The organism is Acinetobacter genomosp. 33YU (assembly GCF_001990725.1).
Taxonomy (GTDB): domain Bacteria; phylum Pseudomonadota; class Gammaproteobacteria; order Pseudomonadales; family Moraxellaceae; genus Acinetobacter; species Acinetobacter seifertii.
In genome coordinates this window covers 230687-288357 of the sequence record NZ_LFZQ01000011.1, presented here as the reverse complement: position 1 = coordinate 288357, position 57671 = coordinate 230687, and the positions used below count along the sequence as shown (strand labels likewise).

The following is a 57671-nucleotide window of genomic DNA, read 5'->3' as shown; positions in this document are numbered from 1 at the left end:
GGTCCCGCAAAGATAGACCGCAGAAATGTAAAAATTTTTTTATAGACCGCAAAGACCATGCTTGTTTTGTAGACAAAGTGCTGGACCGTAATACCTTATTCTAAATAATAAAGATTTAATAATTCTTTTGATCGATCTATCAAATGCGGATTGTAATATTACTAAAATTGTTTAATATCAACAAATAAACTATTTGGTAATTTTTCAATGAATATAGAGGTTGCTCTTCATAAATCAGCATCAACCAAGGAAAGAGGTGATCTTTTAGAATCACTCGTGGGGATTCTCTTAGAAGCGCAGTCCTATGAAGTAATTCAGGAAATACGTTTTACTGCAGTAGAACTAGACTTGTTATGTAAACATAAAGTCAGTGGGAAAGAAATTTATGTAGAATGTAAAGCCTATAGGGATAAAAATATTGACGCTAATATTTTAAAAAATTTAGCTGGTACACTTTTTTTTAAAGATTACTCTGAAGCATGGTTGATAAGCACAGGTAATTATGGAAAAGAAGCCAAAGGTTTCATAGAAGAATGGAAAAATAAACCTAAGGATCAAGCAACAAAGTTAAGTTTTTATAATCCAGACAAAATCTTAGACTCTCTAATCAGTGCAAAGGTCATAAAAAATTATCCTATTGATTTAGCTAGTGATTATATTGGTAGCATAAATCTTTTGGGAGAGTGGATATTGCTAGTAACGCCATATGGTAATTTTTGGGCAGTTGCAACATTAGCAGGCGGTATTCCTAAAAATGTTTTATGTTATTACGCAACCAATAATGAGCTTGTAGAAGACACCGAATTATTAAGTAAACTATCTGAAACAGATACATCACTAAACACTCTCAACTTTAAGTTACCTCGAATAAATAAGTCAAAAACTGTAGACGTTGATGTGATTAAAACAGTCAGTGTAGTGCAAGTTCAAACTGGTGAAGCTTGGAGTGATTATAGACCAGCTAGACCCGAAGACTTTGTTGGACGAGTCAAAGACATAAATTATATTTTTGATTTTTTAAAGCGAATAAGAGAAAATACAACGGATACTAGAATTTTTGCAATAACTGGTAATTCAGGAATGGGGAAAAGCTCTTTAATTGCAAAGTTAAAGAGTAAAGCTAATAATTATCAGAATAAAAATAGATATTTTATATTTTCAGTTGATATACGAGCAGCAACAGGGCCAGAATATATTTTATCATCACTATTGCAAGCATTAAAAACAGCACAAAAGCAAGGCTTTGGTTGCAAATCCATTGAATTAACAATATCTGATGTCGGAAATCCACTGAATTCAGAGTCGATCAAAACCTACCTAGAATCTTTAAGCGAAGAAAGTCAAATCATTACGTTGGTATTTGATCAATTTGAAGAGCTTTACTCTAAACCAGAATTATATGACGTCTTTGAAAAAGCTAAAGCCCTTCTACTTAATGCAGCAGCAATTAAACTTAATTTTTGTTTAGGTTTTGCATGGAAAACTGATAGTACAACACATAGTGAACACCCAGCTTACTTTTTTTGGCATCAACTATCAGATTATAGAATCACAAGAAAATTGACACCTTTCTCTGATTCTGAATCTAATGCAGTTATTAATATTTTTGAAAAAGAAATTCAACAAAAACTTCACCACGATCTTCGTCATAACTTAGTTGCTAGTAGTCAAGGATACCCATGGTTATTAAAAAAACTTTGTATTCATCTTTATGAGAAAATCGAAAATGGTACCAACCAGAATGATTTACTTGAAAATAAACTTGATGTAGCAAGTCTATTTAAAGCAGATATGGAAATTTTAACACCAGCAGAAACAGCTTGTCTAAGACTTATTGCCCAAAGAGCTCCTGTTGATTGGTTTGAAATTATTGAAGTGTCAGGACCAGAAACATTAAGATCATTAATTGATAGACGCTTAGTAATACGGAGTGGTGATAGGTTAAATATATATTGGGATATTTTTAGGGAATATATTTTAACAGGTAATATCCCAGCTATTCTTTTAAGATATCTACCTTCTACAGATTTTTCCTCATTGTATAAAGTAGTAAAATATCTGCGACATGATACAAAATTATCGGTTCAAGAATTAGTTGATCAAACAAAATTTTCTGAAGGAACGATTCAAAATATTGGTTCTGATATGGTTATGTTTGGGGTGGCAACAAGAGAAAGTGGTTTATACTCTTTGAGTAAAGATGTACCAATCTGTACCGAAATAGAGATTCTTAGGGCAATTAGAGAAAAATTCTCTAAGCATGTTTTTACTTCTGCTTTAAAAGAATCTTCTCTACACTCAGTATCATCAACTAATAGTTTGATTGAACTTTTAAAACAATTATATCCTGCAAATAAATATGCGTCAAAAACATGGCAAGCGTACACTGTGCGCTTATGTAGATGGCTAGAACTTTGTGGATTTCTTCATTCGTCTAAAGCTAGTTGGGTATATAAAGACCAAGGTGATGTCGTTTCAGAAAGAACTAAAATTGAGCGTAAACGCAGAAATGGGAATGTTTTTACAGCACCAGCATCCCCATCTTTAACATTAGAAGTTTTAAATTGGATTATTAATAAATATAGTGTAGGTAAGACAGAAGATAAGCCCAAAGGTTATAGAAATGCCATATCTATTTTAAGTCGATTTGAAATTATTACTAGTGAGTCAGATAAATATATTATTGACATGGAAAGGGTCTCAAAATTTCCTGATAGTAAAGCTCTACTGTGGTTTAGTGCGAATTCTGAAGAAGTTTTACTTGAAGTAGTTAAACTAATTGAAACTAATCAATACATTTCAGGTAAAGAAATTGGTGATTATATTGCTAATGAACACAATATGGTATGGACTGAAGCATCAAAATTAAGAACTGGTGGGGCTATTAAACAATGGGCATCTTGGCTTTATCAAGGGAAATTCTATTCAGAGATCCCTGAAATTCCTGGCAAGTAAGCATATAAATAATATAAATTTAATAGTGGTAGAAGTAGCTCAGACTGATTGAGATTACTTCTATTAGCCTATTTATTCACATTTTTTAGGTTTTGTTAAATGAATAAATTTATCTATCCTCATCTTCCAATCATGAAAAATGACTTCAAAAAGTTTCAAAATTTATCACATCAACAAATTGCAGAGCTTAAACTTATAGCATTTGATAAAAATGCTATAAGAAAAATAACTTTAGTAGAACTAGGAAAAAGGTTCATTTCGGATGTTGTTGGCATCAATATTGCCAATGAAAGTTTTGATAACGTTAAAAACAACTATAAAGACTGTTTAAATAATCCTAATAAATCGATATTATTCAATAATGAAGAGGATTTTTATAGGTATATAGCTGAAGAACATTTAATTTTATTAGAAGAAACTGTAGGTAGTTATATACAATATCTCAGCTTAGCTAAGTCTGATTTAGAAAAAATAAATCATCAGATTGAATTCATAAATACAGAAATTAAAAATATAGAGGATCTTAAAAAAAATAATGGTTGGTTAGATGCTGAAAAACGTTATTATAAAAAATTACTTGAGCACTATAGAGAAAAGAATATTTCAGCGAGTAATGAAATATTTTATTTTCTTTCAGAAACAATTGAAATCTACAATCTCTCTTCTTATGAAAATAAAAGAAGAAATATATTTAGAGGTTTTGATGTTGTAAGTACTTTTTTTGTTGGAAGTATGCCTTATTCTTACTCTAGAGGTTTAGTATTTAAGGATCATGATATATATGATGTAAAAAATATTACAGAAATGTCTAATAAGTTTATGGAGTTCCCAGCACCTACCCATAAAGAGATTAAAAAATTATATGATGAAAATCAGAAAGATTTTTTTTTATTATCAGATCAATACATTAGAGATGGTTGGAGTGATATTAAAAGTATAATTGAAAAAATAAAAATATTTACTGAAGAAAATCATATTGTAGCAAAAAGGAAAGATATTTTATTAGAAATTTTTGAGCATTATAAAAATAAACACTTTATTTCGGTTGTCTATATGTTACCTATGCAAATAGAAGGCATATTTCATGATATATGTGTTGAGGTTGGAGTTAAGGAGTCAGCACTCGATATTTCCTCCCTCAATGAAAAGTTGAGAAAAATACAAGAAAATTTTAAATATTTTATTTATTTTGAATATTATTCCTTTCTGTTTCCTATAATAAGAAATTCTGTTGCTCATGGTAAGATCATAAATGACAACTACGAGGAAACAGCAATTATGCTTATGCTTGATTTACTCCCTGTATGTGAGTTAGCCAGTTCCGAAAAAATACCTATTAATGGGAAAAAAATTCTTTTAGATAAAGCAATAAATAATGATTTTAAGGCATTAGTTGAATACTTGAATCTTATGGACATAGATATACCTGAGTTTTATCAATTAAGTGACAAATTCAAAGTTATTGAGGAAAAGTATAAAAGTGTTGAATTTTGGAGTTACCTAAGAAATGAAGTTAAGAAACAAAAAACTGAAAACATAAATCAAACTGAGATAATGAGATTTATTAGAAAGTTGCATGGGAAAAAGTTGTGTAAAGAACAATCTGACTTATTTTTTAAGGAAATTCATAATTTAATTGAAGAAATTAAAAAAGCTGAATTTGAGAGTAATAAGCTGAGTGAAATTATTCTAAAAAAATTAAATCTTGAGTAAATTATATTAATTATTTTTTATGTTGCATTTCAATAAGGGGGGGCTTTGTTGCATAAAGCATTTTAAGGCAAAGTTCTGCTAGGCGCCTCAAATTTAAGTGACAACTCGGGTGTGAGGTCGGCCTAATTCATTAAATTTATTTAAGACTGCCACACGTGCATGAATCTCGTTGACTTGACTGTCAAAATTTCTAGAACGGAGTTTATCGCCCAATAACTTAATGCAATGCATCTTGGTTTCAACCAAACTTCTCCGATGATAGCCACACCATTTTTTCCATATCGCCCTACCTAAATGCTTAACTGTCCGAAGTAGTTCATTTCTTTGTAGCGAATGGGTCTTTGTATCTTTCCAAGGCTTCGCATTCTTTCTCGGCGGAATGACAGCATAGGTTTGCCGATCTGCAATGACCTGACGGCATTGTTTTGTGTCATAAGCAGCGTCTGTATAGACTGAATCAATCTGCTCATCCAATGGGATTTGATTAAGTAAATCTCCAAGAACTTGTGAATCACTGATATTATTTGTCGTAAGCTGAACGGCACGTATTTGCAGTGTTTCGGCATCTATACCAATATGCAGTTTACGCCATTGGCGACGATATTCGGGCTGATGTTTCTTACGCTTCCATTCGCCTTCACCTAAAAAATTTAACCCCGTAGAGTCGACGAGTAGGTGTAACCCATCACGACTTTTCTGATAGCTTATCGCAATATCAATATGCTTTTGTCGTCTACAGAGGGTGGAGTAATCTGGTGCTGTCCAATTCAAGCCACAGAGTTTAATCAAGCTTTGAACAAAGCCAGTGACCATACGTAAAGACAGACGGAATAAGGATTTAATCATTAAACAACATTGGATTGCTGTGTCTGAATAGGTTTGATTTCGTCCGTGCTTGCCTTGTGGCTGTGCATACCATTGGGTCTTAGGATCAAACCAGATTGAAATATTTCCTCGCTTGATTAAAGCTTGGTTATACGAGGACCAATTGGTTGTACGGTAGATTTTAGGTGCAGGCTTCTTCATAAGGAAATTATATTGCTGAAGAAACCTTCAAGAATAGCTTTGTGCAACAAAGCCCTTTAGATACAGATTCGAGTTTTGGATAGTGTTTTTTCATGGTCACTCCTTTAATCGTTAAAGACCATGAAGATAATATGTATTTGAAATTAGACTAAATACAGGCAATATTAATTTTATTTTTAAGTTTTTGATAAAATTTACATTAAAGATCATCTGAAAGGAGTAAATAATGCAACGAATAATTGATGAAGCTGTGAAAGATTTAATAGAGATTATTGATAATAAAAAAAAACCAAAAGATGTTGCATGGCAATTTATATTGGAGGAATTAGATGCGGCTAAAAGTTCTCCTGTAGAGTTTGTTCATCAACGTATTTCTACTTTCTATATAGAGCATCATGAATATAAAGATGCAATGAAAAGAAGTTGGAGTGATGTTGATGGACAAAGTGGACCACAACAGTATTTAGTCAATATATGCTTAACTTTATTAAGCCAAAAAATTAATAGTGAAGTTATCGCCTCATTACGTATTTCAATAGTTGAGTACATTTTAGCTCACTATAAATTTGGTCGATATTTTACTAATGATCTAATTGATAAAAATTCTAGTAATATAGACTTATTTTTTCCAGAAATTAACGGGATAGGAAAAAATCCGAATTTCGTATTACTTTTAGATGATAAATATTGCGCTGTTCGAGAGGTTATAAACAAATGGGCTACTGGATTTATAGATAGAGATCATAAGTTTAAAAAAGAGTTCCAGAGCACATTTAACTCTTCATTTTGGGAGCTATATCTTTTTCAAGCCTTTAAGGATTTTGGAATGCAGATTGATTTTTCTAAACAAAGCCCAGATTTTACGGTAAAAACGATTAAAGGACGTACTCTAAATATAGAGGCAGTCACTGCTAATAATGCATATAATTCAGAACCAGAGTGGAGCAGTAACAGAGATTTAAAGGAACATTCTGATTTTCTAAATTTTTCATGTATTCGCATATTAAGTTCATTGAATTCTAAACATAAAAGATATCTTAACTATTATTCTTCACTATCACACGTGAAAGGAAATCCGTACATTATTGCTTTAGCACCATTTGAACAACCGAATTTTTTTATACAAAATAATGAAGCTATAATTCGTGTACTATATGGGCAAGGAGCACGTTGTACTAAAAATCAGTTTGGGGAGTTAGAGTGTGAAGTAGAATTTACTCCTACTATTTCTAAAGAAAATGGGGCAATTCTTGAACTTGGGATTTTTACGAATAAAAATTATAAAGAAATTAGTGCAGTTATATTTTCGACTACTGCCACTGTTTCTAAGGCAATTGTACAATCAAATATGAAAGGAACAGTCAGAGTAAGTCGTTTTGATTCTAAAAAAGGGCTAATAACTGATTTAATTCCAAATGATAGTCATATTGAGACACATCTAGATGGTTTACAAATTCATCATAATCCCTTTGCCGAAAATCCTTTAAATTCCGAAGACTTTTCTAAATATGAAGTTTCTCATTATTTTTATGATCTTGTTAAAAAAGAAATTGATAATAAGCAAAGAAATTATACGATAGTTTCACGAATATTTTTTAATGATTGATCCCAATTTAAGGACTTTAAGCAGCTATTAATAATAGATATAGCTAGTATGATCCTCGTATAAACTATTTTCTAGCAAAACTCCCCATACCAAAATCAGAAATTCCCTGTACGAATAGGAGAAAATGGTCAAACAACAGAAAGTCCAAATTCCCCCAAGCCTTTTCGTTTTCCACACGCTTTACGCCTCGATGTTCTAGATCATAGAAGATTCATCTTCATCGTAGATCGAGTGGAAAGCCGAAGTGCTAGAAAACGTTTAGTTGGGGATAAATTTACATTTGGGATATAGACCAACGGACTATCGAACGGATGGACCACAAAATAGACCGAAAAATCCGATGGTCTAAAAACAACATGCAATAAAAAACCTCATAACCAAAAGGATTATGAGGTTCGAATTTGGTGGGCCCACCGTGACTTGAACACGGGACCAACGGATTATGAGTCCGCTGCTCTAACCAACTGAGCTATAGGCCCTATAAGAAAGAAAAGCTTTTATTCTCAAGGCTTTTCAGTGCCTGCAATACTAATCAATTTTTTGATTAAACACAAGTATTTTTCAAAACTAGATATGCAGTAGACCTGAAAAATATTTTGATATATTGTTAATTATCACAAGCGATACGGATTTTAGCTTATGAGCACTTCACGAGTAAAGCTAACCAAGTCATTTATTGATCAACTTAAACTCATTCCAGCAATTTATCGCGACAGTGAGATTATCGGCTTTGCTATTCGTGTGAATAATTCGTATAAAACATATATTATAGAGAAGAAAATAAAGGGTAAATCTATACGTTGCAAAATAGCTAACTATGAAACAATTACTCTTGAAGACGCACGTGTACTTGCACGGCAAAAGTTAAAAGATTTATCTGATACTAGTCTTGCTGGTATTAAAAATGATGAAATATTAAAAAATAATTTAAATAAGCAATATTATCAGCCCACTCTAGCAGAGTCTTTCCAAGCCTATATCGATCATCATAAACTCAAAGAAAGAACACTTGTTGATTATAAAGAAGTTATAGAAAAATACTTAATAGACTTGAAGGAACTTAAATTAATTTATATTACTGAACAAATGGTTATAGATAAGTATACTCAGCTATCTAAAAGTAGTTATGCAAAAGCCAATTTGTCTATGCGTGTTCTGCGAGCTATTTATCATTTTTCAGTAAAACATTATAAAAATACGCAAACAACAATCCCAATCATGAACCCGATTGCTTTGTTGAATTCAAAAGAAGTATGGCAAGAAATCCCAGCTCGAAATGATTATATTGATATAGATAATTTAAAAAAATGGGTTCATACAATAGTTGAATATAAAAATAGGGACAAGGAGAATGAAACAAATAAAGATTTTTTATTCACGCTTGTCCTAACTGGACTTCTTAGAAATGAGTGTGAGTGTTTGCGTTGGGAAGATCTGGATTTACACCAAGGAACACTTTCTTTTATAAATACTTATAATAATGAGAGTTATAAACTTTATATGGGTGATTTTCTATGGCTTTTAATGAAAAAACGTAAAATTCAAATGGAGGGAGAGTGGGTTTTTCCATCTGCTAAATCTAAAACTGGTCATATTGTTAATATTTCTAAATTCCGAAAAAAGATAAATGAAAAAAGTAATATTTCTTTTACTTTTCAAGATTTACGTAGAACATTTAACTTTATTGCAAGTAATTTAATTAATGAACCTATATTTATAAAAAACACAAATAAAAAGAAAATAACATTAGAATCTGACCATGTTGTTCATGATCAAGATATGCGTCACAAAATGAATAAAATTGAACAAATCGTTTTAAGTTCATATAGAGATGAACTTATTGCATTAATGAACATCAATTCCTAAGAACTTTTATTCTCAAAAATAAAAAAACACAGAACTGACACCACTTATCAAATAAGTCTAAGTTTTGTATGTAAAACACAGAATGAATATTTCTTCACATTTTTCACAACTATTTGTAATTGATGAATTTTATACTTGACTAAATCACTTGGAATTTATACAGTACCAGAGTATTTTCTCATAATTATTAATATTGCTTAGTCCTGAAATACAGTAAGAAGCCTATTCACTATGAATGGGCTTCTTGCTTTTTTTAATGGGTAAGCTTAGATAGGTTTGATTGAATAGTTTGAACAAGTTCTCTTGCTGCTTTTGATAAGGGTTTATCTTGGAGCCAAATAAGATAAATAGAGAGTGGCAAATGATTTTTTGTATTTTTAAAATCTAGTTGAACTAAATGCCCCTGTTCAATTTTTTCTTTTACTAAAGATAAAGGAAAATTTCCCCAGCCTAAACCTGCCTCGACCATATTAATAGCGGTTTGTAAATTATTGGTTTTCCAATACATTGCTCCAACGATTGAACGTGAGTCCTGCATATTTAATTCAGTACTTGCGACCACAATTTGTCGGACATTAATTAATTCTTCAATAGAAATGAGCTTGTTCTTTTGTTTTAAAAATGGATGATCAACAGAAATTGTGGCGACTAAAGTTTCATTCATAACCAATTGTAAGCTTTCACGCATTTTTATATTGAGATCTGAACCTGCAAGGCAAAGACTAATATTTTCTGTATAGAGCAAATTGAGTATATCGTCTTGTGGAGCGGTAATAATTTCTATGTTGAGTAACGGGAATTTGTCAGCCAATTGTTTTATCGCTTTAAGAAGTAAATCGGTGTTGGCATCTGAAACAACACCAATTTTCAGTTTACTTTCTAGTCCTAGAGAGAGCTCATACGCATGAGTACCTAATAATCTAAGTTGTTCAGCAATAATTCGTGCTTGAGGTTCTAATGCTAAAGCCGCAGAAGTAGGAATCACTTTACGGTGAGTACGTTCAAATAGATGATAACCAAGCTCCGCTTCTATATTGGCAATAGCCATACTCACTGCTGACGGTACTCGACTTAAATTGCGGGCCGCAGCGGAAAAAGATCCGGTATCTAACACAGTTAAGAAAAGCTCGATATTTTCGCTATTAAAATTCATTTTGATATCAGTACAACTGAAAGCTGTTAACTTTAATTGTGATTTTAACTGAAACTAAAATAAAAGGAAGTTAGAGAAGTTGATTGGTTATGCAAGGTTTAAAGCGTCGTATTGTTTATGTTTCTTCATATGAAGTTATTGGAATGGTAATTTCATCGGTAGGTTTAGCACTTTTGGCTGGAGACAGTGTAGAGCATACTGGCCCACTTTCAGTGATGATTACGACCATCGCGGTAACATGGAACTTTATTTACAACATTCTTTACGAAAAGTGGGAAGCTCGCCAAGACAGTAAGTCACGTACTGTTAAACGTAGAATCGTACACGCGATCGGATTTCAAATCACTTTAGTGATATTCTTAATTCCGCTTATTGCATGGTGGATGGATATTTCTCTCGTTGCAGCATTCTGGCTAGATGTTGCCTTTATTATCATCATTCCAATTTATACATTTATATTTAACTGGACCTTCGATAAATTATTCGGATTACCTGTTTCTGCACAGATTAAGCCTATTCAAGAATAGACAAAATTTCAAAGAGATATCAAAGTATTGATCTATTAACTTTGATATCTCATCTGAAATTATTTGATTTGTTCAAGCTCAAGATTTTTTGAAACTTTTATTTGAGCTCTTTTTGCTAGTACATAATATAAAATTGCAGTCGATAACAATCCAACTAACCATGATAAATCAATACCACCTAACATCTCAGCAATTTGTCCTTTGTAGAATTTACTGTCAATAAAGGGAAACTGAAGTAATATTCCAAGAAAATAGCAACTAATGCCAATGGTGTTCCAGCGGCCATATTTTCCATTCGGGTCATATAGTGCGTCTACATCACATTCTTCTTTAGAAATAAAATAATAATCAACTAAATTAATTGCACTCCAAGGAATGAAGAATGTCAGAAGAAATAAAATAAAAGCTTTGAATGCACTTAAGAAGGTATGTTCACCTACAACTGCAATGAACGTCGAGATTAAAACCATTGCAAGAACAATGATAAGTCGGGTTAGTTTTGAAATTTGTCCAGTTGGTTTAAAGCTATTCCAAATGGTCGCTATACACATAAAACTGCCATAAGCATTGAGTGTCGATAAAGTGACCTTTCCAAAAGCAATACTAAAATATAAGAAAGTAATGATGAGAGCGATGGGATTCATACCCACAACATACTGAACTTCATTGCCAACAAAACTACCATTTGAGACCTGAGCAATTAATACGCCAAGTGTCATGGAAATTTGTGAACCGATCAAAGAGCCAAGACCAACTGCCCAAAATACCCGAGTTGAAGATGTTTTTGTTGGTAAATAACGCGAGTAGTCTGCAACATAAGGCCCGAATGAAATTTGCCAAGAAGCCGAAAGAGAAACTGCTAATAGAAATGATGACCAGCTGAAGTGGCGTACAGCAAGCAATTCTGAAAAATTCGAGAGGGCCAAAATTTGAGTAAGAATAATAACAAAAGCAATTAAACCGATAATGCTTGCTACTTTTCCTACCCAATGAATCAACCGATAGCCAATCGTTGCAAATGCAATAATGAAACAAGCATAAATTAAAATACCTGTTGTATTAGTGACTTGTGTAAGGTGTGCAAGTGCTTTGCCTGCGAGTACTTCACCAGTTGCGGTAAAGCCAATATACATCAGGCAAACCAGAATAATAGGAATACATGCACCATAGACCCCAAATTGCACCCGACTCGAAATCATTTGGGGAAGGCCAAGTTTTGGTCCCTGAGCTGCATGCAAAGCCATAACAGCCGCACCAAAGCATTGTCCAATAAATAATCCAATGATTGACCAAAACACATCACCGCCTAATACGACAGCTAAAGCACCCGTGACAATTGCTGTAATCTGTAAATTAGCACCAAACCAAAGGGTAAATTGGGCGAATATACTGCCGTGTCTTTCATTTTCAGGAATAAAGTCAATACTGCGGTTTTCAACAAACCCATTTTTAGATGTTCCTGTTGCTGAATCCATATAACACTCTCCTTATCCTTTAAGAGCTTTTCTTTTATTTGAGTCTATTTTGTACAAACAAATACAAACATGTATATACAAGCAATTCTAGAAAGAAGCAATGGGTCAGTGAAATCACACTTGTAAAATTTTTACGTCTATAGGTTTAAATACGATGGAAAATTCAACGGGGCTATAATCATTTTTATAAGTATGAAAATGTTTAATCAAAAAGTTAATTTCATAAAAAAGCCCTCCAATGAGGGCAGATAGTCAGAATTCAGCATCAAGAATGGCCTGAAAAAATACAGGTAGTTCTGAAAATTGAACTAATTGAGTTTTATCATCATGCTTATAATAGTATTGATAATGCGGTGTTTCAAAAGCACTATCGAGATATTGAGTTGCATCGGAAAATTGGGCTTTGGCAATAGGTTTGTCTTTTTTAAATTTAACAATGATAGGATTTACAGAGTTTAATTTAACGGGTACACCATTTTCAAACTTGGCAGTTTCAATGAGTAAAGAGATTTTAAAGTCACCAAATACAGCACAAAATTGGCCTCCTTTTTCTGTTTTAATTTCACGATCGTGAAACAGTTCTTTAAATAAATCTTTTAACGATTCTCTGTGCTTGTCTAAGGCTAATTGAAAATCATGATCTTGCTGTTCTAGTTTCTCTTGCTCTTCTTTTAGCAATTTGGCCTGTTTTTCGATTGTTGTAAAATCCAAATTCATCTTAATTTTTCCTTGTTGTATTTTTAAAACTATATATGGCAGCCATTTGTTAAGTTTTAAAGAAACATACAATCTTTGTTACAACGCAATAATTAAGATGAATTTGTGTGACTACTATTTCGTACAAGGTTTAGCCATAAGTGTCGGACGTTTAATTTGAATAAACCCACCACTGCTTAGCACACCGAGCATGACTAAAGCAGTCCCTATAAGCTGCCAGATGTTAAGTGCCTGACCAGCCAATAGTGCCACCAACATACTAAAAACTGGAACAAAGTTAAAAAAGATTGATGCTCGGCCTGCGCCTAGTTTTTGAATGCCATTAAACCAAAATAAATAAGCAATCATGGTAGAGCAAATAATGACGTAACCCATTGCCAAGTGTGCGGTAATAGGTGCCATAACTACTGCTTTGATTGGATGTTCGAAAATTAGGCTTAATGTGATTAAAGTCAAAGCACCGAACAACATAGAAAAAGTTGTAGTTTCTAGAGGTGTAGCATTTTTTACATAGCGACGTGATAACACATTGGCTAAACAAAAACTGATACCACCGAGTAAGATAAATAAGTCACCGATTGCTATTTTTAAATGAAGTAGCGTTGATAGATGACCATGACTAATAACAAAAAGCACTCCACTTAAACCAAATACAACACCAATAGATTTAGCAAGTGTTAATTTTTCTCCATCAAGCAAAATTGCTAACAGTAGAGTAATCAGTGGAGTAGTTGCCATGATTAAAGCACCATTGACTGCCGATGTTGTTTGTAAACCGTAGAAACAGCCTATATTAAAACCAGCAATACCTATAATTCCAATAAGCAGATAGATAAGTAAATTCTGCCGTAAAGCATCCCAACGCAATTTACCCGTAGCCGAAAAAATAATAAATAGCCCAAGGCTTGCAAGTGTAAAACGCTCAGCTGCTGCTGAAAGTGGAGGCATATGTTGGATGATATAAGACATTGCATTAAATGCTGAGCCCCAAAACAGCATTGTGATTACAACGCCTGTATAGGCATAAACTATTGTTTTATTCATGATGGGACTCCGAAAAAGAATGTCTCTATTCTGAGTAATCACTTAAAGGTGTACAATTCCATATTAATTCATCTTTGATGTGAAAATTTGCACAATGATTGATTGGGAAAATTTACATTACTTTTCAGTTTTTTCAGAAGAGAAATCACTTTCAGCTGCCGCAAGAAAGTTGGGAGTCGACCATGCTACTGTTGCAAGAAGAATCGCACAGTTAGAACAGAACTTAAAATTAAAGCTAGTTGATCGTAGGCCGCGTACATACGTACTTACTTCAGATGGAGAGCGGCTTGCTCAAGTTGTAGCTCGTATGATGGAAGAAACTTTTTCCATTGAGAGACTTGCTCAGGCTGGACAGCAGGAAGTTACAGGTACTGTTTCTATTAGTATGCCTCCGTTAACTGCTGCTCACCTCATCATGCCTCAACTTGGAAAGTTTTATCGCCATTATCCACAGTTAAAATTACGTGTACTTGGTGATTTCATTATGTATCTTTGCTGCATAGCGAAGCGGATATAGCTGTGCGATTTGGACGACCTAAAGATGATTATTTAGTTGCTCGTAAAGTTGGGGAAATCCCTTTTGGAATATATGCTGCTCCAAATTACTTAGCTGCTACGAGTGAAGAAAATTATGAATGGATTAGCGTGGAGGTCGGTGGTGTACATGGACAAAAACAACAGAAATTAAAAGAAAGATTAAATAATAAAGAGCCGATCATGATGACTAATCATCCTGAGTTGCAATGGAGAGCCGCATGTGGGGAAGTGGGTTTAGCTGTTTTGCCTGATTTTTTAGGTGGTCTTGGTAACTTAGAAAAACTTCCAGATGATCACCCGATGAGTGCAGAAATCTGGTTGGTGACTCATGAGGATTTAAGGCATAGCCCAGCTGTGCGAGTAGCAATTGATTTTCTTGTGAGTTGTTTTGAGTCTTTTAAAGTCTAGATTGCGTTAATTAAAAATGAGTTTATATTCATCAACTTAAAAGCTGCTGTGCTACAGCAGCTCCTTCAATTCGATAGATCTTCTCAGGCGCACTTTTATTCCTCTACGTAAATTAGATTGGTCCCGATCAGAGTTAAAATTAATGTTTTAATGCTTCTGGTTGCCACGTTACTTAAATTATTCAGGGAAGTGACCTGCATCTTCTCGCCCTTGTTTTAAAGCTAGAAAAAAACATAGTAGAAAAAGTAACCCAATAAAAAACAAGAAAAAATCTAGATTGCTAATACCAAAACCAATTGCCGAAGCCCCTAAGCTTAATAATAAAATGCAAAATATTTTCCAAAAAATGAGCATGCTGTTTTGTTGTAAACACTTGAAGTTAGACTGTAATTGAAGAATATTTAAAGATTTTTTTATGTTTTTTTTCTTATAGGTTGTGTAAAACTTTATAATTTTTAGACTTTAAATACAGTGAAATGACATTCAATATTGAAAAAGACGATGTAATAGATTTTTTAGCTATATTGAACATTAATCTTTGTAAATTTCAAATTTTCTTAATTAATAGAATGGTAATTCTTTAGAAAGTCTGTAGAATAGTGATATTGAATTTTATTTTTAATTTAATTGTATTTAAAATTAACCAGTTAGGTGTATTTATCAAACCTTTGTTAAAAAAAAGACTTGATATTTAAGTTAAATTTTGGAATTATAGTGGTGCAAATTGTGATCTATTTCCCACAATTTGTATTTCAGGTTAAGTGGTTATCACTAATGCTCATTGGCTTTATTCGCTGATGAGCATTTTTTTAATTTATTAGTTAGTAAAATTTAAAAACTGTCATTATTTAAAATCCTTTTTGTTTAGTCTTAATTAAAAATAATAGTTTATATAGCTTTATTCACACTACAAATAGAGACGTAATAAAACTCAGTTTTGTATAAGTTGACTGCTAATCATATTGAATGGTTACAGTTGCATTAGCTTTGACTTCACCCGCTGTAACAGTAGTTGCTGTTTGATAGTAACGTGCTGTTAAAGGCACATCATATTCTACAGTTTGATTAGAACTTACAGTACCAATATCTAGTGGGTTCCCTTTTTGAATAGGGCTGTTCGCACCATTCATATTCCATAAAAGCTCTACACCAACGCCGTTCGCTTTTGTTGAATCAGCAGCACTATTATTAATAACCTGATTATTTGAGCTATCTGAATTATAGTCAAAGCTTAAGCTCAATGAATTGCTGGTAGGTACTCCTGAGTTATTCTCGCCTCCATTACAAAGAATAGATAGGTTAAAGTTTTTTTCACCTTGCGTTGAACCAATAGCTCTAAAACCTGATTTTGTTACTGTGGGAAGTTGCACAACAGTATTTGGACCATTTTGAATTTCACAAGATGATGATGCAATTAGAATAGGGGAGCTACCTAGTACTGTGGTTGTTAAGAACGGACGGTTTTGTTGTCCTGCCACATAGTAGGTACTATATCGACCTGTCACCAATTGCACCGGGTTCAAAATAAGTTGCAACTTTACCAGCTGAAGCGCAATTCGTTAAATTGATTTGGAAGGGAGTACGTCCAGCAATATCACCAACATTTTTTAAAGATTGAGATGATACTGTAGGTAAATTTACGGTTAGATTTTTATCACCTGTATCGATCGTACAAGTATTATCGGTTACTAAACCATTAATAGTAATTGTGCCATCCGCAGCCTGTGCAGTGGCAATATTAAAAATAGAAGTTGCTGCTATAAAAATAAGCTTTTTCATAAATTCCCCAGAATATTTTATAAAGTAGATTTATTACTCTTCAGTGCTTTTATTCTGATCAAGTAACGCCGTGGAAATATAGCAACTTTCAAGTAAAAAACAAGAATTACATTATATTTTTATGTATTTTGATTGGTTGTTTTTTATGTGAAATTTTGTTTTAAAATTTAATTTATACCAGATGGTAAAACAATTAAGTTTTATTTTTTTTAATAAAATTGATAATAATTTTCATTTAAGTTGTTGAATTTAAGTAATTTAAGTTTTTCTTTAGAAAATAATATAAATTATTTGTAAAATGTTTTATTAAGTATCTGTTTTTTATTAATAAAAATAATTTGTTTATGTTGTATGAAGATATTTATTTTTTTAAGAATTTTTTAAGGTTTAATTCCTAGTGTTTTAGTTGTGATTCAATAAAAGATCGTCTGGAGTTTATTTCCATGAACAGCATGAAATACAGTTATAAACCAAATTATTTTTTCTTTGCCCATAAATTAGTCTTATTCTTAAAGGACTATTTACTTAAACATCCCACAGAACAGAATACGACGTTTAATTTACAAACAATTTATGACATCTTTAGTCATGATTTAGCGTCTAGTACAACGAATCTTGAGGGTATTCTAAATATTGCGGATGAATACGTGTTTGAAACTGAAGAAGGCTTACTTCCATTGATTAGTAAGCATTCAATCAATCTTAAGAATCATGTGCTATCTTTGGAGTTTTCTCCTCAGGCCTTAGCAAGTTTGTTATCGGGACATTCGCTTGTGAATCCTAAAGCTGCTTAGACTCTCTTTTAAGGTAGGGTTAACTCATATAGAATTCATAAATATTTATTTTTAAGAGTGATTTATGAGTAAAGACTTTAAAGCCTTAACTTATATTGCGGATGAGAACGTAGCAGATACAGTGACTTGGCTCATGCATCACCAAGATGTTTTTGAAACTTTCCACTTTGATGTGCTGAGCCAAGAGTTATCGGTTACACATGCAGCAGGTAGGGATATTATTCGAGTTGGAACTTTTCTGAATGCGACTTATGGAATACTAGTAACATCTATATAAAAAAAGCCCTGAATGATCAGGGCTTTTAAATTCTTGATGCTATTAAGCACTCATCGCATCTACTGATAGATCAGCAACAGTTGGTTTTGGCTTTTCAGCAGTTAAACCAAGTTTGTTAAATAATGCTTGGTCTTTACCTTCACCAGCATTTGGAGTGGTAAGCAATTTATCACCCGAGAACAGAGAGTTCGCACCTGCCATAAATGCTAAAGCTTGATCTGAATCACTTAAAGATTCACGGCCTGCAGAGAGACGGATATAACTATGTGGCATAATGATACGTGCAACCGCAATAGTACGGATCCATTCAATTACATCAAGCTTTTCAACATCAGCTAAAGGTGTTCCTTCGATTGGAACAAGCATGTTAATTGGCACAGATTCAGGATGAATCGGTAGAGTAGCTAGTTCATGCAATAGACCAATACGATCTTCACGACTTTCACCTAAACCCACAATACCGCCACTACAAACTTTCATACCAGCTTGACGAACATAATCAAGTGTATTCAAACGATCATCAAAAGTACGAGTACTGATAATGTGAGAATAGTATTCACGAGAGGTATCTAAGTTATGGTTGTAATAATCTAAACCAGCAACTTTCAGGCGCTCAGCTTGAGATTGATTAAGCATACCTAAAGTCATACAGGTTTCCATACCTAATGCTTTAACTTCGCGTACCATTTCTAAAACATAAGGCATATCGCGTTCATGTGGGTTACGCCAAGCAGCACCCATACAAAAACGTGAAGAACCTGAATCTTTTGCAGCTTTCGCTTCACTAATTACTTTTTCTACAGCAATACGCTTTTCTGCTTCTAGTTTTGATTCGTAATGTGCCGATTGTGAGCAGTATTTGCAATCTTCAGGACATTTACCCGTTTTAATAGATAACAGGGTACTGACCTGAATTGTATTGGCAGTGAAGTGCTCGCGGTGTACTTGTTGAGCCTTGAAAACTAAATCCAAAAAAGGTTGTTCATATAAAGCTTGGATTTCTTCACGATTCCAATCATTACGTAGAGTCATTGTCATATCCATGATGATGGCATTAATTCACTGTACATAATCATACAGAATTCGTATTAAAGCTATAGGGCAAAAAACATCATTTTTTTAATTTGATCGCTGAAGTTGATTAAGTTGCTGCTCAATTGCCCAATCAATATGCACATTAACGATTTCGTCATGTAGATTTTTGCCTTTATGTAGCTGATCTATAATTTCTTCTGAATATGGCGCATTACCCATTCCAATAGCGATATTACGTTTAAATGATTGATAACCTGTACGACGTATAGGGCTACCTTCGGTATTGGCTAAAAAAGTCGCTTCATCCCACTGCCAGATATCGAGCAGACTAATATTATCTAAACCATGTCTAGGGTTAAAATCGGTAATAGAAGCTTTTTTTGCAAAGCTATTCCAAGGGCAGATTAACTGACAGTCATCACAACCAAAAATTCGGTTACCAATACCTGCACGTAATTCTTCAGCAATAATTCCTTTGTATTCGATAGTTAAGTAAGCAATACATCGTCTTGCATCTAGCATATAAGGCTCGACAATCGCTTGCGTTGGGCAAATGTCGATACACGCGCTACAAGAACCACAATGTGCTGTTGCAGGTTCGTCAAAAGGTAGGTCGAGTGATGTAAATAGCTCTCCTAGAACGAAAAATGAACCTGACTTTTTATGAATGAGCAAAGTATGTTTACCTGTCCAGCCCATTCCAGCACTTTCCGCCAGTGATTTTTCAAATATAGGTGCCGAATCTGCAAAAGGGCGAGATTCAAAATCGCCGACTTTTTCACGAATTCGTGTTGCTAAAGTTTTCAATCTACCACGCATCACCTTGTGATAATCACGCCCACGCGCATAACGCGCGATAATGGCTGAGTTCGGTTCAAATGGGACATAGCGTGGTTTTGGAGATTCCACAAGATAGTTCATGCGTACGCAAATAATACTTTTTGTGCCCGGAACTAATAAGGTCGGATCAGCTCGCTTTTCTAGATTTTCTTCTAAATAGGTCATATCCGCATGATAACCACGTTCAAGATACTCTAAAAAACGTGGCATTTGCTCTTGAGCATCTGGTTTTGCAATGACACAATCAGCAAAACCCAAGTCTAATGCTTGAGCTTTGATCCATGCTTTTAGTTCATAAGGATCAATTTGTTGCACTGCAATGCGTGATGTGTCGGAAAATGTCATAAACCAAAATGCAAGAGGATAATAATATGCAGGCGGTAGTTTACCATAGCGATGATATTCGAGCATGGGAGCAGCGCTGGTTTGCTGCGCAAAACTCATCATTAGGCTTAATGCAGCAGGCAGCTTGGTCAATCACTCAACAGCTCATGGTACTTTTTGAAAAACATGCCACTAAGAATATTGCGGTCTGGTGCGGACAGGGTAATAACGCAGGTGATGGCTATTTTATAGCAAGTTATTTAAAACAAGCTGGATTTCATGTAGAGATATTTGCGGCTGAGTTGGGTGACTCAACTGATTTACAATATGCTGTCGATTTTGCGAAAGAAAATAATGTTCAGGTTTACCAAGATTTTGAGGTAAGCAAAACCTTTGATTGCCATATTGATGCACTATTTGGGATTGGTTTAAACCGAGAGTTAAATGATTATTGGCAACATGTTATTCAACAATTTAATGAGCAGGCTGGCTTAAAAATATCGATTGATATACCAAGTGGTTTGCAAGCAAATACAGGACGTATTTTATCCTCAGCTGTAAAGGCAGATCATACATTTACTGTTTTAGGTCTTAAGGCAGGACTGTTTACTGGTCAAGGTAAAGAGTACACGGGACAAGTTCATTTAGTTAATTTAATTCCGATAGACCAAGAGCTAAAACCTTTAGCTTATTTGACACCAACACATATCAGACTTCCTAAACGTTTGGCTTTTGGGCATAAAGGAAGTTATGGGCATGTTTTGGTGATTGGTGGGCATGAGCAAATGGGTGGAGCTGTCATTATGGCTGCGGAAGCTGCGTTTCATGCAGGTGCAGGTAAAGTGACAGTGATTTGTCATGGCAACCATCATCAGGCTATTTTGTCACGAGCACCTAATATTATGCTTCGTGATATTAATGGACTTGATGAAAATGACATCAAAGATATTTTATCTCAAGTTGATGCAGTATGCTTTGGGATGGGATTAGGCCGTGATGACTGGTCACACCAAATTTATCAACAATGGTTTAATTTCTTAAATCAGGCTTCACACTTAGAAGTTGTATTAGATGCAGATGCTTTATGGTTTCTTGCCAACCAGCCTGAAAAATTAGGTGTGCATGTTTATGCGACGCCTCATCCGGGAGAAGCCGCTACCTTACTGGGTTCTTCTACAGCGGAAATTGAAAATGACCGAATTGATGCAATTTATGCGTTGCAGCAAAAATATAGTGGGCAATGGGTGCTTAAAGGTGCTGGTAGCTTAATTTTAGAAAATAACTTGTACATTTGTACCCAAGGTAATGCAGGTATGGGTACTGGTGGCATGGGAGATATATTGGCAGGTATGATCGCGAGTTTAAAAGCTCAGTTCCACAAAGATATTGCATTACATCAGATAGTGACTTTGCATGCTCAGGCAGGTGATGAACTTGCAAAACAGGGCATGCGTGGTTTACAGGCTTATGAAATGAATCAGGCAATTACTCAAGTCGTGAATCAATAAAGCTTTAACGTCTACGGCTACTCGAGCGACTTCGTCCACGTGCCATACCACCTAAAGCATTTAAGACCGAAAGCTTACTCATACTCCCCGATGCATGAGCATGACAAATCGCTGCTGCAAGGGCATCGGCTGCATCGGATTGCGGTTTAATGGTCAGATTAAGTAATCGCATAACCATCATTTGTACTTGTTCTTTATCGGCAGCGCCATAACCCACTACAGATTGTTTGATTTGACGGGCAGTATATTCTGCAACTTGTAAATCTAAATTAACTAAAGCAGCAATCGCAGCACCACGGGCTTGCCCTAGTTTTAAGGCAGAGTCTGGGTTTTGAGCCATAAAAACTTGTTCAACCGCAGCTTCAGTAGGGCCGTGAAATTTCACAATTCGCTCAACGCCAGCGAAAATACGCTTTAAGCGCTCTGGCATTTCTTGAGTTTCTGTTCGGATTGTACCAGCATCGACAAAACGCAGTTTACTACCATCTTTTTCAATGATTCCATAACCTGTTAAGCGTGAACCTGGGTCAATTCCAATAATCAATGCCATGTGAAGACTTATATAATTAGTTTAGAGAGTATTGTTACATAGCCAAAACGGTTCTGCATGCGTAATTTATAGAATGCTGCTGTAAATGGTTATTTTTCGGGTTTAACTGGTCTAATTTATAATTGTTTAAAACTCTACAAATACTTATAAACCATAATGTGAAATAATTTGATGTAATTCTATTTTAATGGAATACTTATCTATAAATATGGAATTGAGTTTACTCGATGGATGATATCAATATCAGGATTGCACATCGAATACGAGAGTTACGTTTGGCGCGTGGATATACATTAGAGATGCTTGCCACTCGATGCCAAGTTAGCCGTTCAGCTATTTCTTTAATTGAAAGAGGGGAAACAAGTCCTACAGCAGTTGTGCTTGAAAAACTAGCAAATGGACTTGATGTACCTTTAACCCAAATTTTTATCAATGAAACAAGTAGTCCATCTCCTCAACCGGTTATTCACCGAAATGAACAAGCTGAATGGCGAGATCCAGAAACTGGCTATATTCGCCGTACCGTTTCGCCACCCAATTTGAGGCTACCATTTCAGATTGTTGAAATTGAGTTTCCGCCTCATTCTCGAGTCACTTATGAAATTAGTGAAAGCTCTAAAGTTGTACAACAGCAACTTTGGGTAGTTGAGGGGCAAATTGATATTCAATTAGGAAAAAATTCTTATGCATTAGGCCAAGGCGATTGCTTGGCTATGCAACTAGATCAACCTGTCATATACAGCAACAATTCATCACAAGTCGCACGTTATATTTTAGTCGTCTCTAATCAACTCGTGTCTGCTCCTAAGGAAGCTTTATGAACTATTCACTCGATTCTAGTTTTCGTTTAATTGACTGTAATGAAGCAGAACATGCTGTGGCTATTTTAGAGATTTTGAATGATGCAATTATTAACTCAACAGCACTATATGACTATGTGCCGCGTTCGCTTGATTCAATGAAAACATGGTTTTCTGTAAAAAGAGAAAATGGTTTTCCTATTATTGGTGTGGTAGATGAATCAGGTAAATTATTAGGATTTGCTAGTTGGGGAACTTTCAGAGCTTTTCCAGCTTATAAATATACAGTTGAACATAGTATCTATATACATCATGAACATCGTGGTGCCGGTTTGAGTAAAGTATTAATGCAAGTGTTAATTCAGCGAGCTCAAGAAGCTCAGCTTCATGTATTGATTGGGTGTATTGATGCGACAAATCAAGCCAGTATAGGCCTACATGAAAAACTTGGATTCACACATGCTGGTACTTTTAAACAGGTAGGTTTTAAATTTGGACAATGGTTAGACGCTGCTTTTTATCAGTTAATTTTAAATACCCCATTTGAACCTATTGATGGCTAAATTATAAAAGTCTTGGGTACACAATGACTCAGATCAATTTTTAGATAATTGATCTGAGTCATATGGTAGATATATAGAATACTTAATTTTTCTAAACTTTTATAAAGTAATCTCTTTTCGTATAAAACTAAGCATTTAACCTGACAAAAGGGGTTAATTTAAGAAAAAATTGCAATCTTGTAGAAAAAACACTTGATAAAGTTTTTATAGCACTCATTAATAATGAAGTATGGCTATTTTATTAATTTGAAATCAGTCTTATTGATAGTATTGCAGAGTTTGGGCTTAGCGACGATTTTAGTTAAGTTACAAGAAAATATTGTCTAAGCTTTACAACCTATTCAACCTTTTTTTCAATTGAAAAGGGTTTATAGGTTAGATAGTGAAATCTGCAATGAATTTTCTTTTTGAGATAGATAAAGTTTTACATGAATTTACTTCTTATTGTGGTTCTGGGCGCGATTGTTGAAATTGCCGTATGGATTGGCGTAGCACAGTTCATCAGTGGATGGTATGTGTTCTTCTGGTTCATTATTGCTTTCTTTATTGGTCTAACGCTTATTCGTAAGAGTACGGCTGGTATTATGCCGCAATTACAACAAATGCAGATGACTGGACAATTAGGTAGCGATCCGACCGTGACTAAAAAACTAGCATATGCTTTTGCAGGTTTTTTATTGATGGTACCTGGGTTGGTTTCAGATGTTTTAGCGCTCCTAATTCTAATTCCGGGCGTGCAAACTGCGTTCCGTAATATCGCAATGAGAACACTTGCGAAGCGTCAGCAAGCCATGATGGAAAAAATGATGGGTGGCATGGGCGGTGCAGGTGGTGGTCAAAATCCATTTGCTGATTTAATGCGTCAAATGCAGGATATGCAGAACCCACAAGGTGGTAGCCCATACCGTGGAGATTCAAGCATTATTGATGGTGAAGCACGAGAAGTTACTCCAGACCATAAGAAAATTGAACATAAAAATAAGGATTAATTAATTCCTTATATAAAAGATAAAAGGCCTAAATCTTAAATGTTTAGGCCTTTTTTATATTTTATCGATTATGAATTTGAAGAATCAGTATTATCTGTTCCAGCTTGAGCTATTGCAGTTGGATTTTCTTCTAACTTCGTCTGTGGTTGATATTTGTTTGAAGGTAGTGCTGTCTGCTTGTTTTCAGATTGTTGATATTTTCGGCTTCTATTGGCTCTTTCACGAAAGCCACCTTTATTAATGAGCTGTGTGTGTGACATAGACTGGCCTAGAAAATAAACTATTTATGCATTTTAGCAAATTCAGCAAAATATCAAAATAAGAAAAATAGTACATAAAAAATAATATTTAATTTATCTCATTGTATAAATTAAATATTTTTAAAATGAACGCATTGTTCATTCAGATTGAATTCTCTTTTCATTTCACATAGGATAAATATAAAGGATGTATAAAGTAAAAATTGTGGCAAACCTATTAAAACAACAACGGTTGAAGTGAGGGAAGGAGGGTTACCTATGCTATATCAATATCATTGTGCATGTTGTGACAAAGTCGTGGCATCAACTGACAAATCATGTCCATATTGTGGTTCACACCATATTCGAAGCCCGTATGGGTTATGGATGTTCTGTGTGATGGCATGTCTGGCTGTGGTTGTTGTATTTAAAGTTGTTCATATTTATATTCAAAATCATCAAGATACACCTACTCAGTCGACTTTGTTGGACGTGCTAAATGAAGGTGATAAGACCACTAAACAGTAGTATGACTTAAGTTGTTGCTAAATACCTTTAAACAAAGTGTATCGAAAAGTTTATTGTTTAATTTTAACAGCATATAAAAATAATAAAAAAGCCCGCATTAAGCGGGCTTTTAATATATGAGGCTTATAGGCCCGCAGCATCTTTAAGTACTTCAACTTTGTCAGTTTTTTCCCATGTAAATGCAGAATCTGAACCTTCACGACCAAAATGGCCATAAGCAGCTGTTTGTTTATACATTGGCTGAATCAAGTTAAGCATACGAGTAATACCAAACGGACGTAAATCAAAATGTTCACGTACTAATTGGATAATTAATTCATCAGAAACTTTTGCAGTACCAAAAGTGTTGATTGAAATAGAAGTTGGTTCTGCAACACCAATTGCATAACTCACCTGAATTTCACATTTGTCAGCAAGACCAGCGGCAACAATATTTTTAGCTACATAACGGCCAGCATATGCAGCTGAACGGTCTACTTTAGATGGATCTTTACCAGAGAACGCACCACCGCCGTGACGAGCCATACCACCGTAAGTATCAACGATGATTTTACGACCTGTTAAACCACAGTCACCTACAGGACCACCAATAACGAACATACCAGTCGGGTTAATGTGGAATTTAGTGGCTGCATGGAACATTTCAGCAGGAATAATTGGCTTGATAATTTCTTCAATTACAGCTTCTTTAAGCTGAGCTTGAGTAATTTCAGGGTCATGTTGAGTAGAAAGCACTACTGCATCTAAACGTACAGGTTTGCCATTTTCATATGCGAAAGTAACCTGACTTTTTGCATCTGGACGTAACCATGGTAATGCGCCTGAACGACGAAGTTCAGCTTGGCGTTCCATTAAGCGATGTGCATAAGAAATAGGAGCTGGCATAAGCACGTCAGTTTCACGACTTGCGTAACCAAACATTAAACCTTGGTCACCGGCACCTTGATCTTCAGGTTTTTGGCGGTCTACACCTTGAGCAATCTCTGGTGATTGTTTACCAATCATATTGATCACTGCACAAGTTGAACCATCAAAGCCTAAATCTGAGTGGTGATAGCCGATACCGTTAACAGTTTGGCGAACAACAGCTTCTACATCAATATTCGCAGTAGTTGTGATTTCACCTGCAAGTACAACAGCGCCTGTTTTTACCAGTGTTTCACAAGCAACACGTGCGTATGGGTCTTCTTTTAAGATTGCATCCAAAATAGCGTCGCTAATTTGGTCGGCCATTTTATCGGGATGACCTTCGCTTACAGATTCCGAGGTAAAAACAGCGTACTCGCGCATGAAAGTCCTATCTTGGTTATTTCAAAAAGACATAATATGTTACATCGACTTGAGCTTGAGGACTAGTTCATACTGACTAAAAAGCATGAATTTATTTCATTTCTACTATGTTTTAATTGATAAGTGTATCAGTGAAATTGATATAGTAGGTTGAAAATTAATTGTTTTTAATCAAGAGTTGCTTGTAGTCGTTTAAATTTTAAACATTTGATTTTGCGAAATATTAATCAATAAAATTTGCACTGTGAAGTGGAAAAGTATGAATAGCATACGAAAATTCATCTTTATATGCTCTTTATAGTCATCAAACGTCTACAATTGTTGATTAAAGAGGAACTATAAAATGGATTGTTTTATGCAGCTTAAGAATCTAAATGTTTTTTGAGTAACCAAGAAACGGTTAAAAATAAAGAAATATACAGTGTTGGGGTTTACCCATAGGCGTTTTTTTAAGACAATATAGCGGCACTGAATGGTTATTCATCTTCTTCTTTTCATCAATCTATTAAAATTGGATTCTGATCTATGACGACCCCTTTAAACGAACGTCGTATTGCAAACGCAATTCGTGTATTGGCAATGGATGCTGTGCAACAGGCAAACTCAGGGCATCCAGGTGCTCCAATGGGGATGGCAGATATTGCTGATGTCGTCTGGCGCGAGTTTTTAAATCACAACCCAACTAATCCACAATGGGCAAACCGTGACCGTTTTGTTTTGTCAAATGGCCATGGTTCAATGTTGCAATATGCTTTGCTTCATTTAACAGGTTATGATCTTTCAATTGAAGATTTAAAACAATTCCGTCAATTACACTCAAAAACTCCTGGTCACCCTGAATATGGTTATGCACCAGGTATCGAAACAACTACTGGTCCTTTAGGTCAAGGTATTGCAAATGCTGTTGGCTTTGCATTGGCTGAAAAAACTTTAGCTGCTCAGTTCAATAAAGATGATTTAAAAGTAGTTGATCACTTCACTTATTGTTTCTTGGGTGACGGCTGTTTAATGGAAGGTATTTCTCATGAAGTATGTTCATTGGCAGGTACTTTACAGCTTGGTAAATTGATTGCTTATTATGATGACAATGGCATTTCGATTGATGGTGAAGTAGAAGGTTGGTTCAGTGATGACACTGAAGAACGTTTCAAAGCGTACGGCTGGCAAGTTCTTCGTGTAGATGGCCATGATGCTGATGCTATTCGTCAAGCAACAGTTCAAGCTAAAGCAGAAACTCAAAAACCAACGATCATTATTTGTAAAACAATTATTGGTTTAGGTTCTCCAAACAAGCAAGGTAAAGAAGATTGTCACGGTGCACCATTAGGTAAAGATGAAATTACCTTAACCCGTGAAGCTTTAGGCTGGACAGAAGAAGCATTTGTTATTCCTGCTGATGTATATGCTGCATGGGATGCTAAAGCAAAAGGTAATGAAGTTGAAGCAGCTTGGAATGAAGTATTTGCTCAATACCAAGCAAAATATCCAACAGAAGCAGCTGAGTTACTTCGTCGTATTAGCGGTGATTTACCAGCAGAGTTTTCAGCTCAAGCAGATGCATTTATTCGTGAAACAAATGCTAAAGCTGAGACTGTAGCAACTCGTAAAGCAAGCCAAAATACATTACAAGCATTTGGTCCTTTATTACCTGAATTGTTAGGTGGTTCAGCGGACTTGGCTGGTTCTAACTTAACACTTTGGAAAGGTTGCCAAGGTATTCAGGAAAACCCAGCGGGTAACTACGTGTACTATGGTGTACGTGAGTTTGGTATGACTGCAATCGCGAATGGTGTTGCATTACATGGCGGCTTTATCCCTTACGTTGCAACATTCTTAATGTTTATGGAATATGCACGTAATGCAGTACGTATGTCTGCACTAATGAAACAACGTGTAATTCATGTTTATACACATGACTCAATTGGTTTAGGTGAAGATGGTCCGACCCACCAACCGATTGAACAAATTGCTTCTTTACGTGGTACACCAAACCTAAATACTTGGCGTCCTGCTGATACTGTTGAAACAGCAATTGCATGGAAATCTGCTTTACAGCGTAAAGACGGTCCTACAGCACTTATTTTCTCTCGTCAAAACTTGCCATTCCAAACGCGTACTGAAGAGCAAATTCAGAATGCTGCAAAAGGTGGTTATGTTCTTGCTCAAGAAAAAGGCGAGCTGAAAGCAATTATTATTGCGACTGGTTCAGAAGTTTCTTTAGCAATGGAAGCTTATGCTCAACTTGACGGTGTGCGTGTAGTTTCTATGCCATGTGCAGAAGAGTTTATGAAACAAGACGCTGCATATCGTGAAGCTGTATTACCAGCTCATATCCGTGCACGTGTTGCGGTTGAAGCAGCTCATGTTGACTACTGGTGGAAGTTTGTTGGTCTTGATGGCAAAGTAATTGGTATGTCAACTTATGGTGAGTCAGCACCAGCGAAAGACTTGTTCCAATTCTTTGGTATTACAACTGAAGCTGTAGTAGCTGCGGTTAAAGAATTGACTGCTTAATCTAATTAAGTAGTATAAAAAAGCGCTCTGATTGGGGCGCTTTTTTTATGATAATTAAATCACTGCTACTTCATTGAAACTTGAAAGATTAAGATATTGTGATGAGAAAAGAATTTGAACTTCGTTTTTTTGAAGAAATCTTAAATGATATTAAATATGACTATTTGAAAAATTTAAATAAAAAAGAAAGGTTTTGGCAGTGTGCACAATATAATTTTCTATTTCGCGCATTACAGGAAAGTTTCAAACATGAAAATGGTGACTCAGCATTTGGTGGCGATTATGCTTATCGTGTGCAGACTTATTTTGAAGAGACTATTCAAGCTCGGGTTAAATATCATTACATACCAAGTTGCGCGAAGTTAAAGGGCAAAATATTAGCATTTGATGTGCACTCATCAATGTTTGACTGTTTAGGTGAAAAAGAAACAGGTGGTTTTATAGATGGCTCTGATACACCACCTCCTGAATTTTGGATTCATTTCGATGGGGAAAATTTATATTCATTTATTCCAAATGAGCTCACAAATATTGTCGACCTAGCAATAGATATTTCAATGAGTGGCTCATTGGAATGGCACACGGATGTGATTGAAATTTAGTGTAAGCAAGGACCACTTACTCAATACTTAATTCACTCTGAATCGAAATATTCGAAGTCAATAACTTATGAATCGGGCAGCTTTCAGCAACTTTTAATAGTCGTTTATGTTGGTCTTCGGTGAAATCACCCTTAAGTGTGATTTTACGCTCAATGATATTTGTGCCTGCTTCCGGATCACCATTTGGATTTAAGGCTAAATCGACTTGCACATGCTCAAGTTTAATCCCTTTGTGACTTGCATACATTTCTAAAGTAATGGTGGTACAAGCACCTAAAGCCGATAGTAAAAGCTGAACTGGATTTGGAGCTGTATCTTGTCCACCTTTATCAGTTGGTTCATCTCCAAACCATTGATGACCAGATGGATCAGTAAGTGTTACTCGGTATGGAGTAGAAGTGCTTTGTGCTTGGACTGTGTTAACCATGTTTTACCTTGTTATTTATCAATAAAATCGAAGTAAAAACCAATAAACCTGAAGGTTTCGGATAGAAAAATATCTATACTTTATAATATGGGTTTTGAATAACAACTGTAACGCTTTTATTGTTGCATGGATGAAACATATCGTTTTATAAAGAATAGTGAATTAAATTACTTGATGTATACACTAACGACTATATCAATAAAGGATACGAAAATGCATCTTAAAACATTAAGCTTCGGTTTAGCAGTAGCATTGGCAAGTACAGTTACTTTGGCTGCTCCAGTGGACTATAAAATTGATCCAACGCACACAGCTACTGTTTTTTCATGGAATCACTTTGGTTTTTCAACACCAAGCGCTAACTTCTCAGATATTCAAGGTGTAATCAAAGTTGATAATGCTAAACCAGCAAATTCTTCTGTAGATGTTACAATCCCTTTAAGCAGCGTAAATACAAACGTACCTGCTTTAGATAAAGAATTCCAACAAGAAGCTTGGTTTAACGCAGCTAAATATCCAAATATTACTTTCAAAAGTACGAAAGTAGAAACTAAAGACAAAAAGCATTTCAAAATTACTGGTGACTTAACTGTTAAAGGTGTAACTAAGCCAGTTGTGCTTGATGCTGTTTTAAATAAACAGGGCGAACATCCAATGGCAAAAGTTCCAGCGATTGGTTTCAACGCGACAACTTCATTCAATCGTTCTGAGTTTGGTCTAGGCAGCTATGTGCCAAACGTAGGTGATAAGATCACTGTAAACATTACGACTGAAGCAACTGCAGCTAAAAAATAAGTTGTGAGTTTTCTAAAAAGTCCTCAATTGTGAGGACTTTTTTTTTAATTAGATGGGTTCTTTTTTATCTGACTCTATAAAAACTAAAGGTTGAGCAGGATCAATTTTTCTTTTCTCTGCTTTTTCTCTTAAAAATTGATATGTCGGGACTTTCATTTTTGCCTGATCACGTAATTTCTTTTTAATATAGAGAACAAGAGCAAAGCAGGTCGTTGCTACCGTCAGCATCATGCCATTCATATAACTCATAATTGAACTTACATAGCCTATTGTAGTTAGACGATGCATCATACGTTCAACTTGAGTACTACTCTCTATACCTGTAATTGCCCAGCTACATAAATGTTCGCAATTATTAATAATCAAATGATAATGATTTTCGTGCATGCGTGAGCGCATACGTCGTACAACAACTTTACCTTTGTAGCGTGGAGCATCATAAGAACGTACATGAATTTTTTTGCCGTGAGAAAAGGCATCTATTGAAGTGATTTCAATAGGACGCTTTTTTATAAAATGTGCTAGGCCTGAATAATGAATAACTCGACCTCTCCCAGCGTAAATACCATGATGGCTATAACCGAGATGTTTTACAATAAGATGGGCCCCTAAAGGGTAGCGTTTATTTATTTGTTGCATATTCACGCTGATCCGATAAAGTTTTAATCACTTTTATTAAAAGCTTTGACCATTATAGCGAATATGATTGTGTCCTAGTGTATTGATTAGGTGGAATAAGCGACTTTCGGGTATACATCTTATGAAACCTTTTTTAATTTAATAAAGTGTATTTTATAAACATAAAATGACTTATGAGATTCATCGTTAATGAAAATAGTAATACTGTGTATTATGAACTTTTTTGTCTTTGTGCAGTCTGCTTTAGCATTAGAGCATCGACAAATTGAAAATGATACGGATGATCAATTTGAAGTTATTGAAATTTCTAATTTAAATCAATTACGTCTATTTCTGAAGAAGCCACAAACGAATGAATATTATAAAAGTTTCGATAATATTCAGTACCAGCTCAAGTCATGTGAACAACTTACTTTTGCAATGAACGGAGGGATGTTCCATTCAGGCTTTTCACCTGTAGGCCTATATATTGAACAAGGGCAAGAGATCCAACCTTTAAATCAGGATAAAGGGTGGGGGAACTTCTTCTTGCAGCCTAACGGAGTTTTTGCATGGAATAAAAGACAAGCTATTATATGGACAACTGAACAATATGAAGCAAAGGCTTTTCAACCGGATTATGCGACACAATCTGGTCCAATGTTGGTGATTAATGGAAAACTAAATCCCTTGTTTCTAGCAAATAGCGATTCAAAGAAAATACGAAATGGGGTGGGTATAAAAAATAATAAGCTTTATTTTGTAATTTCTAAAAATAGAGTGAATTTTTATAATTTCGCTGAATTTTTCAAAAAGAATTTAAAAGTAGAACAAGCTCTTTATCTTGATGGTTCTATATCTAGTCTTTATTTGAAAAAAAATAACCGTAATGATAGAAAATTTTATATGGGGCCAATTATTGGTGTGATTAGTCGTAAAAATTGTACAGTCAAATAAAATGCAAAAAAGCCAGTACAAGACTGGCTTTATTATTAATGAATAGATGGTTTTTGAATGAGTTCATTTAACTCTTTTCGGCTATACCCACGGGAAATAAGAACTTTTTTTATTCCCATAATGACATCTTCATCTGTTGCTTGTGCAAGCGCACTTAGAAGTTGTTCATTAGTTTTACATGAGCAGTCATTTTCAACACAAGCAGTTTGATTCTTATGCTCGTTATGCTGTTGATCTGCTAAGAACAGCTTTTGCCAAAAACTCATAGAGCCTTCATATACAACCTAACATAGCTCGAAATATAGCCAATTTAAATTAAAATACAAGACTCTATATGTGATAAATCCACCAGTTGAACTCAAGAATTTTCGATAGTAATGGTTGAGTTAAACGAAATTATGACGAATAGATGACTTGATATTTTTTAAAAATTTAAGTGCTTATATGAAATGCATTGAAAAATAAGGAGATATTTAATCTCCTTATAAAATTTGGTTACTTTGAAAGATTTTGTTTAAATCTTCTCAAGTAATACACCTGACTCGACATGATGTGTATAAGGAAACTGATCGAACAAAGCAAACTTAGTCACTCGATGAGTTTTTGTCAGCGTTTTTAAGTTTTCATATAAAGTGTCGGGATTACATGAAATGTAGATGATACGCTCAAAACCTTGTAAAAGTTTTAAAGTTTCATCATCAATTCCGGCACGCGGAGGGTCTACGAATACCGTGTCAAAGTCATAGCTCTGAATATCAATATTTGCTTCTTGTAGACGGCGGAACTCACGCTCACCTTGATATGCTTGAGTAAACTCTTCAGCCGATAGACGAGCTACCTGAATATTATCGATCTGGTTTTGTTCAATATTCCATTGAGCGGCATAGACTGATGATTTAGCAAGTTCTGTAGCAAGTACGCGTTCGAATTTTAGTGATAACGGAAGGGTAAAGTTACCATTACCACAATAAAGTTCTAATAAATGTTTTTTCGAACCTTCCGCTGCATCACATGCCCATTGCAGCATTTTTTTGCAAACTTGAGCATTAGGTTGGGTAAAGCTACTTTCAATTTGTTTATATTTGAATGTACGATTTAAAAGTTCAAATTCTTCTACAACAAAGTCGTCGCCAATCACAATTTTTTGGCCACGGCTACGGCCCATAATTTTAATATTTAGTTTTTCAGCAAGTGCTTTAGCTGCTTGTTCCCATTCCTGATCTAATTTACGGTGATAAATTAGGGTAACTAGCATTTCTCCACTAAGTGTTGCGAGAAAATCAACTTCAAATAAACGCTGTGAAAGTAAAGCTTCAGCTTTGAGCTCTGCTAAAAGGCGAGGCATTAAATCATTAATGTTTTTGTCTGCAATAGGAAACTCATCTATGCGAACAACTGTTTTTTGCTTGTCTTCATCGTTACGTTCAAACATGGCATAAAACATATCATTTTCTGTATGCCAGATCCGAAACTCAGCACGCATACGGAAATGTTGTTCAGGTGATTCAAACACTTCTAATGTAGGCGGTGTAAATTCAGAAAATTGAGTAGTAATGCGATCAATTTTAGCTTGAAGTTGTTGACGATAAGAAGAGGTCATAGACAAAGAAAATTTAGACAGAATCAAATAGTGAATGGTATCAAAAAAATCGCGCTTGCAGGAGCCAATTTTAGTCAGATATTTATAAACAAATAGGGCACTTAAATTAGAGATGATTTAAGACGCGGTTAATAAAATCCGATTTTATTGTTCTATATTGATCATGGTCTAAATGGCTACATTCTAATTTTAATTGATTATATTCTTTCACCAACATTGGTGAGTCTATAAGCTTATTTCTAAATGTTAAGAAAAATGTGAATACTGAATCGGTTACTACAACTTGAAATGCAACATCATCGTTGTTGAGTGATTCGAGCATGCAAAGCTCATCTGTTCTTAAAGTATTTTGCTTCTCTATAAAATTAAGTGTTTTTAATTGCTCTATTGCAAATTCAAATTGCTCAGGCATAACTTCGATATAAATATCTAGATCACCTTTTGAAATTACATTCGGGATTGCAGATGAACCAATATGCTCAATTTTGGCAAATGGGAGAAGGGTGGAAATATCCTTTTGATAGGAGTTAAAAAGCTGAACACAATTTTTTTGATATTGTTCTGGTTCTAAAAAGATCATTATGAAATTCTCTAATCGATAACATTTATATATTTAAAATAGATTACTCGATTAAACAAAAAAGCCCAAATACTGAGATTTGGGCTTTTAGATAAATTTATGTGTTAGTCAGACATAGTCATTAAACTTGCATTGCCACCAGCAGCAGCTGTATTCACACTAATTGCACGTTCAATCACTAAACGTTCAAGAGGAATTGATTCGTTTGATTCAACATGTGTAATGCCAACAATTGCGCCAGAGCGGCTAGCAATTTCTTGCTGTAATGAAAGAACTTCCTCACGATTGCCATGATGTAAAACAGCATCAAAATTATCTGATGTGATGTTTTTAACTGCAGTAATTGCATCAAGTACATCTTTTGGTAGCGTTTGTTTATGTTTTACCAACAATGGAGTATTTGGCATTACAGCAGCTTGGCTACCCACTGCAAAAATTGCGAGCAATTGATGCAATTGATTTTCTTCAGTATCAGCAATTGAAAGCACACGGTGACGCGGCAAAATAATATATTGGTTACTTTCCCCAGTAGGGCCTTGTAACTCATAAAACTTGCCTACACCAAATGGTTCAATATCACGATTTGCTTGTGGTAAATGCTCTTTGGCCCAGTTTTGTAAGCTCTGATAAACCTCTCGGTTAAAGCCTTCATATGCAGTTTGTTCATTTTTCATAGCAAATGGTGTTGCCAATACTTTATTTGAACAATTTTGCATTAAGCGATACATATAAAGCGGGCCACCAGCTTTCGGACCTGTACCAGATAAACCTTCACCACCAAATGGTTGAACACCAACAACAGCACCAACAATATTACGGTTGATATAAAGGTTACCAACTTCAGCATGTTGAATAACGGTTTGGATGGTTTCATCAATACGAGTATGCAGACCCATTGTTAAACCATAACCTTTGGCATTAATACGTGAGATAAGTTGTTCAAGCTCACCATACTTATAGGTAATGATATGTAAAACAGGACCGAAAACTTCGCGTTGTAAGTCATCGAGGTTAGGTAACTCAATTGCTGTCGGTACAACAAAAGTTCCTTTGCTCAATTCATTTTGGTTAGTTGCACCAAACATCAATTGATGAACTGGATAACCCTTAGACTTCATTTTTTGGATATGCTGATCAATTGTCTGTTTTGCTTCTTCATCAATAACAGGACCAATATCCGTTTTTAAAATAGCTGGATTACCTACGATTAACTGCTGCATTGCACCTTTAAGCATTTTAATAACGCTTGCAGCACTATCTTCTTGTACACATAAAATACGTAAAGCAGAGCAGCGTTGACCTGCGCTATCAAATGCAGAACTTACAACATCTAGTACAACTTGTTCAGTTAATGCAGATGAGTCCACAATCATTGCATTCTGACCACCAGTTTCTGCAATGAGAGGAATAGATTGGCCATTAGCAGCCAAACGTTTTGCAACTGTTTTCTGCAAAATCTTTGCAACTTCAGTTGAGCCAGTAAACATGATGCCATCAATGCGTCGATCTTGGCTAAGCTGAGCACCTACTGTTTCACCACGGCCAGGTAATAATTGTACAGCACCATGTGGAATACCAGCTTCCCATAAAATTTGCACTGCTTGAGCCGCGATTAAAGGTGTTTGTTCAGCAGGTTTTGCAATAACACAGTTACCACTGACTAATGCTGCAGCAATTTGACCAGAGAAAATTGCAAGAGGGAAGTTCCACGGACTAATACAAAGTACAGTACCAAGCGGCTGAATAGTTGTATTTGCAGGAAGATTTTCAACTTGAGTTGCGTAGTAACGTAAGAAATCTACAGCTTCACGAACTTCTGCAATGGCATTGGCATAAGTTTTACCACTTTCACGGCAAAGTAATACCATTAATTCTTGGATACGGCTTTCCATAAGGTTAGCTGCACGTTTTAAATATTGTGCGCGTTGATCTTTAGGCGTGTTTGCCCATTCAATTTGTATTTGTTCAGCTGCATTCAATGCAATTTCTACATCATTAAGATCAGCTTCTTGTACATACCCAACAATTTCATCATTTTGTGCTGGGTTTGTAATTGCAACAGAATGGCGTTGTTCTGTTGAAGCGTTATTTCCTAGTAATGGATGGCTTTGCCAAACACGGTTACGAAGTTGTTGAGCTGTGCTATCTAAAGCTTCAAGCGGAGTGTCGTTTGCTAAGTCATATCCTTTAGAATTTTTACGGAGTGTGCCGTACATATCTAAAGGAAGAGGAATTGATGGGTGTTTTAAACCAATTGAACCTTCAAGTTTAGCTGCATTGCGTATATCGTAAATTGGAGACTGAATAAGGTCTTCAACTTTAAGTGTTTTATCGGCAATACGGTTAACAAATGAAGTATTTGCACCATTTTCAAGTAAACGACGAACCAGATAAGCTAGCAAAGTTTCATGGTTACCAACTGGAGCATAAATACGGCATGGCACGCCTAATTTATTTTGCTCGCGTGGACCAACAACTTGTTCATAAAGCGGTTCGCCCATGCCATGTAAGCATTGGAACTCATATTGACCAGCATAATATTTGCTTGGATCAGCTAAATGATAAATTGTTGCCAATGTCTGAGCGTTATGAGTCGCAAATTGCGGATAGATATATTCTGGCGCTGCAAGTAATTTTTTAGCACAAGCAATATAAGATAAATCTGTATGTACTTTACGTGTGAAGACAGGGTAGTCATCCATACCTTCGATTTGTGCTTTCTTGATTTCGCTATCCCAATATGCGCCTTTTACAAGACGAATCATGAGGCGTTTTTGGCTGCGTTTAGCAAGGTCTATAATATAATCAACTACAAAGAAGCAGCGTTTTTGGTAAGCTTGAATAACGAATCCAATACCTTTCCAGTCCGCTAGTTCTGGCTCGAAACAAAGACGTTCGAGTAACTCAAGCGAAATTTCTAAACGCTCTGATTCTTCAGCATCGATATTTAAACCAATATTGTAGTGTTTGGCTAAACGAGCGAGTTCAAATACTTTGCCGTAAAGTTCTTGATGAACACGTTCAATTTGCGCACGTTGATAACGAGGGTGTAAGGCAGAAAGCTTAATTGAAATACCCGGGCCATCATAAACGCCTTTACCATTAGACGCTTTACCAATTGCATGGATAGCTTGCGTATAATCGTTAAAGTAGCGTTCAGCATCATGGTCAGTTAAAGCTGCTTCACCTAACATGTCATAAGAATAACGAAATCCCTTATCTTCAAGCACTTTTGCATGGTCTACAGCTTCTTCAATGGTTTCCCCAGTTACAAACTGTTCACCCATCATACGCATTGCAACATCAACTGCTTTACGAATAATGCCACGTCCACTACGTGCTAAAAGGCCAGTAAGTACACTTGAAAGACTGGTTTGCTTTGGTGTTTCCATAAGCTTACCAGTTAACATGAGGCCCCATGCAGCAGCATTGACAAACATTAAGCTGCTTTGGCCAACGTGTTCTTTCCAGTTACCTTGGTTGATTTTATCTCGAATCAGTAAGTCACGTGTTGCTGTGTCTGGAATACGAAGCAAAGCTTCGGCAAGGCACATTAAAGCCACACCTTCTTGTGAAGACAGAGAGAACTCTTGTAATAACCCTTGAACAATACCTGCTTTCCCAGAAGAGGTCTTACGTTCACGTAAATTATGGGCAAGGTTAAATGCAAGGTCATAAATTTTATGATCTAAATCATCAGATACCGCAGCAGCTTGTAATAACTCTTCTACAGCTTCAGGTTCGGCACGTCGCCAAGCTGTATTAATGCGCTGTTCAAACTCACTTTTATCGTTGAATTCGGTGATATAGCCTTGGTGAGATTTATCCATTTGATGAAAAGTATCCATTGTGTTCATATCTATTTCCGACAACCGACTCTCATAAACTCATCTTGAGTAGAGAGGTTTAGATAATTTATGATTACAGAAGAAACACCGAATAACTCACTATATTTAGCCTATTTTTTAGAGGAAAATTCAGATGAATGGCCCATTATTAAGCCTTGATCGCACTGATTTAAAAATTTTGGATATTCTTCAAACAGATGGGCGAATTTCTAATAGCAAATTAGCCGAAATGGTGAACTTATCTCCAACCGCTGTTATGGCTCGAGTGCAGAAGCTAACAAAAGATGAATTTATCTTGGGCTATGAAGCAAAATTGAATCCAATCAAACTGAATGCAAATTTTTTAGTGTTTGTAGAGGTCTTGCTCGATAAAACAACGCCTAACGTTTTAGACGAGTTTATTGATGCAGTCGTGCATTATCCAGAAATCGTTGAATGCCATATGGTCAGTGGAGGATTTGATTTTTTAATTAAATTACGAAGTGGCAGTATGGAGGAGTTTAGACGTATTGCTGGGCAAGTACTATGGCAACTGCCGGGAGTGAAAGAAACCCGTAGTTACCCTGTAATGCAAGTAGTCAAAGATACTTCAAAAATTAAAATCAAAACGAAAAATAAATAAAAAGGGGCTGAAGCCCCTTTTTATTTTACTCATTTTTATACACTTTCTTTGTAGAGTTCATCTGCTTCTTCAAAGCGTCCAGTTACTGTTGTGTTTGGCGCTTTAGTTAAAAGACTCACTACAATAATGCTGATAAATGCAAGAATAAAACCAGGAATAATTTCGTAAACACCAGTACTTGCGAAAAGATTCTTCCAGCCAATCACTACAACAGCACCAACGATCATACCCGCTAAAGCACCTTGTAAATTCATACGTTTCCAGAACAATGACAAGATAATAAGCGGACCAAATGCAGCGCCGAAACCAGCCCATGCATAGGCAACAAGACCAAGAACTTTACTGTCAGGATTACCTGCAAGCACAATTGCAAGAACTGCAATTGCAAGAACCATGAAACGGCCAACCCATACAAGTTCTTTTTGAGATGCGTTTTTACGGATGAAACCTTTGTACAAATCTTCAGTTAAAGCACTTGAACATACTAAAAGCTGACAGCTTAATGTACTCATAACAGCAGCTAAAATTGCAGCCAAAATGATACCCACAATCCAAGGATTGAATAAAATTTTAGTCAATTCCATGAATACAGTTTCAGGATTTTTGCTTACAACTGCTGCTAATTCAGGGTGTTGCTCAAAATATGCGATACCGAAGAAACCAGCACCAACAGCACCAACTAAACATAAAATCATCCAAGTCATGCCGATACGACGAGCAGCAGGAATTGATTTTACAGAGTCAGCGGCCATGAAACGTACTAGGATATGCGGTTGACCAAAATAGCCTAAGCCCCATGCCATGGAGGATAAAACAGCTACCACACTTAAATCTGAAACAATATTAAATGCATGTGGACGAGCAGTTTCAATGAGCGTTACAAAGTGAGTCGTATCACCAATTGCAAGGTAAGTTACGATTGGGGTGAGTAAAAGAGCAAAAATCATTAAGCCAGCTTGGAAAGTATCGGTCCAGCTAATGGCTAAGAACCCACCAATACAAACATAACTGATTGTTGCAATAGCACTTAACCAGACTGCGGTGGTATATGACATACCAAATAAATTTTCAAATAAACGTGCGCCAGCTACCATACCTGAGGCACAGTAAATTGCGAAGAAAACCAAGATAATAACGGCAGAGAAAATACGAAGAATCTTTTTCTGGTCATCAAATCGACTTGTAAAATAGTCGGGCAGAGTGAGTGCATTATTTTGGATTTCAGTATGAACGCGTAATCGACCAGCAACCAGTAACCAGTTAAGCCAAGCACCGATAATTAGACCAATTGCAATCCACGCCTCAGATAAACCAGAAAGATAAATCGCTCCTGGTAAGCCCATGAGTAACCAACCACTCATGTCTGATGCGCCTGCGGATAATGCAGTAACGAAACTGCCTAAACTACGACCACCAAGAATATAATCAGAGAAGTCGCTTGTAGCACGGTAGGCGAATAAGCCAATAAGTACCATTGCTACGATGTACACCATAAACATGATGAGGGTGGGATCAAAATAACTCATAATGGATGTGTGTCCTTATATCCATAATCCGTGATTGTAACCTAATCCAGGTCGCTGTTTTCTTGTACGGCATTTCAAGAGGTTGAGATTCAACCACAAAAGAATTTTTTTGCTCTGTTATCTTTGTGATGTATTTTGTGTATTTTTATGTAAACCAATGTAATTCTAGTTACATTATAAATTAAATCAATTTTAATCAATACCTTATAGGGCATACATAATTCTTATAAACTTTCAAAAATTATAGAAATGATAAATTTTGAGAATAAAATAGCATTTTTGCTTACAAAATTAGCAATGACAATATATTCACTACAAGAAAAATTGATATGAGTTGAGTGTTTTTAAATCAATTTTAGATCAAGAGACTAATCTAAAGACGAAATCTGCAGTAAAAACTATGAAAATATCAGTTCGTCAACTTATGAAATAGCTCTTTCATACCTTCTGTGGCCGTCATATTTAATAATTTATATTGAGATGGAACACGAGAATGATCTGCTTGGGGATCTATATAGTAGGCTTCAGTGTAATTAGGAATTTCATGAACTAAAGCAGCAACAGGATAAACACTTAAGGTTGAACCAATAACAATGAAAATATCTGCTTCCTGTACTTGCTTGATGGCTTCTTCAAATGCTGGAACTGCTTCACCAAACCAAACTACATGAGGACGAAGTGGATAACCATTCGGGCAAAAGTCATGTTCTAAATCTAATTTCCAACCATTAATCTTATAAAACTGAGTTGTATATTGTGCATCTGGTCCAGAGCTTTTTGCTAGTCGAATATTACCATGTAGATGCAAGACGCTGTGGCTACCAGCACGCTCATGTAAATCATCAATATTTTGCGTAATAACCTGTACATCAAAATGGGCTTGTAGTTTGGCAATGTATTGATGAGCTTGATTTGGCTGAGCGTCTAAAATATTTTTACGGCGTTCGTTATAAAACCGTTGGACTAAAGCCGGGTCTTTGTTCCAAGCTTCTGGAGTGGCTACTTGTTGTATATCATAATTTTCCCATAAGCCATTACTGTCGCGAAAAGTACTAATTCCACTTTCTGCACTCATCCCTGCACCAGAAAATACAACAAGTCTTGTCATGTCAGTGCTCCTATTCATCAGGCTTTATAGCTAATTTATACATGTATAAAAAAACCAGTTTAAAAGTAAACTGGTTTTTATCAAATACTGAAAGCGTTGTTAACTTTTATAGACCAGCTTCATATTCTGCATTTGTTAACAGTTTTTCAACGTCTGCCATGTTGTCTGGCTTGATTTTATAAATCCATCCCTTGCCATATGGATCTTCATTTACGAAATCTGGATCATCTTCAAGGTCTGTATTTACTTCTACTACAGTCCCAGATACAGGGGCGTGGATATCAGAGGCCGTTTTAACTGATTCAACTACTCCAGCTTGTTCGCCGGCTGTTACTTTGCTGCCAACTTCCGGAGTTTCAACATACACCAAGTCTCCAAGTTCATCTTGTGCATGGTCAGTAATCCCTGTAATAACAAGATCACCTTCAATTTTTACCCACTCATGTGTACGTGCATACTTCAATTCTGAAGGGTGGTTCATGACAACTCCTTAAGCTTGTGTCCAATATTTTAATAACATTATAAATAGGGGTCTTTACGCCAGTTGCTTGGACTACGGCCACTCCAGCGTTTAAAAGCACGGCTGAAATTTGCGACATCGGAGTAACCAAGTTCATCCGCAATTTGTTCAAGACTATAATCTGTACGTGAAAGTAATGAAGTCGCATGACGATATCTGACTTCATCTACTAATGTTGAAAATGATGTTCCTTCAGCAGCCAACTGTCGTTTTAAAGTACGATCTGACATGTGTAAGTATTCTGCTACATTTTCTATGCTTAAGTAATGTTGTTCAGAATTACTTAGAATATCACGGACACGCATTGCCAAACGGCGACGTTCGCCTAAAGCTGATAGTTCCGCTTCACATTGATTAATGGCGATTTGACTGGCAATTGGATCTGAATTAATTAATTTAAGACCTAAATATTTTTTATCAAAACTAGAAATTAAATGAGGTTGATTAAAGCGAATAGTGCTGCTTAATTTACTTTTATATTTATCAAAGCCTGCTGGCTCAGGAAAGTCTAAATCAACATCACCTGCTAAATCTTCGATACCTGTCATTGCTTTTGCCATTGTCATGATGCCAATCGTTAAGCCTAAAACAATTTCGGTGCGAAGTGGCTCTAATTCAATATCACATTGCAACTGTAATGTGGCTTTGGGGCCGAATGTAGAAAAATAGAGTTGTAGAAAGGGTAAGCGTAACTGGATAAAACGAGCAGCAAGAGCAATGGCCTCTGTAATATCCTTTGCTGTCATTATTGCGTAACCAATAAATCCATGAATCGAAATACGCATTTGGGTGCCAATATGGAAACCTAATGTACTTTCACCAGTGAGATTTAAGGCGTGTTTAACCAGTTCATTTGCTACAGGTGTTGAAATACGATACTCAGGGTCGGCCAATTGCTCACTAGTAAGATGAAAAGGAGCAAATAAAGTCTCATCGTTGTATCCCCAACGTGAAACAACATCTAAAAGCAATAAGCCATAGACTCCTGGAATACCTTGATCTTGACGAGCTGAGGTAATTTTCATATGCGTTCCGTTGCTCTCATCAATTCTCTACGTGCATTTCTTACACATCTTGTCATGAAATATAATTTGAGTTTATAAAAACTGTTAGACAATCATATCAACGATTCATTAAACATTCTTTTTAAAGACAACGATTTTTGTCGTCGAAATAAGTAAAACATCCCCATGTTGATTTAAGGCTTGTGTAACGTAACTTACAATACCACGATCCAATTTTGTTTTGGATGGTGTAATGGCGGAAATTTCAGCTTCAACATGAATACGATCACCTGGTCGTGTTGGACGTGGCCACCGCAGACTAGACTCTGAACCCACTAGTCCGCCATGAATTGGCATACACTCTGTCCATAAGCGCATCGTAATTGCAGAAGTATGCCACCCACTAGCGGCAATACCTTTAAAGATAGGGTCTTCTTTGGCTAGCTCTTCATTTGTATGAAAAGGTTGGGGGTCATACTGGCTTGCAAACTGTTTAATTTCATCTAGTGTAATTTCATATTCACGACTAATAAAACGATCACCAACTTTTAAATCTTCTAAATAAAGCATTAATCTTGACCCTGTACTACTTTTTGCTCAATAAGAAAGCCACCAGTTTGACGTTTCCATAATTGTGCGTATATACCATTTTTGGCAATTAATTCTTCATGTGTACCTTGCTCTGCAATTTTACCTTCATCAAGAACAATTAAACGGTCCATTTGAGCAATGGTAGACAAACGGTGAGCAATTGCAATAACCGTTTTATCAACCATCAGGTCATTTAAACTAGACTGAATGGCTGCTTCAACTTCAGAATCTAGTGCACTTGTTGCTTCATCTAATATTAAAATTGGTGCATCTTTTAGGAAAACACGTGCAATAGCGATACGTTGTCTTTGACCGCCTGAAAGTTTGACACCACGTTCACCAACTTGTGCGTCATAACCAGAACGACCCTTTAGGTCCACAAGCTGGGGAATAAACTCAGCTGCTTTAGCTTTATGAACAGCACTTTGCATATCGTGATCAGTTGCATCTGGACGACCATATTTAATGTTCTCGGCAACTGAGCGATGTAGTAGGGACGTGTCTTGAGTAACTAAAGCAATATTCGCTCTCAAACTATCTTGTGTAACATCTTCAATATTTTGTCCATCAATTAAAATTGCACCTTCTTTAAGATGATAGAAGTGTAAAAGTAATTGGATGAGAGTAGACTTACCTGCACCTGAGCGCCCAACAATACCGATCTTTTCACCTGCTTTAATATGTAAATTAAAGTGATCGATAACATTTTTATTGTTATAGGCAAAAGTGACATCTTTAAATACGATTTCACCTTGTTTTACTGCAAGTGGTTTTGCTTCTGGTTTGTCTTGAATATTGATTTTTTTGCCGAGTGTTTGCATACCATCTTGAATGGTTCCAACATTTTCAAATAACGCGGACATATGCCACATCATAAACTCAGCCATACTATTAAGTTTTAAAATCATGGCTGTAGTTGCAGCAATAACACCTAAAGCCGCTAAACCTTGAGTCCATAACCAAACTGCGGTACCAATCACGCCTACAAATAAAACAGCAGAAAGCATATTGATACTAACTTCAAAAAGAGTACCTAAACGCATTTGCGCATAGACCGTTGTCATAAACTCTTTCATTGAGGCTTTTGCGTATTGGCTTTCACGGCCTGCATGGGCAAATAGTTTAACTGTTTGAATATTTGTATAGGCGTCAGTTACGCGGCCAGTCATTACGGCACGTGCATCGGCTTGTTGTTGTGACACTTTGCTTAAACGCGGAATAAAGAACCAAGCACTTAATAAAAATAAGCCCAACCAAACCATAAGTGGAATAAGTAAAGTCGGTGAAATTGCACCAAGAACAATACTAACAGTAATAAAGTAAATGCTGACGTAAGCCAACATATCGCCCAGAATAATCCAGAATTCGCGGATAGCTAAAGCTGTTTGCATAACCTTTGCTGAAAGGCGACCTGCAAAATCATTATGGAAAAAATCTAGGCTTTGTTTTAATAAAAGATTGTGAAAGCGCCAACGTAAGCGCATTGGAAAAGTGCTATATAAAATCTGATGTTTTATAATAGATTGAATATTAACAAATAAAATATTAGCAAATAAGACACTTATTAAAATAAGGATATTTGAAGCATGTTGGCTTAAAAAACTTTCAGGTTGACTTTTACTTAACCAATCTACAAGTTGTCCAATTTTTGAAAAGAGAAATGCTTCAAATGTCGCTGCACCCGCTGTACAGATAACAAGAAGCAGTAAGTATGGACGTACGCCTTCAGTAGCTTGCCAAACAAATGGGAAAAAGCGTGTTGGTAAGGGCTCATCCAGACCTTTGGTTGGATAAGGATCGACAAGTTTTTCAAACCACTTCAGCATGAATGACTACCTTTATACATCAGCTAGTTTATTAAAATTCCGCAATTTAATTTTGCAATAAAGTCAGTTAGATCAAGCTCGACAAAGATATTGATCTTTCGGATATGTGTGAAAACACATTAAAGTTTATGTTTTATATCTTTGGCTAAAACTGACATGATTTAGACAAGACATAAAGTTGGAATCGGGAAAAGCCTAAAAGGCATGGTAAAGACAAAATGTTCTATTCATTATATCGATAATAATAGATGAAGTGGTGAATGAATTTGACCTGAATGTAATTTTTATAGTTTTTTTAATAATTGATAAAATATTAATAATTAATTTAAAAAGTATAAGCCTTTATCGCATAATTGATAAAGGCTTGAGAAAATTACCACATTAAGTCATCTGGAATAACATACGCTGCGTATGGATCTTCTTCGTCGGTAGTTTGTTCGTTTTTCTCTGCATTATTAATCAAAATAAAGCCTTGCATCTTTTGATCAATCTTTTCAGCTAAAGCCTTTGGAAGGTAAGCGTACTGATCTTGATCTTTAGCAATCACTAAGCTTCCTGTTACAAGGGCATTATAGACTTGTTGAGATAGGTAGACTTTTTTAACTTTATTTTCATCAATAAATTGATAAGCGACATCGCCAGCAAAATCAGTAATTTTGTGTTGCTTAATCATTTGAATAATTGAAGCTTTTAATGCTTTTTCTTCAAGTTGTTGTTGTTTTTCTAAATTTAGAGCTTGATCTTTTGCTAGTTTCTCTTTTTGAGCTTTTTCAATATTTGCCTTAATTTCTGCCTCATTACTTTGGCCTGTACGTTGCTCGTGTTGAGCTTGTTTGGTTAGCTTTTTCGCTTTTTTATTATCAACTAAACCAGCTTTGAGTAACTGAGCTTGTAAGGCATTTTTAACCATGACTTAATCCGAATTTGAAGAAGAACTGTGAAAATAAACAACCCAATACGAGATACTGAGAGTTAAACTCAAAATTGCTGGAAGCAAAAATGCTTGCAATTTCAAGTAGGGGTGAACTAAAGCAGCAATTATACCACCAAACAGAAAACCTGAAAAAATAAGTAGATGCAAAATTATACGACGGTTTTCAACTTTTAAACCACGTGCCATGTAACCAAGAGCAAGACCAAGGTCTGTCAAAACACCTGATAAATGAGTGGTCCGGATAATAGTACCTTTATAATGGCTGACCATGGCATTTTGTAATCCCATGGCGACACAAGCCCATAATAATCCATATTTGGGAAAATAAGGGAGTAATAGCCAACAGAGAAAAATAAAGAGAGCAACTAAGCTTAAAGGAAGGCCATATCGACGGCCTAATTTAAAATGACTGTTACCTAAAATAAAGCCACTATAAAATGATCCACATACATAACACAGTATAACAAGTACTAAATATATGATGTGTTCAAATTGCCAGTTTACCAAACTCATCGCTAGCATACTGACATTACCTGTCATATGCGAAACTGACTGATGTAAAAGGGTGATTAGCCCTAATACATTAATCATTCCTGCATTTATTGCCAGTAAGAAGGCACCAATTTGGAACCAGTTTGGTAAACGTTGAAATGGCATGTTCTCTAAGAATTTTGTTTGGAGCGAATATCAACTGCGGCTGTAAATAAAACATCAGTAGATGAGTTAAGAGCCGTTTCCGTTGAATCTTGTAATACACTAATAATCATACCTACCGCAACAACTTGCATTGCAATTTCTGATGAAATACCAAATAAACTACAAGCTACTGGAATTAAAAGTAGGGAACCGCCTGCAACACCAGATGCTCCACATGCTGAAACTGTAGCGACTACTGATAAAATAATCATGGTTGCTAAATCAACATGAATTCCTAATGTGTGTACAGTTGCTAACGTGAGTACTGTGATGGTCACAGCTGCACCTGCCATGTTAACAGTAGCACCTAAAGGAATAGAAACGCTTGCGGTAGATGAGTTAACGCCTAAACGCTCAGCTAAATCGAGGTTAACCGGAATGTTAGCTGCTGAACTACGTGTAAAGAATGCCGTAATACCACTTTCTTTTAAGCATTTAAAAACGAGTGGGTATGGGTTACCACGAATTGTTAAACCTACTAAAATTGGATTAACTACAAGAGCAACAAAAAGCATTGTTCCTAGTAGAACAGCTAATAATTGTGCATAGCTCTCAAGCGTTGCTAAACCGGCATCAGCAAAAGTTACTGCCACTAAACCAAAAATACCCACCGGAGCAAATGCAATCACTTTATGGATAATCGCGCTCACTGCATGTGAAACATCATGCATCACTTGCTTAGTGGTATCTGAGCTGTGGCGCATTGCCAAACCGAGACCAATAGCCCACGCCAAAATACCAATAAAATTCGCTTCACTAATTGCTTGAACAGGGTTTGCAATAAAGCTTAAAAGCAAGTTCTTTAATATGTCTGCGAGGCTTCCAGGGGCTTGTAAATTGTTATGGCTAACGCTATTGAGATAAAGCGTACTTGGAAAAGACAAGCTAGCAACTACAGCACTAAAAGCAGCTAATAGCATGCCCACAACATAAAGTAATAAGACTGGACGTAAATTTGCACTATGACCTACTTGGAAGTTGGCAATAGAAGAAAGAACCAATACAAAAACTAAAATAGGGGCAACTGATTTCAATGCTTTAATGAACAGTTCACCAAACAAGCTTAGGTAGGGTGTAACGTTTGGAAATAATAGTGCAACGCCTATCCCTAAAACAATCGCAATAATAATTTTGGTGACTAAGCTTAATCGAGAAAAGAATTCAAGCATATAATGGCCTTATTAACCTATTCGTGGCTAAAGGTTGAACAAGCGGAGTATTTTATACTTAAGTGATCGGAATCTTAAGCTTTTTTATAGCAACTAATCGGGTTTATAAGCTGTGGTAATATTAAGTATATGTTTTTAAAATATTAAAATAATATTATTAAAGTGGTAAGAAAGATGTTTTGCTTACATTACAATCAATAAACCAATTATGTAGACTTGGCTGTTTAGTAAATGAGTGGTTAAAGATAAAAAATGTAAAAAGAAATAGAAGAGATTATTTTTGTTTTCAGTAGATTTGAATACTAGAAAAACTACGCGAATTTTCAATCCTCTTTGCTGGAACAACTACACCCGCTACCAAGTTGAAAAATCGCATATTTCAGGAAATACATTAATATTATTATAATTTTATAAGTGCAGATCAGTTACTTTATGCAATATAACTGATAAAGCATATTTAAAATTGAATGCATCTTATCATCCTTTATAGAGTAGAAAATTTGTTTGCCATCACGACGGGTTGAAACAACATCACTTTTACGTAACATCATCAATTGTTGTGAAAGGGTGGGCTGGGTAATTTGTGTTTTGTCTTCGATCTGAGAGACATTCAACTCCTCATGAGCTAAGTGACATAAAATTAATAAACGGTCAGTGTTAGCTAAAGACTTTAATGTTCCTACGACAGAATCAGCCGCATTTTTCATTTCTTCAATTTGGAGTCCATCTTTCATACTTTATACCTATATCAATATGGCCGGCATAGTATAGATTGATCTTGCGGAAATGAATGTAGCAAAACTAATCAATCCAATTGTTTTTGTTGAAAAGGTTTATAAGTGTAATTGATAAATATATAGCATTATTAAGGCAAAACAAGAATTTGTAGTTGTTTTGTGTCGAAAGTGTTGCGTTGTGTGAGAAGCGTAATTGTTAAGTATAAATGAAACAAAGTTGAAGTAAACAATCCTTGTTTTAACTCTCATCAATAGTTAATTCTGATTTATGTCAAAAAAGTCGATAAAAAAAGATTGAGTTTTTACTTTTTAAAGATATAATGGAACACATACAGACAGGTCTGTATATTCTGGTTTGGAATCTTATTCCAAAAAGAAGTCTAACTCTAAACTAGAATGACTTTCAGACGCAGCGTGATGAATAAGAAGAAGATTCAACAACATAAGAAGAATAATATCACGCTTTATTTTTTAATGTGCAGTTTTTTCAAACTCAATTAATCTCTCCACACGTTTCCAGTAGTCATAAATTTTTACTGAACCATGTTCAACTTGAGCTTGAATGGTCATACCTTCTAAAATATTGACTAGAAGTAAAGCTAAAGGGCGGGACTCTTCAATTTTAAGTTCAATAAGAAGGTCTTGCATTAGCTGGGTCAACCATATTTTATATAAGGTTGCAGGCTGGTGAGTAGAAGGGTACTGTTTTAATACTTCTTCTAGGGCTTTTTGAAACATACACCCATTAAAATCGTCACTATTAAACCAATTTGAATACCATAAAAATATTGCTTTAATACGAGCTAATGGATTGTTTTCATCTTCTTGGGAAATAGCAGCAGTAAGAGAATTTTGCAAAAGTGAGTTTCTCAACAATAAACACTCTTCAATAAGTTTCTCTTTTGAAGGAAAGTATTTATAAAATGTCATTTTTGCTACACCAGACTCACTGATGATACGATCTACTCCTATAGAATTATAACTATATGAGTTAAAAAGTCTTAAAGCAGTGGTAATGATGTCATCTTTTTTTGACATATTTTGATAGCCTCACACAAATATTTTGCTCTTAGCCTAAATGGTGGAATGCATAAATAAAAAGCACGAACGCGCAATTTTACATTGTATTGATTGTTATTGATAGAAAAAAATACGTTTTTTGAAAACAATAAAAGATATAAAGCCAAATGCTCTAAATATAAATTTTATATTTATTAAAAAAAATTCTATATTTTACAAAGTTTGTAATAGATCATTTTTTCACTTAGCAAGATTGATTTATACCATAAACGAATAACCATAAACATGGGTTTAAAGAATGGTATATTTAAACATGTATTTATAAAAGAAAAAAGGAGAAATTTATAAATTTCTCCTTTCGTGATGATGAGCTAATATTATTCCGCAGGAGGGAGAAGCATGATAATTGAATCATTTAATAATTGAACAATATTCTCTAAAATATCCGAACTGCTTAGTTCGCTATTAAAAGGAATGCTTTTTCCGTCAGCTATAGCTTTAAGTTGAGTGGCAAAAGATTCCACAATTGGTAAATCTTCTCCATTACCCCAAAACTTTAAAACACCATTTTGTTCTTTATAAAGCAGGCGAGAAGCAGGTTCTAGCAATAATTCATAGCCTTCTGACAAAATAGCATTTAAATCTTCAATTTCAATTTCATCAGGTTCTGGAATATTGTCTGGATATTTAGGCTCAGTCATGTAAGCCATAATAGCAGCATCAAGTACTGATGAGTTTTGCAACTGAGCTAAAACCAAATCCCTTAAATAAGCTAATTCTTCTGGATTGATTTCACCAACTTGAGAAATATTCTTCCGAGCAATATCTACAACTGGGTTTTGTAGTAATTCATCGGTAGCAAATTGATCGCTAATTCTATCGATCATGCCTGAAATATTAGGCATGCGAAAACCAAATGAGTAGGTTAAACACTCATCTTCTGCAACACCATAGTGAGATAATCCTGGTGGAACATATAGAAGGTCTCCAGGAGCCAAAACTTCGTCAAAATGAACATCGATTTCAGGTAAAAGCTTTAAAGGTTGATTAGGTACAAATTGAGTAGTTTCATCACACATTTGTCCTAGTTGCCAACGACGGTGTCCATGGCCTTGAACTAAGAACACGTCATAAAAGTCAAAATGTTTTCCAACTGAACCACCTTTAGGGGCATAAGAAACCATAATATCATCACGACGCCATTGTGGAATGAAAGGAAACTTCTTCCATAACTCGGCTAAATCAAATGAGTAATGATCAACAGCTTGTACCAAAAGCGTCCATAGTTTTGGTAGTTTTTGAAAGTCACCTTTGGTTAACGGTGATGATTTTAAATGCCATTCATTTGGGTTCTTATCTTTTTGACGAATAAGACGAGCACTGACATGATCTTCTACAGCAAGTTCTTTTACATCACTTGGCTCTAACATGCCAATAATTTCAGGCATAGCATTGCGCACAAGTAATGGTTTTTTCTGCCAATATTCTGTTAGGAATTGTTCAGCAGTAATGCCGCCTAAAACGGTTAAAGGTTGTGTCATGGAGATAACCTATAAATAAGCTAATAAATATTAAGGAATTTGAAGTTCAAGCTGTCTTAAAATCTGACAAAGCTGAATCATGGGTAAACCCATTAAAGTGGTTTGATCTTGGCCTATCATTTTTTCAAATAGACTAATACCTAGACTTTCACACTTAAAACTTCCCGCACAATGGAAGGGTTTGTCTAACTCGATATATCTTTCGATTTCAAACTGGGTTAGATTGCGGAATTTAACTTGATAGTGATCAATGAGAGTGTGTTCAAAACCCTTTTCAATGCACTGGACACTTAAAGCTGTACTAAAAAAGACTGTTTTACCAGAGTTGGCCGTTAATTGAGCTTTGGCATTTTCAAAGTTTAATGGCTTACCAATAAAATCATGAGGTGCATGTTCTCGCCATGCAACCTGATCTGATCCAATTACAATTGCTTGAGGATTCTGTTGAGCTATAAGCTGTGCTTTAGCAAATGCTAATCTTTTTGCTAAATCGTCGGCATGACTCTCACCACAAGGACTTTCATCAATATCTGGACTAATACAGGTATATTCGAGTCTTAAACGATTCATCAAATCCTTACGCGTTTGACTACTCGATGCCAAGATAATTTTGGGTTGCTTCATCAAACTGCAAATTCCATTAACACATCTAAAGGAACATAGCTTAATACTGCTTGATGACAAGCGTGGAGTTTGATGGGAGGTGCTTGCCCAGCTTGATAAGCTTCAACCCAGCGAGTTACACAGATGCACCAGAAGTCGCCAGGCTGTAAACCCGGGAAGCCTGCCTCAGGTAGAGGGGTGATAAGATCATTTCCAATTTTTTGTGAAAAATTTAAAAACTCTGAAGTCATTTGGGCACATACAGTGTGTTGCCCAAGATCTGTTACCGCCGTATGGCAAAAACCATTTCGAAAATAACCAGTAATAGGATCAAAACAACAGCTTGCTAAAGGTTCACCTAAAACATTTAAACGATTGATTTGTGGATCTGGATGAATAGACATAATGGATGAAATATTAGATTACTACCTCTATCATAATCAAAACTTTGGCTTTCTACAGCTTTTATGCAAAAAAACTAACCTTTTTTGATGTAATCATTTAAAATTGGCGCGTTTTTAAAATCATAAAGAGAGCTTTACATGAATTTTCAGCGTATGACTGACCTTAACTTAGCAGGTAAACGTGTACTTATTCGTGAAGATTTAAACGTTCCTGTTAAAAATGGCGTGATTACCAGCGATGCTCGTTTACGTGCAGCACTTCCAACAATAAAAGCTGCTATAGAAAAAGGCGCTGCTGTAATGGTATTTTCGCATTTAGGTCGTCCTGTTGAAGGTGAGCCAAAGCCAGAACAATCACTTGCACCAGTTGCAGCATATTTAACTGAAGCATTAGGTCAAGAAGTTAAATTATTTACTGACTATCTTGATGGTGTAGAGGTTCAGGCTGGGCAAGTGGTTTTGCTCGAAAATGTTCGTTTTAATGTGGGTGAAAAGAAGAACAATCCTGAGCTTGCACAAAAGTATGCTGCTCTATGTGATGTATTTGTTATGGATGCATTTGGTACTGCTCACCGTGCGGAAGCTTCTACAGAAGGTGTTGCTCGTTTTGCTCCTGTTGCAGCTGCAGGCCCATTACTAGCTGCTGAATTAGATGCACTTGGTCGTGCAATGCAAACACCTGAAAAACCAATGGTTGCTATTGTTGCTGGTTCTAAAGTTTCAACAAAACTTGATGTTTTAAACTCATTATCTACTATTTGTGATCAACTTATTGTTGGTGGGGGTATCGCAAACACCTTCTTAGCGGCAGCTGGTTACAACGTTGGTAAATCTTTATACGAAGCTGATTTGGTTGAAACTGCAAAACAAATTGCTGCTAAAGTAAGTGTTCCGCTTCCTACAGATGTTGTTGTTGCTGATGCATCTCAAATTAATTTTGAAGATTTCTTGGGTTCTTTAGCGGCAGCGGAAGCTGTTGTTAAGAAAGTTGAAGATGTAACATCAAACGATATGATTTTAGATGTTGGTCCTGAAACAGCTAAAGCTTTTGCAAAAATTTTGACTACTTCTAAAACGATTCTTTGGAATGGCCCAGTTGGTGTATTTGAAGTTGATCAATTCGGCGAAGGTACTAAAGCACTTTCTCTTGCTGTTGCTGAATCAGATGCATTCTCGATTGCTGGCGGTGGTGATACACTTGCTGCGATCGATAAATATAATGTTGCTGACCAAATTGGCTATATTTCAACTGGTGGTGGCGCATTCCTTGAGTTTGTTGAAGGTAAAACTTTGCCAGCAGTTGCAGTTTTATTAGAACGTGCATAATAGATATATGCAAAAATAAGAAGGGGTTGGGTTCAATCCCTTTTTTCATGGATAAGTCATTAAATTGTCATATTTTTGAAATAAAATAATGAGCACTAAATCACCAATTGTGGAAAATAGTGATGAATTTAAAACTTACCTTAGCTGCTTTGTTAATTGTTCCAGTGATGTTGACTGCTTGTGGCAAAAAAGAAGAGTCTTCTAATGCAGGGCAAGATGCTGCTTCTACAGCAATTGCTGATAAAGTAACTCCTGAACAGCAAGCTACAATTGATTCGCTTGATAAGCCAGTTTTAGATGAAAAGAATACCGATGTGGTTGAAGGTAGCGCTTCTAGCGAGCCGGCTGCTTCAGAAACTCATTAATTTGTTGTGTTTTGTTAAAAAGTCCCTGCAAATGCAGGGATTTTTTTTGAAATACTGTGATTTGTTGCTGAATTGAAATAAATGACAAGGTAGAATAAGCCGCACTACCTGGGAGGATATTATGGCACTCATTTCAATGCGCCAGCTCTTGGATCACGCTGCAGAACATAACTACGGCGTACCAGCATTTAACGTAAATAACTTAGAACAAATGCGTGCAATTATGCTTGCCGCGGATGCAACCAATTCACCTGTGATTGTTCAGGCATCAGCTGGAGCTCGCAAATATGCAGGTGCTCCATTCTTGCGCCATCTTATTTTGGCTGCAATTGAAGAATGGCCGCACATTCCAGTGGTAATGCACCAAGACCATGGTACAAGTCCTGAGATCTGTCAGCGTTCAATTCAGCTTGGCTTTAGCTCTGTGATGATGGACGGTTCATTAGGTACAGATGGTAAAACACCTACATCTTACGAATACAACGTTGATGTAACTCGTAATGTTGTTGCTTTAGCACATGCATGTGGTGTTTCTGTTGAAGGTGAGATTGGCTGTTTAGGTAGCCTTGAAACTGGTATGGCTGGCGAAGAAGACGGTGTTGGTGCTGAAGGTGTACTCGATCACTCACAACTTCTTACTTCTGTTGAGGAAGCAACTCAGTTTGTTGCTGATACCAATGTAGATGCTTTGGCGATTGCTGTAGGTACTTCACATGGTGCTTACAAGTTTACTCGTCCACCTACAGGCGATATCTTGGCAATTGACCGTATTAAAGAAATTCATGCGGCATTACCAAATACTCACCTTGTTATGCACGGTTCAAGCTCTGTACCACAAGAATGGTTGAAAGTAATCAATGAATTCGGTGGTGATATTAAAGAGACTTATGGTGTGCCTGTTGAACAGCTTGTAGAAGCAATTAAACATGGTGTGCGTAAGATCAACATTGATACAGACTTGCGTTTAGCATCTACAGGTGCAATTCGTCAGTTTATGGCTGAAAACCCAGCTGAATTTGATCCACGTAAATACTTTGCTAAAACTGTAGATTCAATGAAGCAAATTTGTATTGATCGTTATGAAGCGTTTGGTACAGCTGGTAATGCTGATAAGATCCGCCCAATTTCTTTAGAGAAAATGGTTGATCGTTATAAATAATTCCCGTTAGGGTTTGATTTGTAGAAACCGGTTATGTAAATAACCGGTTTTTTTATTAGCTGGATTTTTATTCATAAAAAAACCTGTGATAAACACAGGTTTTAATAACGGCGAAAAGAACTTACTTTGGTAAGTTTTTCTTGTCGAGGCTAGGATCTTTAATTTCTACATAGGCATTAGCACGTACTTCACGTAACCAGCTATCAACTTCGGTGTTGAATTGACGCTCACCTAGAATTTGACGTGCCATACGCTCTTGATATTCATGAGTCATATCTTTTTCGCGTTTGTCTGTCACTTGTAGGATATGCCAACCAAATTGAGTTTGGAAAGGTTCACTAATTTGACCTACAGGAATTTCCTGCATTTTTTTATCAAACTCAGGAACCATCATGCCTGGTGTAACCCAGCCTAAACTACCGCCATCACGTGCTGAACCTGTATCGTTTGAATAGGTTGCTGCAAGTGTAGCAAAATCTTGTCCTGCTTTTAATCGCTTGTAAATGCTATCAATAATTTGTTTCGCATTTTCAGGACTAACGACTTCAGACGGTTGAATAAGAATATGGCGAGTTTGATACTGTGTTACTAAAGCTTTTTGTTCATTTTGCTTACGTTCTAAAAGTTTTAGAACATGTACGCCATCACGTACAGAGATTAGATCAGTTGTTTGACCTTCTTGTAGCGGAGTAATGCGCGCAGCAAGTTCAGCTGGAATGTCAGAAAGAGGGCGGAACCCCATATCTGCACCTTCAACTTTCGCACTTGTAGTTGAAAGCTTTTTGAGTGCATTTAAGTCATTACTTTGAGCAAGCTTTGAACGAACTTCTTTGGCTACACTCTGAACTTCTTGAGGGTTGTCCCCAGAAATTCGCATGTGAATCACATGTACTTGATTGCCAAGAGCTGCTTGTCCCTGAGGTGACTTTAAGAAATTGTCTACATCTTGATCGCTAATTTTAATGCGAGACATTACTTGTTGTTGACGTAAGCGATTGATTGCTAAATCTTCACCAATACGGCTACGTAAATTTTCATAAGTACCTGGTGCAATAGCATCTAACTTTTGTTGAAAGGCTTCTAAGCTTTTGCTACCAGATTGACTTGCTACTTTAAGTACTGCTTCATTTAGACTTTTCTCATCAGGCTTAATGCCATAACGTTTTACTTGTTCAAGTTGAGCTTGACGTAAGATAAGTTGATCTAAAACCTGAAACTGTAGGTATTGTTGAGGTGGTACTTCTTTTTTTTGTGCTTGCAATTCGTGGGTGGCTTCAGCCATTCCTTGTTCAAGATCACTTTTTAAAATTACGCTATTGTCCACAATTGCCACAACTTCATCCGCGGGTTGGGCAAAACTATGCATTGATGAAGATATTAATACAGCAAGGGTTGTTGCTTTAAAAAACTGTTTAAGATGCTTTGTCTTCATTAACGTTGTGTCCAAGATTGATTAATTTTGTTAAAACCTAACACGCGATTTTCGAGTAAAGATGCAAGTTTATTGTTTAAACCGCCTAAACCTTTGAGGGTAATTTCAGCCATGATCGCACGTTTTTCACTAACATTTGAAGTTTTCGGATCATCTAGGTCGTTATAGTAAGATCGACCATAGACTGAGATACCCCAACAGCATGATTCGTAGTTAACACCGAGTAAAATTTCACGGGCAACATCATTATCGATGTCATATTGTACGTGGCCCATAATACGCCAATTGTCTTTAATTGGTTGTATAAACGATGCAACAACTTGATCGTAAGTATCTTGACGACCAGGGATGTCTTTACGATAGAAGTAACCTAAGTTGTAAAGGTTGCCTTTATCGCCTGTATAGTAAACTTGGAAGTCTCTCTGGGCGTTATCACCATTTGACATCCATGCAGAATTGGCTGCAATCGTAAAGTTTTGGTTAAGCTGGCTCGTTAAGCTTACGACAAGACCAGTATTACGTTCGGTATCAATCTCATCTTGTTCGTTTAAAGTAACGCGGCGATCTTCAAAGTAATAACTTTGTCCTACACTTGCACGCAAAC

52 protein-coding genes, 1 tRNA gene and 3 pseudogenes (1 of these 56 cut by a window edge) are annotated in these 57671 nt (G+C 35.8%); 21 read left to right on the top strand and 35 right to left on the bottom strand.

Annotation, left to right across the window (positions count from 1 at the left end; translation table 11 throughout):
* The first annotated feature begins 207 nt into the window (after positions 1 to 207).
* Together AC056_RS14940 and AC056_RS14935 are read left to right on the top strand one after the other, a co-directional pair.
* Positions 208 to 2955 carry a restriction endonuclease gene (locus AC056_RS14940; RefSeq protein WP_077164049.1) on the top strand — a complete coding sequence of 916 codons (2748 nt, stop codon included), beginning with the start codon at positions 208 to 210 and terminating at the stop codon, positions 2953 to 2955.
* A 99-nt stretch (positions 2956 to 3054) separates the two neighbouring features.
* Positions 3055 to 4668, top strand: a complete 1614-nt coding sequence (locus tag AC056_RS14935) for a hypothetical protein (protein WP_081410806.1) — start codon at positions 3055 to 3057, stop codon at positions 4666 to 4668.
* A 93-nt stretch (positions 4669 to 4761) separates the two neighbouring features.
* Here AC056_RS14935 and AC056_RS14930 read toward each other — a convergent pair whose 3' ends face one another.
* Positions 4762 to 5694 (bottom strand): IS5 family transposase, encoded by a 933-nt coding sequence (locus AC056_RS14930; RefSeq protein WP_077164048.1) that lies wholly within the window; start codon positions 5692 to 5694, stop codon positions 4762 to 4764.
* A 226-nt stretch (positions 5695 to 5920) separates the two neighbouring features.
* On the opposite strand from AC056_RS14930, the gene AC056_RS14925 reads away from it, so the two are divergent.
* Positions 5921 to 7300 carry a hypothetical protein gene (locus AC056_RS14925; protein ID WP_077164047.1) on the top strand — a complete coding sequence of 460 codons (1380 nt, stop codon included), beginning with the start codon at positions 5921 to 5923 and terminating at the stop codon, positions 7298 to 7300.
* 402 nt (positions 7301 to 7702) lie between these two features.
* Here the strand turns inward: AC056_RS14925 and AC056_RS14920 are convergent.
* A tRNA-Ile gene (locus AC056_RS14920) sits at positions 7703 to 7779 on the bottom strand.
* Between the two features lie 160 nt (positions 7780 to 7939).
* On the opposite strand from AC056_RS14920, the gene AC056_RS14915 reads away from it, so the two are divergent.
* Positions 7940 to 9166 carry an integrase family protein gene (locus AC056_RS14915; RefSeq protein WP_039254834.1) on the top strand — a complete coding sequence of 409 codons (1227 nt, stop codon included), beginning with the start codon at positions 7940 to 7942 and terminating at the stop codon, positions 9164 to 9166.
* 253 nt (positions 9167 to 9419) lie between these two features.
* On the opposite strand, the gene AC056_RS14910 is transcribed toward AC056_RS14915, so the two are convergent.
* A complete protein-coding gene (locus AC056_RS14910) occupies positions 9420 to 10319 on the bottom strand; it encodes a LysR family transcriptional regulator (protein WP_039254837.1) in 900 nt (299 codons plus the stop codon).
* An 89-nt stretch (positions 10320 to 10408) separates the two neighbouring features.
* Here AC056_RS14910 and AC056_RS14905 point away from each other — a divergent pair, with 89 nt between their 5' ends.
* A complete protein-coding gene (locus AC056_RS14905) occupies positions 10409 to 10846 on the top strand; it encodes a PACE efflux transporter (protein ID WP_004702112.1) in 438 nt (145 codons plus the stop codon).
* Positions 10847 to 10905: 59 nt separating this feature from the next.
* On the opposite strand, the gene AC056_RS14900 is transcribed toward AC056_RS14905, so the two are convergent.
* The 3 genes from AC056_RS14900 to AC056_RS14890 all read right to left on the bottom strand — a co-directional run bounded on the left by AC056_RS14900 (position 10906) and on the right by AC056_RS14890 (position 14082).
* A complete protein-coding gene (locus AC056_RS14900; protein WP_077164046.1) occupies positions 10906 to 12321 on the bottom strand; it encodes a purine-cytosine permease family protein in 1416 nt (471 codons plus the stop codon).
* Positions 12322 to 12573: 252 nt separating this feature from the next.
* Positions 12574 to 13038 (bottom strand): hypothetical protein, encoded by a 465-nt coding sequence (locus AC056_RS14895; protein WP_077164045.1) that lies wholly within the window; start codon positions 13036 to 13038, stop codon positions 12574 to 12576.
* A gap of 114 nt (positions 13039 to 13152) precedes the next feature.
* Positions 13153 to 14082 (bottom strand): DMT family transporter, encoded by a 930-nt coding sequence (locus AC056_RS14890; RefSeq protein WP_139344668.1) that lies wholly within the window; start codon positions 14080 to 14082, stop codon positions 13153 to 13155.
* A gap of 94 nt (positions 14083 to 14176) precedes the next feature.
* Here AC056_RS14890 and AC056_RS14885 point away from each other — a divergent pair.
* Positions 14177 to 15027, top strand: a pseudogene (locus tag AC056_RS14885) (LysR family transcriptional regulator).
* Between the two features lie 953 nt (positions 15028 to 15980).
* Here the strand turns inward: AC056_RS14885 and AC056_RS14875 are convergent.
* Together AC056_RS14875 and AC056_RS20020 are read right to left on the bottom strand one after the other, a co-directional pair.
* Positions 15981 to 16535 (bottom strand): annotated as a pseudogene (locus AC056_RS14875) (fimbrial protein); the annotation flags it as partial.
* Positions 16528 to 16806 (bottom strand): annotated as a pseudogene (locus tag AC056_RS20020) (fimbrial protein); the annotation flags it as partial. The pseudogenes AC056_RS20020 and AC056_RS14875, both read right to left, overlap by 8 nt.
* Positions 16807 to 17249: 443 nt before the next feature.
* Between AC056_RS20020 and AC056_RS14865 the strand changes: the two are divergent.
* Both AC056_RS14865 and AC056_RS14860 read left to right on the top strand, forming a co-directional pair.
* Complete coding sequence (locus AC056_RS14865) at positions 17250 to 17600, top strand: hypothetical protein (protein WP_004702088.1); 351 nt, start codon at positions 17250 to 17252, stop codon at positions 17598 to 17600.
* 64 nt (positions 17601 to 17664) lie between these two features.
* On the top strand, positions 17665 to 17877 hold the full coding sequence (locus AC056_RS14860; protein ID WP_004702086.1) for a hypothetical protein: 213 nt from the start codon (positions 17665 to 17667) through the stop codon (positions 17875 to 17877).
* Positions 17878 to 17919: 42 nt separating this feature from the next.
* Here AC056_RS14860 and bioB read toward each other — a convergent pair whose 3' ends face one another.
* Both bioB and queG read right to left on the bottom strand, forming a co-directional pair.
* Positions 17920 to 18909, bottom strand: a complete 990-nt coding sequence (gene bioB, locus AC056_RS14855; RefSeq protein ID WP_004702085.1) for a biotin synthase BioB — start codon at positions 18907 to 18909, stop codon at positions 17920 to 17922.
* Positions 18910 to 18996: 87 nt separating this feature from the next.
* Entirely contained in the window at positions 18997 to 20097 is a 1101-nt protein-coding gene (gene queG, locus AC056_RS14850; protein ID WP_139344667.1) for a tRNA epoxyqueuosine(34) reductase QueG, read from the bottom strand.
* 26 nt (positions 20098 to 20123) lie between these two features.
* Here queG and AC056_RS14845 point away from each other — a divergent pair, with 26 nt between their 5' ends.
* Complete coding sequence (locus tag AC056_RS14845) at positions 20124 to 21584, top strand: NAD(P)H-hydrate dehydratase (RefSeq protein ID WP_077164042.1); 1461 nt, start codon at positions 20124 to 20126, stop codon at positions 21582 to 21584.
* A 4-nt stretch (positions 21585 to 21588) separates the two neighbouring features.
* Here AC056_RS14845 and ruvC read toward each other — a convergent pair whose 3' ends face one another.
* On the bottom strand, positions 21589 to 22134 hold the full coding sequence (gene ruvC / locus AC056_RS14840) for a crossover junction endodeoxyribonuclease RuvC (protein WP_002121356.1): 546 nt from the start codon (positions 22132 to 22134) through the stop codon (positions 21589 to 21591).
* Positions 22135 to 22361: 227 nt separating this feature from the next.
* On the opposite strand from ruvC, the gene AC056_RS14835 reads away from it, so the two are divergent.
* The 3 genes from AC056_RS14835 to AC056_RS14825 all read left to right on the top strand — a co-directional run bounded on the left by AC056_RS14835 (position 22362) and on the right by AC056_RS14825 (position 24486).
* Positions 22362 to 22955, top strand: a complete 594-nt coding sequence (locus AC056_RS14835; protein ID WP_077164041.1) for a helix-turn-helix domain-containing protein — start codon at positions 22362 to 22364, stop codon at positions 22953 to 22955.
* A complete protein-coding gene (locus AC056_RS14830; RefSeq protein WP_049064789.1) occupies positions 22952 to 23497 on the top strand; it encodes a GNAT family N-acetyltransferase in 546 nt (181 codons plus the stop codon). Before AC056_RS14835 ends, AC056_RS14830 begins: the two co-directional genes overlap by 4 nt.
* Positions 23498 to 23925: 428 nt before the next feature.
* Positions 23926 to 24486: an FxsA family protein gene (locus tag AC056_RS14825; protein WP_004702075.1), complete on the top strand. Its 561-nt coding sequence runs from the start codon at positions 23926 to 23928 to the stop codon at positions 24484 to 24486.
* Positions 24487 to 24554: 68 nt separating this feature from the next.
* On the opposite strand, the gene AC056_RS14820 is transcribed toward AC056_RS14825, so the two are convergent.
* Complete coding sequence (locus tag AC056_RS14820) at positions 24555 to 24746, bottom strand: hypothetical protein (RefSeq protein ID WP_004702073.1); 192 nt, start codon at positions 24744 to 24746, stop codon at positions 24555 to 24557.
* A gap of 258 nt (positions 24747 to 25004) precedes the next feature.
* On the opposite strand from AC056_RS14820, the gene AC056_RS19700 reads away from it, so the two are divergent.
* Positions 25005 to 25253 carry a hypothetical protein gene (locus AC056_RS19700; protein ID WP_004702072.1) on the top strand — a complete coding sequence of 83 codons (249 nt, stop codon included), beginning with the start codon at positions 25005 to 25007 and terminating at the stop codon, positions 25251 to 25253.
* A 123-nt stretch (positions 25254 to 25376) separates the two neighbouring features.
* On the opposite strand, the gene metK is transcribed toward AC056_RS19700, so the two are convergent.
* Positions 25377 to 26543: a methionine adenosyltransferase gene (metK, locus tag AC056_RS14810; protein WP_004702069.1), complete on the bottom strand. Its 1167-nt coding sequence runs from the start codon at positions 26541 to 26543 to the stop codon at positions 25377 to 25379.
* A 525-nt stretch (positions 26544 to 27068) separates the two neighbouring features.
* On the opposite strand from metK, the gene tkt reads away from it, so the two are divergent.
* A complete protein-coding gene (gene tkt, locus AC056_RS14805) occupies positions 27069 to 29057 on the top strand; it encodes a transketolase (protein WP_077164040.1) in 1989 nt (662 codons plus the stop codon).
* Positions 29058 to 29158: 101 nt separating this feature from the next.
* Positions 29159 to 29659 carry a hypothetical protein gene (locus tag AC056_RS14800; protein WP_039255207.1) on the top strand — a complete coding sequence of 167 codons (501 nt, stop codon included), beginning with the start codon at positions 29159 to 29161 and terminating at the stop codon, positions 29657 to 29659.
* Between the two features lie 16 nt (positions 29660 to 29675).
* On the opposite strand, the gene AC056_RS14795 is transcribed toward AC056_RS14800, so the two are convergent.
* The gene (locus AC056_RS14795) at positions 29676 to 30086 is read right to left on the bottom strand and encodes an OsmC family protein (RefSeq protein WP_077164039.1); all 411 of its coding nucleotides are present in this window, start codon (positions 30084 to 30086) and stop codon (positions 29676 to 29678) included.
* Between the two features lie 213 nt (positions 30087 to 30299).
* Here AC056_RS14795 and AC056_RS14790 point away from each other — a divergent pair, with 213 nt between their 5' ends.
* Positions 30300 to 30881: a YceI family protein gene (locus tag AC056_RS14790; RefSeq protein WP_019458961.1), complete on the top strand. Its 582-nt coding sequence runs from the start codon at positions 30300 to 30302 to the stop codon at positions 30879 to 30881.
* A 48-nt stretch (positions 30882 to 30929) separates the two neighbouring features.
* On the opposite strand, the gene AC056_RS14785 is transcribed toward AC056_RS14790, so the two are convergent.
* Positions 30930 to 31520: a lecithin retinol acyltransferase family protein gene (locus tag AC056_RS14785; protein WP_077164038.1), complete on the bottom strand. Its 591-nt coding sequence runs from the start codon at positions 31518 to 31520 to the stop codon at positions 30930 to 30932.
* Between the two features lie 189 nt (positions 31521 to 31709).
* Here AC056_RS14785 and AC056_RS14780 point away from each other — a divergent pair, with 189 nt between their 5' ends.
* Complete coding sequence (locus AC056_RS14780) at positions 31710 to 32456, top strand: phosphodiester glycosidase family protein (RefSeq protein ID WP_077164037.1); 747 nt, start codon at positions 31710 to 31712, stop codon at positions 32454 to 32456.
* Positions 32457 to 32491: 35 nt separating this feature from the next.
* Here the strand turns inward: AC056_RS14780 and AC056_RS14775 are convergent, their stop codons facing one another.
* From AC056_RS14775 to putA, 4 genes are all read right to left on the bottom strand, one after another.
* The gene (locus AC056_RS14775) at positions 32492 to 32722 is read right to left on the bottom strand and encodes a hypothetical protein (protein ID WP_002050077.1); all 231 of its coding nucleotides are present in this window, start codon (positions 32720 to 32722) and stop codon (positions 32492 to 32494) included.
* A 248-nt stretch (positions 32723 to 32970) separates the two neighbouring features.
* Complete coding sequence (gene trmA, locus AC056_RS14770; RefSeq protein WP_077164036.1) at positions 32971 to 34056, bottom strand: tRNA (uridine(54)-C5)-methyltransferase TrmA; 1086 nt, start codon at positions 34054 to 34056, stop codon at positions 32971 to 32973.
* Between the two features lie 106 nt (positions 34057 to 34162).
* Positions 34163 to 34636: a GrpB family protein gene (locus AC056_RS14765; protein WP_077164035.1), complete on the bottom strand. Its 474-nt coding sequence runs from the start codon at positions 34634 to 34636 to the stop codon at positions 34163 to 34165.
* A gap of 104 nt (positions 34637 to 34740) precedes the next feature.
* Positions 34741 to 38493: a trifunctional transcriptional regulator/proline dehydrogenase/L-glutamate gamma-semialdehyde dehydrogenase gene (gene putA / locus AC056_RS14760; RefSeq protein WP_213033503.1), complete on the bottom strand. Its 3753-nt coding sequence runs from the start codon at positions 38491 to 38493 to the stop codon at positions 34741 to 34743.
* A gap of 124 nt (positions 38494 to 38617) precedes the next feature.
* On the opposite strand from putA, the gene AC056_RS14755 reads away from it, so the two are divergent.
* Positions 38618 to 39106 carry an Lrp/AsnC ligand binding domain-containing protein gene (locus AC056_RS14755; RefSeq protein WP_019458967.1) on the top strand — a complete coding sequence of 163 codons (489 nt, stop codon included), beginning with the start codon at positions 38618 to 38620 and terminating at the stop codon, positions 39104 to 39106.
* A gap of 35 nt (positions 39107 to 39141) precedes the next feature.
* Here AC056_RS14755 and putP read toward each other — a convergent pair whose 3' ends face one another.
* The 14 genes from putP to AC056_RS14685 all read right to left on the bottom strand — a co-directional run bounded on the left by putP (position 39142) and on the right by AC056_RS14685 (position 52785).
* Entirely contained in the window at positions 39142 to 40632 is a 1491-nt protein-coding gene (putP, locus tag AC056_RS14750; RefSeq protein WP_077164033.1) for a sodium/proline symporter PutP, read from the bottom strand.
* A gap of 409 nt (positions 40633 to 41041) precedes the next feature.
* On the bottom strand, positions 41042 to 41740 hold the full coding sequence (locus tag AC056_RS14745; protein ID WP_077164032.1) for an SIR2 family NAD-dependent protein deacylase: 699 nt from the start codon (positions 41738 to 41740) through the stop codon (positions 41042 to 41044).
* A gap of 106 nt (positions 41741 to 41846) precedes the next feature.
* Positions 41847 to 42221 (bottom strand): glycine cleavage system protein GcvH, encoded by a 375-nt coding sequence (gene gcvH / locus AC056_RS14740; RefSeq protein ID WP_077164031.1) that lies wholly within the window; start codon positions 42219 to 42221, stop codon positions 41847 to 41849.
* Positions 42222 to 42259: 38 nt separating this feature from the next.
* The gene (locus tag AC056_RS14735; protein WP_019458971.1) at positions 42260 to 43285 is read right to left on the bottom strand and encodes an AraC family transcriptional regulator; all 1026 of its coding nucleotides are present in this window, start codon (positions 43283 to 43285) and stop codon (positions 42260 to 42262) included.
* A gap of 108 nt (positions 43286 to 43393) precedes the next feature.
* Positions 43394 to 43834 (bottom strand): MaoC family dehydratase, encoded by a 441-nt coding sequence (locus AC056_RS14730; protein WP_019458972.1) that lies wholly within the window; start codon positions 43832 to 43834, stop codon positions 43394 to 43396.
* Complete coding sequence (locus AC056_RS14725) at positions 43834 to 45681, bottom strand: ABC transporter ATP-binding protein (protein WP_077164030.1); 1848 nt, start codon at positions 45679 to 45681, stop codon at positions 43834 to 43836. The genes AC056_RS14730 and AC056_RS14725 overlap by 1 nt, the downstream gene beginning before the upstream one ends.
* Positions 45682 to 46054: 373 nt before the next feature.
* Positions 46055 to 46591, bottom strand: a complete 537-nt coding sequence (locus tag AC056_RS14720) for a DUF2058 domain-containing protein (protein WP_004702033.1) — start codon at positions 46589 to 46591, stop codon at positions 46055 to 46057.
* A 3-nt stretch (positions 46592 to 46594) separates the two neighbouring features.
* Positions 46595 to 47272, bottom strand: a complete 678-nt coding sequence (locus tag AC056_RS14715; protein WP_077164029.1) for a YoaK family protein — start codon at positions 47270 to 47272, stop codon at positions 46595 to 46597.
* Positions 47273 to 47277: 5 nt separating this feature from the next.
* Positions 47278 to 48480, bottom strand: coding sequence for a serine/threonine transporter SstT (gene sstT, locus AC056_RS14710; protein ID WP_077164028.1), 1203 nt, complete (start codon positions 48478 to 48480; stop codon positions 47278 to 47280).
* A 425-nt stretch (positions 48481 to 48905) separates the two neighbouring features.
* Entirely contained in the window at positions 48906 to 49214 is a 309-nt protein-coding gene (locus AC056_RS14705) for an ArsR/SmtB family transcription factor (RefSeq protein ID WP_004702027.1), read from the bottom strand.
* A 474-nt stretch (positions 49215 to 49688) separates the two neighbouring features.
* Positions 49689 to 50255: a TetR/AcrR family transcriptional regulator gene (locus tag AC056_RS14700; protein WP_019458976.1), complete on the bottom strand. Its 567-nt coding sequence runs from the start codon at positions 50253 to 50255 to the stop codon at positions 49689 to 49691.
* Positions 50256 to 50614: 359 nt separating this feature from the next.
* A complete protein-coding gene (locus AC056_RS14695) occupies positions 50615 to 51778 on the bottom strand; it encodes a cupin domain-containing protein (RefSeq protein WP_077164027.1) in 1164 nt (387 codons plus the stop codon).
* Positions 51779 to 51808: 30 nt separating this feature from the next.
* Positions 51809 to 52402 (bottom strand): Maf family protein, encoded by a 594-nt coding sequence (locus AC056_RS14690; RefSeq protein WP_039251424.1) that lies wholly within the window; start codon positions 52400 to 52402, stop codon positions 51809 to 51811.
* The gene (locus AC056_RS14685) at positions 52402 to 52785 is read right to left on the bottom strand and encodes a DUF2237 family protein (protein WP_004702019.1); all 384 of its coding nucleotides are present in this window, start codon (positions 52783 to 52785) and stop codon (positions 52402 to 52404) included. Before AC056_RS14685 ends, AC056_RS14690 begins: the two co-directional genes overlap by 1 nt.
* A gap of 138 nt (positions 52786 to 52923) precedes the next feature.
* Here AC056_RS14685 and AC056_RS14680 point away from each other — a divergent pair, with 138 nt between their 5' ends.
* The 3 genes from AC056_RS14680 (at position 52924) to fba (ending at position 55635) form a co-directional block, all read left to right on the top strand.
* Positions 52924 to 54111, top strand: a complete 1188-nt coding sequence (locus tag AC056_RS14680) for a phosphoglycerate kinase (protein ID WP_077164026.1) — start codon at positions 52924 to 52926, stop codon at positions 54109 to 54111.
* A gap of 122 nt (positions 54112 to 54233) precedes the next feature.
* Positions 54234 to 54476 (top strand): hypothetical protein, encoded by a 243-nt coding sequence (locus AC056_RS14675; RefSeq protein WP_139344666.1) that lies wholly within the window; start codon positions 54234 to 54236, stop codon positions 54474 to 54476.
* 121 nt (positions 54477 to 54597) lie between these two features.
* Entirely contained in the window at positions 54598 to 55635 is a 1038-nt protein-coding gene (gene fba, locus AC056_RS14670) for a class II fructose-bisphosphate aldolase (protein ID WP_004702014.1), read from the top strand.
* A gap of 121 nt (positions 55636 to 55756) precedes the next feature.
* Here the strand turns inward: fba and AC056_RS14665 are convergent, their stop codons facing one another.
* Positions 55757 to 57067 carry a peptidylprolyl isomerase gene (locus tag AC056_RS14665; RefSeq protein ID WP_039251419.1) on the bottom strand — a complete coding sequence of 437 codons (1311 nt, stop codon included), beginning with the start codon at positions 57065 to 57067 and terminating at the stop codon, positions 55757 to 55759.
* Positions 57067 to 57671 carry the 3' end of an LPS-assembly protein LptD gene (locus AC056_RS14660; protein WP_077164025.1) on the bottom strand. Its footprint extends 1837 nt past the window's final position, so 605 of the gene's 2442 nt are visible here — the last part of the coding sequence; its start codon lies off the right edge, out of view; the stop codon is at positions 57067 to 57069. The genes AC056_RS14665 and AC056_RS14660 overlap by 1 nt, the downstream gene beginning before the upstream one ends.

Bases quoted from the DNA above. Each gene is read 5' to 3' on its own strand.
- AC056_RS14940 (WP_077164049.1), top strand. From the start codon at position 208: ATGAATATAGAGGTTGCTCTTCATAAATCAGCATCAACCAAGGAAAGA.
- AC056_RS14935 (WP_081410806.1), top strand. From the start codon at position 3,055: ATGAATAAATTTATCTATCCTCATCTTCCAATCATGAAAAATGACTTC.
- AC056_RS14930 (WP_077164048.1), bottom strand. From the start codon at position 5,694: ATGAAGAAGCCTGCACCTAAAATCTACCGTACAACCAATTGGTCCTCG.
- AC056_RS14925 (WP_077164047.1), top strand. From the start codon at position 5,921: ATGCAACGAATAATTGATGAAGCTGTGAAAGATTTAATAGAGATTATT.
- AC056_RS14915 (WP_039254834.1), top strand. From the start codon at position 7,940: ATGAGCACTTCACGAGTAAAGCTAACCAAGTCATTTATTGATCAACTT.
- AC056_RS14910 (WP_039254837.1), bottom strand. From the start codon at position 10,319: ATGAATTTTAATAGCGAAAATATCGAGCTTTTCTTAACTGTGTTAGAT.
- AC056_RS14905 (WP_004702112.1), top strand. From the start codon at position 10,409: ATGCAAGGTTTAAAGCGTCGTATTGTTTATGTTTCTTCATATGAAGTT.
- AC056_RS14900 (WP_077164046.1), bottom strand. From the start codon at position 12,321: ATGGATTCAGCAACAGGAACATCTAAAAATGGGTTTGTTGAAAACCGC.
- AC056_RS14895 (WP_077164045.1), bottom strand. From the start codon at position 13,038: ATGAATTTGGATTTTACAACAATCGAAAAACAGGCCAAATTGCTAAAA.
- AC056_RS14890 (WP_139344668.1), bottom strand. From the start codon at position 14,082: ATGAATAAAACAATAGTTTATGCCTATACAGGCGTTGTAATCACAATG.
- AC056_RS14865 (WP_004702088.1), top strand. From the start codon at position 17,250: ATGAACAGCATGAAATACAGTTATAAACCAAATTATTTTTTCTTTGCC.
- AC056_RS14860 (WP_004702086.1), top strand. From the start codon at position 17,665: ATGAGTAAAGACTTTAAAGCCTTAACTTATATTGCGGATGAGAACGTA.
- bioB (WP_004702085.1), bottom strand. From the start codon at position 18,909: ATGACTCTACGTAATGATTGGAATCGTGAAGAAATCCAAGCTTTATAT.
- queG (WP_139344667.1), bottom strand. From the start codon at position 20,097: ATGACATTTTCCGACACATCACGCATTGCAGTGCAACAAATTGATCCT.
- AC056_RS14845 (WP_077164042.1), top strand. From the start codon at position 20,124: ATGCAGGCGGTAGTTTACCATAGCGATGATATTCGAGCATGGGAGCAG.
- ruvC (WP_002121356.1), bottom strand. From the start codon at position 22,134: ATGGCATTGATTATTGGAATTGACCCAGGTTCACGCTTAACAGGTTAT.
- AC056_RS14835 (WP_077164041.1), top strand. From the start codon at position 22,362: ATGGATGATATCAATATCAGGATTGCACATCGAATACGAGAGTTACGT.
- AC056_RS14830 (WP_049064789.1), top strand. From the start codon at position 22,952: ATGAACTATTCACTCGATTCTAGTTTTCGTTTAATTGACTGTAATGAA.
- AC056_RS14825 (WP_004702075.1), top strand. From the start codon at position 23,926: ATGAATTTACTTCTTATTGTGGTTCTGGGCGCGATTGTTGAAATTGCC.
- AC056_RS14820 (WP_004702073.1), bottom strand. From the start codon at position 24,746: ATGTCACACACACAGCTCATTAATAAAGGTGGCTTTCGTGAAAGAGCC.
- AC056_RS19700 (WP_004702072.1), top strand. From the start codon at position 25,005: ATGCTATATCAATATCATTGTGCATGTTGTGACAAAGTCGTGGCATCA.
- metK (WP_004702069.1), bottom strand. From the start codon at position 26,543: ATGCGCGAGTACGCTGTTTTTACCTCGGAATCTGTAAGCGAAGGTCAT.
- tkt (WP_077164040.1), top strand. From the start codon at position 27,069: ATGACGACCCCTTTAAACGAACGTCGTATTGCAAACGCAATTCGTGTA.
- AC056_RS14800 (WP_039255207.1), top strand. From the start codon at position 29,159: ATGAGAAAAGAATTTGAACTTCGTTTTTTTGAAGAAATCTTAAATGAT.
- AC056_RS14795 (WP_077164039.1), bottom strand. From the start codon at position 30,086: ATGGTTAACACAGTCCAAGCACAAAGCACTTCTACTCCATACCGAGTA.
- AC056_RS14790 (WP_019458961.1), top strand. From the start codon at position 30,300: ATGCATCTTAAAACATTAAGCTTCGGTTTAGCAGTAGCATTGGCAAGT.
- AC056_RS14785 (WP_077164038.1), bottom strand. From the start codon at position 31,520: ATGCAACAAATAAATAAACGCTACCCTTTAGGGGCCCATCTTATTGTA.
- AC056_RS14780 (WP_077164037.1), top strand. From the start codon at position 31,710: ATGAAAATAGTAATACTGTGTATTATGAACTTTTTTGTCTTTGTGCAG.
- AC056_RS14775 (WP_002050077.1), bottom strand. From the start codon at position 32,722: ATGAGTTTTTGGCAAAAGCTGTTCTTAGCAGATCAACAGCATAACGAG.
- trmA (WP_077164036.1), bottom strand. From the start codon at position 34,056: ATGACCTCTTCTTATCGTCAACAACTTCAAGCTAAAATTGATCGCATT.
- AC056_RS14765 (WP_077164035.1), bottom strand. From the start codon at position 34,636: ATGATCTTTTTAGAACCAGAACAATATCAAAAAAATTGTGTTCAGCTT.
- putA (WP_213033503.1), bottom strand. From the start codon at position 38,493: ATGAACACAATGGATACTTTTCATCAAATGGATAAATCTCACCAAGGC.
- AC056_RS14755 (WP_019458967.1), top strand. From the start codon at position 38,618: ATGAATGGCCCATTATTAAGCCTTGATCGCACTGATTTAAAAATTTTG.
- putP (WP_077164033.1), bottom strand. From the start codon at position 40,632: ATGAGTTATTTTGATCCCACCCTCATCATGTTTATGGTGTACATCGTA.
- AC056_RS14745 (WP_077164032.1), bottom strand. From the start codon at position 41,740: ATGACAAGACTTGTTGTATTTTCTGGTGCAGGGATGAGTGCAGAAAGT.
- gcvH (WP_077164031.1), bottom strand. From the start codon at position 42,221: ATGAACCACCCTTCAGAATTGAAGTATGCACGTACACATGAGTGGGTA.
- AC056_RS14735 (WP_019458971.1), bottom strand. From the start codon at position 43,285: ATGAAAATTACCTCAGCTCGTCAAGATCAAGGTATTCCAGGAGTCTAT.
- AC056_RS14730 (WP_019458972.1), bottom strand. From the start codon at position 43,834: ATGCTTTATTTAGAAGATTTAAAAGTTGGTGATCGTTTTATTAGTCGT.
- AC056_RS14725 (WP_077164030.1), bottom strand. From the start codon at position 45,681: ATGCTGAAGTGGTTTGAAAAACTTGTCGATCCTTATCCAACCAAAGGT.
- AC056_RS14720 (WP_004702033.1), bottom strand. From the start codon at position 46,591: ATGGTTAAAAATGCCTTACAAGCTCAGTTACTCAAAGCTGGTTTAGTT.
- AC056_RS14715 (WP_077164029.1), bottom strand. From the start codon at position 47,272: ATGCCATTTCAACGTTTACCAAACTGGTTCCAAATTGGTGCCTTCTTA.
- sstT (WP_077164028.1), bottom strand. From the start codon at position 48,480: ATGCTTGAATTCTTTTCTCGATTAAGCTTAGTCACCAAAATTATTATT.
- AC056_RS14705 (WP_004702027.1), bottom strand. From the start codon at position 49,214: ATGAAAGATGGACTCCAAATTGAAGAAATGAAAAATGCGGCTGATTCT.
- AC056_RS14700 (WP_019458976.1), bottom strand. From the start codon at position 50,255: ATGTCAAAAAAAGATGACATCATTACCACTGCTTTAAGACTTTTTAAC.
- AC056_RS14695 (WP_077164027.1), bottom strand. From the start codon at position 51,778: ATGACACAACCTTTAACCGTTTTAGGCGGCATTACTGCTGAACAATTC.
- AC056_RS14690 (WP_039251424.1), bottom strand. From the start codon at position 52,402: ATGAAGCAACCCAAAATTATCTTGGCATCGAGTAGTCAAACGCGTAAG.
- AC056_RS14685 (WP_004702019.1), bottom strand. From the start codon at position 52,785: ATGTCTATTCATCCAGATCCACAAATCAATCGTTTAAATGTTTTAGGT.
- AC056_RS14680 (WP_077164026.1), top strand. From the start codon at position 52,924: ATGAATTTTCAGCGTATGACTGACCTTAACTTAGCAGGTAAACGTGTA.
- AC056_RS14675 (WP_139344666.1), top strand. From the start codon at position 54,234: ATGAATTTAAAACTTACCTTAGCTGCTTTGTTAATTGTTCCAGTGATG.
- fba (WP_004702014.1), top strand. From the start codon at position 54,598: ATGGCACTCATTTCAATGCGCCAGCTCTTGGATCACGCTGCAGAACAT.
- AC056_RS14665 (WP_039251419.1), bottom strand. From the start codon at position 57,067: ATGAAGACAAAGCATCTTAAACAGTTTTTTAAAGCAACAACCCTTGCT.